General features: G+C 30.1%; 53 protein-coding genes, 1 tRNA gene and 1 pseudogene (1 of these 55 running past the window's edge). 51 read left to right on the top strand and 4 right to left on the bottom strand.

Annotated elements, in window-relative coordinates; genetic code table 11:
* The 6 genes in view from tssH to OWK30_RS07635 are tightly spaced (at most 33 nt apart) and all read left to right on the top strand, a layout consistent with a single transcriptional unit that may run on beyond the window.
* On the top strand, positions 1-2,483 hold the 3' portion of the coding sequence (gene tssH, locus OWK30_RS07660; protein WP_423325196.1) for a type VI secretion system ATPase TssH. 136 nt of this gene lie to the left of the window's left edge; the window shows 2,483 of its 2,619 coding nt (coding positions 137-2,619); its start codon lies beyond the left edge, outside the window; its stop codon occupies positions 2,481-2,483.
* Between the two features lie 15 nt (positions 2,484-2,498).
* Entirely contained in the window at positions 2,499-3,155 is a 657-nt protein-coding gene (locus tag OWK30_RS07655) for a DUF3540 domain-containing protein (protein ID WP_423325194.1), read from the top strand.
* Between the two features lie 6 nt (positions 3,156-3,161).
* Entirely contained in the window at positions 3,162-6,962 is a 3,801-nt protein-coding gene (locus OWK30_RS07650; RefSeq protein ID WP_423325192.1) for a DUF2169 domain-containing protein, read from the top strand.
* A 33-nt stretch (positions 6,963-6,995) separates the two neighbouring features.
* Positions 6,996-9,254, top strand: a complete 2,259-nt coding sequence (locus OWK30_RS07645; RefSeq protein WP_423325190.1) for a type VI secretion system Vgr family protein — start codon at positions 6,996-6,998, stop codon at positions 9,252-9,254.
* A gap of 20 nt (positions 9,255-9,274) precedes the next feature.
* Positions 9,275-10,333: a pentapeptide repeat-containing protein gene (locus tag OWK30_RS07640; RefSeq protein WP_423325188.1), complete on the top strand. Its 1,059-nt coding sequence runs from the start codon at positions 9,275-9,277 to the stop codon at positions 10,331-10,333.
* A 12-nt stretch (positions 10,334-10,345) separates the two neighbouring features.
* A complete protein-coding gene (locus tag OWK30_RS07635) occupies positions 10,346-10,750 on the top strand; it encodes a DUF4150 domain-containing protein (protein WP_423325186.1) in 405 nt (134 codons plus the stop codon).
* Between the two features lie 255 nt (positions 10,751-11,005).
* On the opposite strand, the pseudogene OWK30_RS07630 reads toward OWK30_RS07635, so the two are convergent.
* Both OWK30_RS07630 and OWK30_RS07625 read right to left on the bottom strand, forming a co-directional pair.
* A pseudogene (locus tag OWK30_RS07630) lies at positions 11,006-11,239 on the bottom strand (transposase); the annotation flags it as partial.
* A gap of 130 nt (positions 11,240-11,369) precedes the next feature.
* A tRNA-Arg gene (locus OWK30_RS07625) sits at positions 11,370-11,443 on the bottom strand.
* 98 nt (positions 11,444-11,541) lie between these two features.
* On the opposite strand from OWK30_RS07625, the gene OWK30_RS07620 reads away from it, so the two are divergent.
* The 9 genes from OWK30_RS07620 to galE are packed head-to-tail and all read left to right on the top strand — an operon-like array spanning position 11,542 to position 20,418.
* Entirely contained in the window at positions 11,542-12,186 is a 645-nt protein-coding gene (locus tag OWK30_RS07620) for a response regulator transcription factor (RefSeq protein ID WP_423325184.1), read from the top strand.
* Positions 12,183-13,154, top strand: coding sequence for an ATP-binding protein (locus OWK30_RS07615; RefSeq protein ID WP_423325182.1), 972 nt, complete (start codon positions 12,183-12,185; stop codon positions 13,152-13,154). Before OWK30_RS07620 ends, OWK30_RS07615 begins: the two co-directional genes overlap by 4 nt.
* Before the next feature lie 27 nt (positions 13,155-13,181).
* Positions 13,182-13,514 (top strand): hypothetical protein, encoded by a 333-nt coding sequence (locus OWK30_RS07610; protein WP_423325179.1) that lies wholly within the window; start codon positions 13,182-13,184, stop codon positions 13,512-13,514.
* Positions 13,511-17,146 (top strand): pilus assembly protein, encoded by a 3,636-nt coding sequence (locus tag OWK30_RS07605; RefSeq protein WP_423325177.1) that lies wholly within the window; start codon positions 13,511-13,513, stop codon positions 17,144-17,146. Before OWK30_RS07610 ends, OWK30_RS07605 begins: the two co-directional genes overlap by 4 nt.
* The gene (locus OWK30_RS07600) at positions 17,146-17,586 is read left to right on the top strand and encodes a prepilin-type N-terminal cleavage/methylation domain-containing protein (protein WP_423325175.1); all 441 of its coding nucleotides are present in this window, start codon (positions 17,146-17,148) and stop codon (positions 17,584-17,586) included. The genes OWK30_RS07605 and OWK30_RS07600 overlap by 1 nt, the downstream gene beginning before the upstream one ends.
* A complete protein-coding gene (locus OWK30_RS07595) occupies positions 17,561-17,992 on the top strand; it encodes a type IV pilus modification PilV family protein (protein WP_423325173.1) in 432 nt (143 codons plus the stop codon). The genes OWK30_RS07600 and OWK30_RS07595 overlap by 26 nt, the downstream gene beginning before the upstream one ends.
* Positions 17,989-18,924: a prepilin-type N-terminal cleavage/methylation domain-containing protein gene (locus OWK30_RS07590; protein ID WP_423325171.1), complete on the top strand. Its 936-nt coding sequence runs from the start codon at positions 17,989-17,991 to the stop codon at positions 18,922-18,924. Before OWK30_RS07595 ends, OWK30_RS07590 begins: the two co-directional genes overlap by 4 nt.
* Positions 18,882-19,361: a hypothetical protein gene (locus tag OWK30_RS07585; RefSeq protein WP_423325169.1), complete on the top strand. Its 480-nt coding sequence runs from the start codon at positions 18,882-18,884 to the stop codon at positions 19,359-19,361. The genes OWK30_RS07590 and OWK30_RS07585 overlap by 43 nt, the downstream gene beginning before the upstream one ends.
* A gap of 25 nt (positions 19,362-19,386) precedes the next feature.
* Entirely contained in the window at positions 19,387-20,418 is a 1,032-nt protein-coding gene (gene galE, locus OWK30_RS07580; protein WP_423325167.1) for a UDP-glucose 4-epimerase GalE, read from the top strand.
* A gap of 120 nt (positions 20,419-20,538) precedes the next feature.
* Here galE and OWK30_RS07575 read toward each other — a convergent pair whose 3' ends face one another.
* Together OWK30_RS07575 and OWK30_RS07570 are read right to left on the bottom strand one after the other, a co-directional pair.
* Positions 20,539-22,659, bottom strand: coding sequence for a two-component system sensor histidine kinase NtrB (locus OWK30_RS07575; protein ID WP_423325165.1), 2,121 nt, complete (start codon positions 22,657-22,659; stop codon positions 20,539-20,541).
* 320 nt (positions 22,660-22,979) lie between these two features.
* The gene (locus OWK30_RS07570) at positions 22,980-24,014 is read right to left on the bottom strand and encodes an ABC transporter substrate-binding protein (RefSeq protein WP_423325163.1); all 1,035 of its coding nucleotides are present in this window, start codon (positions 24,012-24,014) and stop codon (positions 22,980-22,982) included.
* Between the two features lie 129 nt (positions 24,015-24,143).
* Here OWK30_RS07570 and OWK30_RS07565 point away from each other — a divergent pair, with 129 nt between their 5' ends.
* From OWK30_RS07565 to OWK30_RS07390, 36 genes are all read left to right on the top strand, one after another.
* Positions 24,144-25,883 carry a thiamine pyrophosphate-dependent enzyme gene (locus tag OWK30_RS07565; protein WP_423325161.1) on the top strand — a complete coding sequence of 580 codons (1,740 nt, stop codon included), beginning with the start codon at positions 24,144-24,146 and terminating at the stop codon, positions 25,881-25,883.
* Between the two features lie 41 nt (positions 25,884-25,924).
* Complete coding sequence (locus tag OWK30_RS07560; protein WP_423325159.1) at positions 25,925-26,425, top strand: 2-oxoacid:acceptor oxidoreductase family protein; 501 nt, start codon at positions 25,925-25,927, stop codon at positions 26,423-26,425.
* A gap of 2 nt (positions 26,426-26,427) precedes the next feature.
* Positions 26,428-27,666 (top strand): phenylacetate--CoA ligase family protein, encoded by a 1,239-nt coding sequence (locus tag OWK30_RS07555; RefSeq protein ID WP_423325157.1) that lies wholly within the window; start codon positions 26,428-26,430, stop codon positions 27,664-27,666.
* Between the two features lie 57 nt (positions 27,667-27,723).
* Positions 27,724-27,990 (top strand): LysO family transporter, encoded by a 267-nt coding sequence (locus tag OWK30_RS07550; protein WP_423325155.1) that lies wholly within the window; start codon positions 27,724-27,726, stop codon positions 27,988-27,990.
* Between the two features lie 8 nt (positions 27,991-27,998).
* Positions 27,999-28,586, top strand: a complete 588-nt coding sequence (locus OWK30_RS07545; RefSeq protein ID WP_423325153.1) for a LysO family transporter — start codon at positions 27,999-28,001, stop codon at positions 28,584-28,586.
* Between the two features lie 82 nt (positions 28,587-28,668).
* A complete protein-coding gene (gene speA / locus OWK30_RS07540) occupies positions 28,669-30,510 on the top strand; it encodes a biosynthetic arginine decarboxylase (RefSeq protein ID WP_423325151.1) in 1,842 nt (613 codons plus the stop codon).
* 27 nt (positions 30,511-30,537) lie between these two features.
* The gene (locus OWK30_RS07535) at positions 30,538-31,758 is read left to right on the top strand and encodes a saccharopine dehydrogenase family protein (RefSeq protein ID WP_423325149.1); all 1,221 of its coding nucleotides are present in this window, start codon (positions 30,538-30,540) and stop codon (positions 31,756-31,758) included.
* A 10-nt stretch (positions 31,759-31,768) separates the two neighbouring features.
* On the top strand, positions 31,769-32,929 hold the full coding sequence (nspC, locus tag OWK30_RS07530; protein ID WP_423325236.1) for a carboxynorspermidine decarboxylase: 1,161 nt from the start codon (positions 31,769-31,771) through the stop codon (positions 32,927-32,929).
* Positions 32,930-33,154: 225 nt separating this feature from the next.
* On the top strand, positions 33,155-33,379 hold the full coding sequence (hfq, locus tag OWK30_RS07525; protein ID WP_423325147.1) for an RNA chaperone Hfq: 225 nt from the start codon (positions 33,155-33,157) through the stop codon (positions 33,377-33,379).
* Positions 33,380-33,913, top strand: coding sequence for a DUF4416 family protein (locus OWK30_RS07520; protein ID WP_423325145.1), 534 nt, complete (start codon positions 33,380-33,382; stop codon positions 33,911-33,913). It begins immediately after the preceding gene.
* Positions 33,903-35,111, top strand: coding sequence for a GGDEF domain-containing protein (locus OWK30_RS07515; protein WP_423325143.1), 1,209 nt, complete (start codon positions 33,903-33,905; stop codon positions 35,109-35,111). The genes OWK30_RS07520 and OWK30_RS07515 overlap by 11 nt, the downstream gene beginning before the upstream one ends.
* A complete protein-coding gene (locus tag OWK30_RS07510) occupies positions 35,104-36,261 on the top strand; it encodes a hypothetical protein (RefSeq protein ID WP_423325141.1) in 1,158 nt (385 codons plus the stop codon). Before OWK30_RS07515 ends, OWK30_RS07510 begins: the two co-directional genes overlap by 8 nt.
* Entirely contained in the window at positions 36,258-36,542 is a 285-nt protein-coding gene (locus OWK30_RS07505; RefSeq protein WP_423325139.1) for an FtsB family cell division protein, read from the top strand. Before OWK30_RS07510 ends, OWK30_RS07505 begins: the two co-directional genes overlap by 4 nt.
* Positions 36,539-37,879: an exodeoxyribonuclease VII large subunit gene (gene xseA, locus OWK30_RS07500; RefSeq protein WP_423325137.1), complete on the top strand. Its 1,341-nt coding sequence runs from the start codon at positions 36,539-36,541 to the stop codon at positions 37,877-37,879. The genes OWK30_RS07505 and xseA overlap by 4 nt, the downstream gene beginning before the upstream one ends.
* A complete protein-coding gene (gene greA, locus OWK30_RS07495) occupies positions 37,880-38,353 on the top strand; it encodes a transcription elongation factor GreA (protein WP_423325135.1) in 474 nt (157 codons plus the stop codon).
* A 7-nt stretch (positions 38,354-38,360) separates the two neighbouring features.
* Complete coding sequence (locus tag OWK30_RS07490) at positions 38,361-39,695, top strand: sigma-54-dependent transcriptional regulator (protein ID WP_423325133.1); 1,335 nt, start codon at positions 38,361-38,363, stop codon at positions 39,693-39,695.
* Positions 39,673-40,236 carry a CDP-diacylglycerol--glycerol-3-phosphate 3-phosphatidyltransferase gene (gene pgsA, locus OWK30_RS07485; protein WP_423325131.1) on the top strand — a complete coding sequence of 188 codons (564 nt, stop codon included), beginning with the start codon at positions 39,673-39,675 and terminating at the stop codon, positions 40,234-40,236. Before OWK30_RS07490 ends, pgsA begins: the two co-directional genes overlap by 23 nt.
* Entirely contained in the window at positions 40,233-41,321 is a 1,089-nt protein-coding gene (locus OWK30_RS07480) for a DUF362 domain-containing protein (RefSeq protein ID WP_423325129.1), read from the top strand. The genes pgsA and OWK30_RS07480 overlap by 4 nt, the downstream gene beginning before the upstream one ends.
* Positions 41,318-41,911 carry a glycerol-3-phosphate 1-O-acyltransferase PlsY gene (plsY, locus tag OWK30_RS07475; RefSeq protein ID WP_423325127.1) on the top strand — a complete coding sequence of 198 codons (594 nt, stop codon included), beginning with the start codon at positions 41,318-41,320 and terminating at the stop codon, positions 41,909-41,911. Before OWK30_RS07480 ends, plsY begins: the two co-directional genes overlap by 4 nt.
* Positions 41,908-43,056 carry a bifunctional diaminohydroxyphosphoribosylaminopyrimidine deaminase/5-amino-6-(5-phosphoribosylamino)uracil reductase RibD gene (gene ribD, locus OWK30_RS07470; protein WP_423325125.1) on the top strand — a complete coding sequence of 383 codons (1,149 nt, stop codon included), beginning with the start codon at positions 41,908-41,910 and terminating at the stop codon, positions 43,054-43,056. Before plsY ends, ribD begins: the two co-directional genes overlap by 4 nt.
* Positions 43,038-43,685, top strand: coding sequence for a riboflavin synthase (locus OWK30_RS07465; RefSeq protein ID WP_423325123.1), 648 nt, complete (start codon positions 43,038-43,040; stop codon positions 43,683-43,685). The genes ribD and OWK30_RS07465 overlap by 19 nt, the downstream gene beginning before the upstream one ends.
* Before the next feature lie 2 nt (positions 43,686-43,687).
* On the top strand, positions 43,688-44,902 hold the full coding sequence (locus tag OWK30_RS07460) for a bifunctional 3,4-dihydroxy-2-butanone-4-phosphate synthase/GTP cyclohydrolase II (protein ID WP_423325121.1): 1,215 nt from the start codon (positions 43,688-43,690) through the stop codon (positions 44,900-44,902).
* A gap of 32 nt (positions 44,903-44,934) precedes the next feature.
* Positions 44,935-45,402, top strand: a complete 468-nt coding sequence (ribH, locus tag OWK30_RS07455; RefSeq protein WP_423325119.1) for a 6,7-dimethyl-8-ribityllumazine synthase — start codon at positions 44,935-44,937, stop codon at positions 45,400-45,402.
* A 10-nt stretch (positions 45,403-45,412) separates the two neighbouring features.
* Positions 45,413-45,832, top strand: coding sequence for a transcription antitermination factor NusB (gene nusB / locus OWK30_RS07450; RefSeq protein WP_423325117.1), 420 nt, complete (start codon positions 45,413-45,415; stop codon positions 45,830-45,832).
* Complete coding sequence (locus tag OWK30_RS07445) at positions 45,832-46,209, top strand: hypothetical protein (RefSeq protein ID WP_423325115.1); 378 nt, start codon at positions 45,832-45,834, stop codon at positions 46,207-46,209. The genes nusB and OWK30_RS07445 overlap by 1 nt, the downstream gene beginning before the upstream one ends.
* On the top strand, positions 46,206-46,460 hold the full coding sequence (locus OWK30_RS07440; RefSeq protein ID WP_423325113.1) for a DUF4911 domain-containing protein: 255 nt from the start codon (positions 46,206-46,208) through the stop codon (positions 46,458-46,460). The genes OWK30_RS07445 and OWK30_RS07440 overlap by 4 nt, the downstream gene beginning before the upstream one ends.
* On the top strand, positions 46,450-47,817 hold the full coding sequence (locus OWK30_RS07435) for a TldD/PmbA family protein (protein ID WP_423325111.1): 1,368 nt from the start codon (positions 46,450-46,452) through the stop codon (positions 47,815-47,817). Before OWK30_RS07440 ends, OWK30_RS07435 begins: the two co-directional genes overlap by 11 nt.
* An 11-nt stretch (positions 47,818-47,828) precedes the next feature.
* Positions 47,829-48,755 (top strand): 3'-5' exoribonuclease YhaM family protein, encoded by a 927-nt coding sequence (locus tag OWK30_RS07430; RefSeq protein ID WP_423325109.1) that lies wholly within the window; start codon positions 47,829-47,831, stop codon positions 48,753-48,755.
* A 9-nt stretch (positions 48,756-48,764) separates the two neighbouring features.
* A complete protein-coding gene (locus OWK30_RS07425; protein ID WP_423325107.1) occupies positions 48,765-49,994 on the top strand; it encodes a uracil-xanthine permease family protein in 1,230 nt (409 codons plus the stop codon).
* Entirely contained in the window at positions 49,994-50,629 is a 636-nt protein-coding gene (gene upp, locus OWK30_RS07420) for a uracil phosphoribosyltransferase (RefSeq protein WP_423325105.1), read from the top strand. The genes OWK30_RS07425 and upp overlap by 1 nt, the downstream gene beginning before the upstream one ends.
* A gap of 15 nt (positions 50,630-50,644) precedes the next feature.
* Positions 50,645-51,292 carry a DUF502 domain-containing protein gene (locus OWK30_RS07415; protein WP_423325104.1) on the top strand — a complete coding sequence of 216 codons (648 nt, stop codon included), beginning with the start codon at positions 50,645-50,647 and terminating at the stop codon, positions 51,290-51,292.
* On the top strand, positions 51,282-52,085 hold the full coding sequence (aroE, locus tag OWK30_RS07410; RefSeq protein ID WP_423325102.1) for a shikimate dehydrogenase: 804 nt from the start codon (positions 51,282-51,284) through the stop codon (positions 52,083-52,085). Before OWK30_RS07415 ends, aroE begins: the two co-directional genes overlap by 11 nt.
* The gene (pilB, locus tag OWK30_RS07405; protein WP_423325100.1) at positions 52,086-53,783 is read left to right on the top strand and encodes a type IV-A pilus assembly ATPase PilB; all 1,698 of its coding nucleotides are present in this window, start codon (positions 52,086-52,088) and stop codon (positions 53,781-53,783) included.
* Positions 53,784-53,796: 13 nt separating this feature from the next.
* The gene (locus OWK30_RS07400) at positions 53,797-54,885 is read left to right on the top strand and encodes a type IV pilus twitching motility protein PilT (RefSeq protein WP_423325098.1); all 1,089 of its coding nucleotides are present in this window, start codon (positions 53,797-53,799) and stop codon (positions 54,883-54,885) included.
* A gap of 50 nt (positions 54,886-54,935) precedes the next feature.
* Entirely contained in the window at positions 54,936-56,144 is a 1,209-nt protein-coding gene (locus OWK30_RS07395; protein ID WP_423325096.1) for a type II secretion system F family protein, read from the top strand.
* Between the two features lie 86 nt (positions 56,145-56,230).
* Complete coding sequence (locus OWK30_RS07390; RefSeq protein ID WP_423325094.1) at positions 56,231-57,664, top strand: sensor histidine kinase; 1,434 nt, start codon at positions 56,231-56,233, stop codon at positions 57,662-57,664.
* Positions 57,665-57,671: the final 7 nt, after the last annotated feature.

The raw sequence follows: 57,671 nt of genomic DNA, 5'->3' as shown, positions 1-57,671 counted from the left end.
TTGAAGATTCTCAATCAGATTGGAGCTATATATTTCAATCTTTTGGTATAGACTCATCAAGGTTTAAGAAATTTTCAGAAGAAGTATTAGAAGGGTTTAAGACAGGTAATACCGGAAAACCTGTGTTTTCTCCTATGCTTATAGAGCTTTTTCAGGACTCGTGGCTTATATCGTCTATCGATTTAGGTGAAAAAAAGATACGATCAGGCGCAATAATGATTGCTTTGTTATCAAGACCAAACTTTTATCTTACTGGTAGGTATGGTGATATTTTAAAGAAGATAAACCGTGATACATTGTTAAATAATTTTTTAAAATTCACAAAAAGCTCTAAAGAGACTACCACCGTTTCTGATAGAGATGTCAGTGATAGTGTTTCAGACAAGGTTGCAAGTGGGGAATTTTTGAGTAGGTTTTGTATTAATTTTACCGAAAAAGCTAAAAGAGGTGAGATAGACCCCGTTTTTGGAAGAGATAAGGAGATAAGACAGATTATCGATATTCTTTCGCGAAGAAGGAAGAATAATCCGATATGCGTGGGTGAACCTGGTGTAGGAAAGACTGCAGTTGTAGAAGGGCTTGCACTTCGTATAGTTGAGGGGGATGTGCCCGATTTTCTAAAAGATGTTACGCTGTTAGGGCTTGATATAGGGTTGTTGGAAGCTGGTGCAAGTATGAAGGGTGAGTTTGAAAATAGATTAAAAGGGGTTATTGAAGAGGTAAAAACTTCTGAAAAGCCAATAATAATGTTTATTGACGAAGCCCATACATTGATTGGAGCTGGCGGAAATGTTGGCGGAAGCGATGCCGCTAATTTATTAAAACCTGCTCTTGCAAGAGGAGAATTGCGAACGATAGCAGCTACAACGTGGAGCGAATATAAGAAATATTTTGAAAAAGACCCTGCTCTTGCAAGAAGGTTTCAGTTAGTAAAATTAGATGAGCCAGATGTAGAAAACACCAAGTTAATTCTTAGAGGGCTTAAAGAGCATTATGAAAGATGGCATGGAGTTATTATAAGGGATGGTGCAATAAATACAGCTGCAGAGCTTTCAAATAAGTACATCACAGGTAGATTTTTGCCAGATAAGGCGATAGACCTGCTTGATACAAGTTGTGCGAGAGTAAAAATAAGTCAAACCGCAAAACCATCGGATTTGGAAGATACTGAGAGGAAAATACAGGCTCTTGAGAGAAAAAAAAGGGCTCTTGAAAGAGACAAAGAGTCCGGCAACAAAATAGATAAAGAGGAATACAGGCATATTATCAGTGAGATAAAAAAACTTAAGAAAGAGGAAACAAAGTTAAAAAATCATTGGGAAAAAGAAAAAAAGCTTGTTCAGACAGTATTGAGTTTAAGAAAGGAGCTTGATGAGCAAGATAAAGGAGAAAAAGGGAAAATTAAAACGAAGTTAAACAGAGCTCTAAAAGAACTTAACAAGATTCAAAACAGTAAGCCTATGATTCATATTGAAGTTACGCCAGAGGTAGTAGCGGAAGTGGTATCACATTGGACAGGAATTCCTCTTGGAAGAATGTTAAGGGATGAGGCTGAAACGATTATTAACCTTCAAGATAGATTGAAAGAGTACATAAAAGGTCAGGACCATGCACTTAATATTATTTCAGAAGTGATAAAGTCTGCAAAAGCTGGAATATCTTCCCCTGATAGCCCCATCGGAGTTTTTCTATTGGTAGGTCCAAGCGGAGTGGGGAAAACAGAAACAGGCCTTGCACTTGCTGAAATCCTTTTTGGAAGCAGACAGCAGGTAATTACAATCAATATGAGCGAATTTCAGGAAAGTCATACGGTAAGCAGATTAATAGGCTCTCCTCCAGGATATGTTGGATACGGGGAAGGTGGAATGTTGACAGAAGCTGTGAGACATAAGCCTTATTCGGTGGTTTTATTGGATGAAGTTGAAAAAGCTCATATAGATGTAATGAACCTTTTTTATCAGGTGTTTGATAAAGGTATATTGACAGATGGCGAGGGTAAAGAGATAAGTTTTAAAAATACGATATTATTACTGACGAGTAATCTTGCATCAGATATTATACAAAAAATTACTTTATCTGAAAATAATCCACCAGAACCTGATACTGTGATTAACCATATTAGGCCCATACTCTCAAAACATTTCAAACCTGCTTTACTTGCCCGTATGACAATTGTCCCTTATTACAGTTTGAAAAAGGATGCGTTAAAACGAATTGTTGAGCTCAAGTTAAATAAGTTAAAACAAACTTTAGAGGAAAACAATAAAATAAAACTAAAATTTGAAGAAGATGTCGTAGAACTAATAACCGAAAGATGTAAAGAGGTGGAAACAGGTGCAAGGAACATTGAATATATTTTAAATATTAATGTGTTACCGAAATTATCAAAAAGTATTTTAACCTATATGACTACAGCTGATATGCCGTCAGAGGTTCATTTAAAAGTGAATAAAGCAAAAGAGTTTTTTATAGAGTTTAAATAAAAGGCAGGTGATACTATGAAATGTTTGACAAAAGAGTTTCAAACTTCTTCCACATGGTTAGAGTATGGAAAAGTTGTTTTAAAAGGAGATAATAATCGCTTTCTCATAACGACATCTAACGGGGAATTTTTCGCCGAGAAAGCTGTCAGCTGTATTATTGAGCCGGAAATAGGTGACAATGTACTAATTTCCATTAATGATGATGGTAATACTTTTATTTTATCAATACTGCAGCGAGAAAGCGATAAAAAGAAGAATGATATAATTTTGTCCGGAGATATAAATATAATAAGCAAAGAAGGGAATGTGAATATAAAAGCTCAAACAGGTATCGAAATATCGACTTATGAAAATTTAACTTTCACAAGTAATAGTGTGGAGATGAATGCTCAAAGTAGTAAGATAATAGTTAATAGGCTTTCTTTTGTGGGAAAAATTTTTTACGGACAAATAAAGACAATAAAAATGGTATGTGCTTCAGCTGAGCAAATAATAGGTAGATTAACACAAAAGTTACAAAACTGCTTTAATTTCGTCAAAGAACATCATGAAATCCAAGCTGGCTCAAGCAGATACTTAGTAGAAGAAACATTGACAGTTCAGTCAAAGAATGCAGTACATCAAGCTGAAGAGGTTTTAACCATAAATGGAGAAGAAGTTCATTTGGGATAATCTTATATGAAAATTCTTAAAAAAAATGAACTTTCTCTGTTTATAAAACCCTTTGGTATAAAAGATAAGATATTTTTATCTTTAGGTGTTTTGGTATATTTTGATTTGCTATCACCTGAGAATTTACCGGGAGAGCAAAAACTATGGGGAGAAGTCCCTCCTCTTTTAGGAGATACTCCTATTCTTGATATGGGCTTTCCAAAGCCAAGAGGGGAGTTTTTAGTCGTTGGAAAGTGTTATTCTCCAACTAAGAAGCCGATACCTGTATCAGAAGTTATGGTTAAAGTTGGTAATATAGAGAAGAAATTGTATGTTTTTGGCAATAGATTTTGGGAAAAGAAACTTGGACGTACTACTATTTCAGAACCTTCATCTTTTGTAAAAATGGAAATTTCATGGAAAAACGCTTTTGGGGGACAAGGCTTTGAGAAAAATCCTGTTGGGAAAGGGATTATTCCTGTTGAGTTTGGAGATGGAATAAAGCTTATCCCTCTGCCAAATATAGAATATCCTGATCAGCTTATTGTTTCCCCATCTGATAGGCCAGAGCCAGCATGTTTTGGACCAGTTGATATGATGTGGCCACAGAGGGCAAAAAAGCGTGGCACATATGATGATAAATGGCTAAGGGAAAGATGGCCCTATTTCCCTGATGATATGGATTATGAATTTTTTAATATGGCTTCAGAGGATCAATTTTTGCCTGATTATTTCAAAGGTGACGAAGAAATCGAAATTCACAATATGCATCCAGAATATCCGATTATAAATTCCCGCTTGCCAAAAATAAGAGTAAGAGCTTTTGTTACTAAAAAGAAAGATATTAAAGGCTCAGAAGATGATGAAAATCTCATATTTGAAGAGGTTAATTTGAAAATAGATACACTATGGTTGTTTCCGGAAATTTTAAGAGGTGTTGTAATTTTTAGGGGGCTTTCTGAGATACAGGATGAAGAGCTTGATGATGTACACAGGATATTTCTTGCAATGGAAGACCCATCTAAAGAGTTAGAACCTATTGAAAAATATTTTGAAGAGCAAAAAAAGTTTTTTGACAGAGCAGTGCAGATAGATAAGGCTCCAATAGAAAATGCCCAGAAAAAAATAGCAAATTTGTTAAAACGAGTAAAAAACTTACCAAAAGAGATGGATGTGATAAGAAAAAAGGCTATGGGAAAAACGCCTGTAATGCCTCTTGGCTCTCCAAAGGAGATGGAGAAGAAATTTCACACTATGATTGATAATCAGTTAGCTACAATTGATACTATAGAAGCACAATGTATGGAAATGCATGCAAAATGGGGACACTTTGCCAAAATTCCAACAAAAGAATTTTTTGATAAAATCAGAACAAAATTAACATTTATAAAAGAACAGATTCCTAACACCATGCAAAAAGTACAAAATGCCCTTGATAAAAAAGAGATAACTAAAGAAGAAGTGATAAAACAGTTAAAAGAAAATTTACCAAAAGAACAGCTTGAACAGGCAGGAGTTAGTATAAATGGTTTGATATCTGATTTTGACCAGATATTACAGGAAGAATCTATTAATCCTTGGCATGATAAAGGCTTTTCGTTTGTTGTCCGTTGTAGAAAAAATTTAGAGAATCATCCTGAAATAATTAAAAAACTTGAAGAGATAGGTTTTACTAAATATACCATTTCCACACATTGGTTTGGATTTAACTTTGAAGAAGAAAAATACCCTTGTGAAGAATGGGGGATAGAAAAGGATGAAAATAAAGAGATAGTTCTTCCAAAGGGATTAGTTCTTCCAAGATTTAATGAGAAAATGCTTACAAGAATACTTATAAGAAAAGAAGACTTATTATCTGGTGAAGATATTTTGGTAGAGGGATCAGATAAAAAGCCTCTATTTATCCCTGCAGCAACTATTTTAGATATACCCGGTAATCAAAAAAAAGAGAGTGCCCCAGCAATAAGAGTTCATGATGAGTTTCAGGCAAGGTTTTTGGAGCAGGAGATTGGGGATTGTTGCTCCATTGTGGTAATAGAGAAACCTTCAGATGACTTGCCTGAAGAAGCAAAAGATGCTATCTCAAAAACAGATACTTTTTTAATCCTTTTAACAGAAAAGGAGGCTAATACTGAGATAAAAGAAACCTTTTTCTCCATATATCCTGATTGTAAAATACTTGTGATGGATAAAGGTTATAACCTGTTCGAGATGTATAAAAATGGAGTTAATATAAGAGCATGGATAATGGAAAATATGCTTGAAGATTTTGCAGAAGAAAATAAAGTAGATTTTGACTTTTTAAATATGAAAAATGGCTTTGTTTTTCCAAAAATGAACATTAAAGAAATGGTTCAAAAGACAGTATCAGAAATTAGAGCATCTTATAAATCTCATGTAGAATCGATGAAAAAAGAAATAATAAGCGAAATAGAAAAGAAAGTTAAAGACAGTATTGCCAATACAGACTTGCCTCCAGAAGATATTTTAAATGAAATAAACTTTAATGCAAAATTAACATCTTTACCAAATTCAGCATCTTTTGACAAGGATGCTGAAAGAATAATAAAAAGCTTAGAAAAAGTAGAACAGCAATTAAAAGATAAAGGAATATTAACCGAGGATATAAAAGCTACCTTAGATGAAGATAAATCCTCTTTGCTCAAATTAATTGAAGAAAGTAAAGCGAGAATTGAGAAAGGGATAAAACATCTTGAGCAAGCAAAAGAAAAAATAGAAAAAGTTAAGTCAGGTGATATTCCTGATGATATAAAGGCAGAATTTGAAAAAGCAGGAATAGATTCTAACAAAATTAAAAAACTAACAAGAGAAGAAGTGGTATATTTGTATGAAAAAAATAAATCTTTAGAAGGAAAAATATTATCAAATCTTGACCTTTCAGAGCTCGACTTGAGAGGGGTAAACTTAAAAGATACAGTCTGTATAAATACAAATTTTAAAGGGGCTATTTTAGATGGTGCAAGTTTGTCAAAAATAATTGCAAAAGGTGCTGATTTTTCAGGTGCTTCTATGAAAAGTATAACTGTCAATCAAGGTATTCTTTCTGAAGCTTCTATGAAAGGGGCAGATTTAGAAGGAGCTTTTTTAAAAATGTGTACTTTAGACAAAACAAATTTTGATTCAGCAAATATGAAAAACGCTAAAATAGAAATGTCAACATTGACAAAAAGTTTATTTAAAAAAGTTACCCTTGAGGAATCGTATATAAACATGTGCATTTTAAATGGAACAGAAATAGAAGATAGCACTTTTAAAAATGCAAAATTAGAAAAATGCATATTCCAAAAAAGTAATTTAAAGAATGTTGATTTTTCATCATCTTATATAAAAAGTACTTTATTTTTTGAAACAAAAGGGGGAAATATTAGCTTTAAAAATTCAACTATAGATAACGGAAGAATGGGTAAAAATAGCTGTTTTAAAAATGCTGATTTTAGGGATACAAATATATTCCAGGCCTGTTTTAGAGAGTCAGACCTGTCAAACTCTGATTTTACAGGGAGCAAAATAGAAAACTCGATATTTGAAAAATGCAACTTAAACAAAGCGATTTTTTTTCTTGTCCCGTTAAAACAGTGTCGTTTATTAAAATGCAATCTTGAAGAAGCAAATATGAGGGGTGTAAACCTTTTTTTAGGTTCACTTAAAAAATCAAGGTTAATAAAAACGGACCTTAGAGATTCAAATTTATACTCTTTGAACTTTTATAAAACTGTTTTTGGAAAAACTAAAATTAAAGGTGCGAACTTGAAAAAAACTTTTCTTGAAAAAAGAGAAGAGTTTTTATCATCAGAAGAGATAGATTAGTTATAAGTAGTTAAAAATATAAGAGGTAATGCAATGTTAAGCAAAGAGGACAAATTTCTTTTTATATCTTATGGAGTTGATAGAGACATATTTACAGTGGTTTCTTTTCAAGGTGAAGAAGGATTATCCAAACTATATAAATTTGAAATTACTCTTGTATCGGAAGATGGGTATATTCATCCTGGGGATATTGTAAAAAATAGAGCTAAATTTGTAATTAAAAGAAAAGATGGGAAAGATGCCGTATTTAATGGTATTGTTTCATCTTTTGAGCAACTTCATCATGTTGACCAATATACCTTCTATAAGGCCACTCTTGTCCCAAAATTATGGTATCTTACACTTACCTATCATAATCAGGTATTTTTAGATAAAAATGTAAAAGAGATTGTGGAAACTGTATTAAAAGATAGTGGTCTAACTTCCAATGATTATGAATTTAAAATCAAACAGACTTACCCAAAGAATGAGTATGTATGTCAGTTTAATGAAACTCATTACAATTTTATGAGCAGGTGGCTTGAGAGAGAAGGTTTGTATTATTATTTTGATCAGACTGGAGATGCTGAAAAGATAATTATTACTGACACAAAAATATCCCATCTTCCTCATCCTCTCGGGGATACATTTTATTATTCCCCTCCATCGGGACTTGATTATGAAAAAAGAGATGAAATTATCCAGAGTTTTGTTTGTAAATACAACAATGTTCCAAAAAGGGTGTTTTTGAAAGATTACAATTATAAAAAACCGAGTCTTGAGATAAGCGGAAGCGCTATTGTGGATAAAGATGGTATAGGCGATGTGTATTTGTATGGAGAACATTTTGAAACTCCAGAAGAAGGTAATAGATTAGCAAAAATAAGGGCTGAGCAAATTTTATGCACAAAAGAAGAATACATAGCAGATAGCACCATCCCCTATGTTCAGCCAGGGTATACCTTTAAGTTAGAAAATCATTACAGGGATGATATTAATAAAAATTACCTTATAGTTGAAGTTCAGCATGAAGGAACACAAGGGGGTTATTTATTAAGTGGAATATCAAAAAATCTATCAGAAAGAGAAAAAAAGGTTTTTTACCAAAATAGTTTTAAAGCAATACCATCTAATATCCAGTTTAAACCTGAAAAAAAGACTCAAAAACCTCTTATTGCAGGGACATTACACGCAAAAATAGATGCAGAGGGCTCTGGTAAATATGCGGAGTTGGATGAGCATGGAAGATATAAAGTCAAATTACCTTTTGACATTTCAGGCAGAAAGAATGGCAAGGCATCGTCATGGATAAGGCTGGCCACCCCATATGCAGGCTCAGACCATGGAATGCACTTTCCCCTACACAAAGGTACAGAAGTCCTTCTTACTTTTATAAATGGAGATCCAGATAGACCTGTAATAGCCGCAGCTGTACCAAATCCAGAAGCTCCATCTCAAGTTGTAGATAGAAATCAAACAATGAATATTATAACCACATCAGGTGGGAATAAAATCCACATGCAGGATCAAGAAGGCAGACAAGGAATATTGCTTCATACTCCTACAAGTGATACTCGTTTCAGAATGGGAGCACCTTTAGAAAGTAATATTCATGGAGAAAATCAAGAATCTGAAGGAGAGGATGTCCATGGTGAAACTCATGAGGGAGGACATGAAAATCCTGTTGGTATAGAGTTGTTAACAAAAGGTTATTTTAAGGTAGAGTCAGGATTCTTTAATCAAACAACTCTTGGAGAGCATGGACTTTTTGTGTTAGGTTCGCATAATAAAGTAATTTTAGTAAATGCCAATGATGCTGTTTTAGCATTTAAAACGGAACTTAATTTAAAAGAAGGAAAACTGGAATTTTCTACTAATAAAAAAGATATAAGTATGCTAAAAACTAAAATAGCAAATTATTTACAAAAAATAACCCAAGAAAAAACTGAAATTAATGACCAAAATATAAATGTAAATAATCAAAATGTAGATGTTGCAGAAAATAATGTTAGAGCTCAAGGTGAGCAAGTTGAAGCTATAGGGGAGAGAACTGGCTCAATTGGGGCACAAACAGAGGTAAGAGGTTCACACGAAGAGGTAAATGCTGAAAGAGTAGAAACTACAGGAGAAAGTGTTAGAACTAATGCTCAATCAACTGATATCTCTGTAGAAAGGAATCAGGTGAATGCAAACAATAATGAGATCCATGAGAACCACAATATTCTTTCATCAAATTCAAATAAAGTTACTTCTTTGAAAAATAGTATTGCCAGTATTTTTAACTCTATAGGTGGTCTTTTTAATTTTATGTAAAACATAAATATGAGTTGAATATGACAAAAGAAGAAATATTAAAAGCAATAAAAAATAACAACACAATAGAAAATAAAGATTTATCAGAAATTGATTTATCTTATACAGATTTAGCTGGTGGTAGGTTTGAAAATGTTTCTTTTAAAAGAACAAATTTAAAAGGTGCCAATATTCAAAAAACAGGTTTTAAAAATTGTGATTTTAGTGGAGCATGTCTTGATGAGATAAAGCTTGAAAAGATTATATGGGATAGCGTTATTCTTAGAGGAGCAAGTTTAAGAGGAATTAGATTTCACATGTGTATGCTAAACGGGATAGATTTTTTTGAGGCTGACTTTAGAAACTCTTCAATTACCTGGTCAATGCTTCAAAATGCCAACCTTGAAAGGGTATCTTTTGAAAATACTATTTTTGAAAAGGTTGTTATGGGAGGAGCAAACTTAAAAGATGCTAATTTCACCAATACAAAACTTACAAAAGTTACCTTTAATGGAGCTGATCTAACAGGGGTTAACTTTAAATCAGCACATTTTTTTAAAATTCTGTTTATGGAATGTAATTTAGAGGGCCAGGATTTTAGTAGAATAAAATTTTCTCAGGTTAATGCAAGTAAGTCAAACTTAAAAGGCGCTAATTTTACAGGTTCGGATATATCGTTTTCTAATTTTTATAAAGCCGATCTGACTGGAGCTGTTCTTCAAGATGTGAGAGGGGATAGCGTCATGTTTAAAGAAGCTGTTTTAGTGGACGCCAATTTTAGAGGTGGAATTTTTACTAAATCATACTTTGGAGAAACAACATTACTTGGCGCAGATTTTTCTTATGCAAATCTTGATCATTGTTTTTTCATAAAAGCTGTATGTAGGGGAGTTTTTTTTAAGAATACAAATTGCCAATATGCTGACTTTTCTTATGCTGATCTTACAGTGGCAGATTTTTCAAATGCAAACCTTTTTATGGCGAGGATGCACAAAAGTATACAAGAGCACACTATATGGGATGGAGCAAATAAACTTTTACTCAGAGGTGAGGATAAAGAGCTTGCAGAGGCTGAAGATTGGCAGCCAGATATACATTAAAGGAGGCTTTTTATGTTTATGTTAACAATGGGAGCAGGAGTTAATTTAGGTTTTCCCGATGTGTGTTTGACTCCAGTAGTTGGAGTGCCTGTACCTATCCCTTATCCTGATATAAATGTGAGTGCAACGACTGCTCCTGCAGTTTACAATATCTTAGTTGACTGTATGCCTGCTATAAATCAGTTATCTATGGGACTTGTGAGTGTTGGTGATGATGCAGGATTGGAACTTGGAGTTGTTTCACACATGATAAGTGGACAGACTCTTTATGAGGTAGGGTGTTTTACCATAATGGTTGGAGGTGCACCTGCTCAAAGACTCACAAGTGTGACTGCTCAGAATGCTATGGGGATGCTTCCAAATTCGCCGGGGATGTGCATTGCTCCAAGTCAAGTAACAGTATTAAGCCTCGGCTGACAATTACAATATTTTATTTTCAATTATTATGAATAAGTTATATGAACATTGTCAAGATATGAAATTACTGGAGTCAACCCATTTTTTTGTTGCTTGTCTAATTTATTATTGTTAAAGTCAAGTAAAAATCTCCACCTTATGGCCCATAAAATCCCCCAGTTATTCTTTAGTATTTTTCATAGATTGTAAGCTTTTGATTCTGTAGCTTTCACAATTGGTTCTGAAAATATGAGCATGATGTAGAGCATAGTGCAATTAATTTTGTGTAAGATTTTTGTCCTCCTGTAATCTACCATATTTTTCAACTCTTTTATTTTTCAACACAGCTAGAAAATAGTTCCAATGTTTCATTTTACGGGTTCTATAACTATCATTCATTTCCAATATTACTAAAAATACTATCTTTTCTAACGCTTTTTTATCATTAAATACTTCAATTACCTTAGATCGCCTTTTAACCTCTTTATGAAACCTCTCCGTTGTGTATAAAATCTTTTAGTAAATTTACTTGTATGGATTGAAAACAATTTTGATTATAATTTCTACTAAAATAATTGTATCACTAAGAGTATCACCGGAAAATTAGAGCATCATGTAACTTATTGATAATAAATACAAACGCCCCCGAGAGGACTCGAACCTCTGACACCAGGATTAGGAATCCTGTGCTCTATCCTCCTGAGCTACGGGGGCTTGATATAACTTGATTTGTTTAATCCTTTTATATTTTTTTGTCAAGAAATTTGAAAATTGTTATATGATTTTTGGTAAAGTTTGATATAATTTTAAATATGAAAGTACTATTAATTGAAGATGATAGGATCTTGGGAGAATCATTGAAGGAATATTTAGAGCAAAATAGTTTTGATGTTGACTGGCTGATAGATGATAGAAAATTTGAGTACTATTTTAATTTAAAAGAATATGATGTGATTTTGCTTGACTTGATGCTTAAATTTAAAAAAGGAGAAGATATTCTTAAAAGTATTAAAAATAAAAAAGATGTACCTGTTATTGTAACTACAGCAAAATACCTGTTAAAAGATAAGGAAAGGTGTTTTATGCTTGGAGCTGACGATTATGTTGTAAAACCTTTTGAACCGAAGGAGTTGGTTTTGAGAATAAAAAGTGTTGTTAGAAGGTACAGTAAAGTAGATAAAAGAGTTGTGATTGATGATGTAATAATTGATTTTGATAGGCACAAATTGATGAAAGGGAAAGAAAATTATACTCTAACTAAAAGAGAAATGGATTTGCTTTTTATACTTTGTAAAAATAGAGGTAATGTTGTTAGTAATGAATGTATATTGAGTTATGTTTGGGGTGATAGTGTCGTTGGGAGTGATTCTGTAAGAACATATATTAAGAGGTTACGAAAACTTATTGGTGAAGAAAAGATTGAGACCATCAAAGGGGTAGGATATCTGCTTAAATGAAGTCTTACGAATTAAAAATTCTTATTTTTCTATTGATTTCCCTTATTATATCCTTTTCAATTATTAATTATGTTGTGATTACTTATGTAAAAGAACAAAATTTACTTTTTTTGAATGAAAAAATTGATTTAATGTTGATTACCAAGAAAAGAGCGAACAGTGAGATTTTAATTTTAGATACAAATAAAAAATTAAAAGACTTTGAATTTTATACAGAGTTTGATGGGAAGTATGTGTATGTAAAAAAGGATTATTTGAAGGCAAAAACGATAAAGCTTTCTTATTATCTTTTTTTGTGGGAAGCAGTAATACTGATATTCATTAGTATGTTTTATTATCTTATTGTATATAGATTTTTTAGAATTAGAAGAGGAATTAGTAAAACTTTTGAAATTATTTTGCTTGTTTTAAATCATAAGTTGAGAAATTTTATAGCAAGTGCAAAACTAAATATTGAGCTCTTGAAGTATGATGATAAAAGAAATTTTGCTATGGATCGTTTATTAAGCATGATAAATCTCATTGAAAATGAAAACAAAGAGATTGTTGAAAGAGTAGAAAGTTTTAAAAAGTTATCGAAAATTTATATATCAAAAGTTGATTTGAAAGATTTGATTAAAAAAACTGTTATTCAGTATAATTGTTCTAAAATACAATTAATTCTAAAACTCAAATCAATAAAATTAAAAAGCTATAGAGATGATTTAAGATTTATTATTTATCTATTGATAGATAATATATATCAATATGCCAAAAGTTATGCTATAATAAAAACGGTAAAATATAAAAAATCAATTTTTGTTGTTTTTGAAAATGACATTGCCCAAGATAGGGAGAGTGGTTTTGGAACAGGGCTTGCCATAGTGGAGAAACTTTGTGAGGCAAATAAAATAAGGATAAAAAGAAAAATTTTAAAAGATAAATTTGTAGTAATCATAAAATTTTCACGATTTTTTCATATATGTTGACTATTTTCTGAATTAGAGAGGTGGGCCATGAAAAAAATGTTATTATCTATCATCTTACTTTTAACTTTAGCCGTGGAGATATCTTTTGCTGAGTCAGAATTAGGATTTTTGTTAACTGAAAGTATTAAGAGTTCTCTTAAAAATTCATTATCATATAAAGTTGTTGGAGTTACAAAAAGAAAAAAGATATTAAAAATTTCATTAAGTAATTATGATGTTATCACTATAAATGATAACGTTATTGTTTTGTCTAGAGATTATAATTTTTTATCAAAAGATATTTTAATGTCTACTGACACTTTAAAGTACTTAAAGACTAAAGATAAATTGATAATTCAAGTAATTGAGGTAAGAAAATGAAAAAGTTTATGTTATTTTTATTGCTGTTATTGTTTTTTGTTAAGATAGTATTTGCTACAACCCCTTACGATGCTATTCCACCTTTTATAGTTACAGGGATAAAACCAAATGTTTTATTATTACTTGATAATTCAGGAAGTATGAATGAATTTGCCTATAAGGAAAAATATGATTATAGATCGTACTCTAATAATTGCTCATTATCTGCATTAGTATATTATGGGTATGATAATAATAAAAATTACTATGGTTTATTTGATTCAACTAAATGGTATTCCTATGATAATAGTAAACAATATTTTTATTTAGATTCTAATGGTAAATGGTATGGTAATTTCTTAAATTGGCTTGTTACTAGAAGAACTGATGTCGTAAAAAAGATTCTTACTGGAGGTAAATATGTAATTGAAAATAATAACTACGTTCTTGTTGCAACATCTTTTGATAGAGATTACAGAAAAATTTTGGAAAATAATGTTTCTTTATTAACGCCACACAATTACACTGATGGAGCATATTTTTATTTTTATACTGACAATAAAGATTTTGTTTATTTTGATATTAGACCTGCAAAGTATAATAGTAATTGTTGGGTTGTTGATGACAACCCTGTATCATACAGGGTTGCAATCAAAGTAGATGTTGAACCACAAGGATTGATACATACTACTTCCGATAAGTTAAGATATGGTCTTATGTTTTTCAATAATGATAGTGGAGGTTATGTTAAAAATTATTTAGGAGATAATTATAATGATATAATTTCTGCAATTAATAATGTAGTGGGGACTACATGGACGCCACTAGCTGAGACGTTATTTGAGGCCTCAAGATATTTAAGAGCTATGAAAAGTGCATTTAATAGAGGGGTGGATTATGCTTTATATGATCCTATTGGATATAAATGTAGAAAGAATTTTATAATAATTTTAACAGATGGTGAATCGACAATGGATGAAGAGGTGCCAAATAGTGATAGTGATGGTTGGGATAAAGTTAGTTATAGGGAAAAAATTATAAACAACAATGATAATGTAATTAGTTCTATAAATCTTAATAATTCTGGAGGGACATGGGATCTGGTTCCTCTATCTTTTTGGATGCATACTAATGATTTGAGGAGTGATTTAGATGATAATCAGACTGTAACAATTTATACTGTATTTGCTTTTGATAATTCAGATAATGCAAGACAACTTTTAAAATTATCAGCAAAATATGGTGGTTTTTATGACTTAGATGGGAACAATATTCCAAATAGTGCAGATGAATATGATTTAAATGGTGATGGAAATCCCGATACTTATTTTGAAGCAAATGAAGGATATTCTTTGGAAAAACAACTAGGAGACATTTTTACTGATATTATTACCAAAGTTGCCTCAGGTACATCTGTAGCAGTGTTGACTGATAAAAGGAAAGAGGGTTCTCTTATTGCCCAGGCCGTATTTTATCCAAACTTTGATAATATACCATGGATAGGAAAACTTTTTGGCTATTGGTTTTTAAATTTCAAGAATAAAAATAATGAGTTAGTTCAAAATATTCGTGAAGATACGAATAATGACTATAAACTAAATATTTGTGGTTATGATTTAAACAATAATCCAACAGGTGGAGATTTAATCTTGAGTTTTAATATTGATAGTATTACTAATAAATTATCAATAATAAAGTCACCTAGTGATTGTTTAGGTAAAATTAATGATAATATATCATTACCCAATGGTGTAATAAGTCCTGTGGATCAACTTGAAGATATTTCTTATCTTTTTGAAGTTTCTGATGAGTTGTCGAATATTGCAAGTTCAGGAGTTTGTAATAATATAAAAAAAGATAGAGTTATTTATACTCAAGTTGATAATAAAAACTTAATTGAATTGAAAAATGTAAATAATAATTCTCTTTTTGGTAGTGATTTGGGTTGTCTTACTGATACAAACAAACTTATAGATTTTACCTATGGTTGTGAAGTAAACGGGTGTTTAAGTAGAAGAGCTAGTGATGGCAAACATTATATATTAGGTGATATAGTATATTCAACTCCTCAGATTTTAGATTATGATAATATTAGTATGGTTTTTGTGGCGGCAAATGATGGAATGTTGCATGCATTTAGATTAGGTAAAACATTGACTAGTAATGAAAATAATGTAGCAGTATTATTACAAAATGCAAAGGATGATGCAGGTAACGATTTAATAGGTTACGAAGAATGGGCATTTATTCCTCAAAATGCTTTACCATATCTAAGATATCGAGCACAGCCAGATTTAAAACATCTTTATATCAATGACTTAACACCATATATTGTGCAAATAGGAACTAAGAGAATGCTTATTGGTGGTATGAGGATGGGTGGTGCAAGTGATCTTACAGATAATGTAACGGGTGTAACACCGCCTTCAGATACTTCTCCTTTAGGAAAATCTGTTTATTATGCTTTAGATATTACAGATCCTTTAAAACCAAAATTCTTATGGGAATTTACTGATGATTATTTAGGTTTTACATATCCTGGTCCTGCATTAATTAGAACAAAAAATGGAAATTATGTGATGTTTATTTCTGGGATGAAGGATTATAATGGTGAGCATGGTTTTACAGGAGATAAAGCTAAAGTTTATATTTTAAAGCTTAATGATGATTTAACAATTGATAGTTTTAATTCTACAAGTTTTGCTGTTAGTGAATTTGATAGTAGTATGAAAAATAACGAAGTTTTTGGTAATAGATTATTTACTAATGGAGTGGATTTTGATGGAGATGGATATACAGATGCTGTGTTTTTTGCGTTTAATTACATTCAGGCTGGTGATTGGACTGCAAATCTGTATGTATTAAAGATAGATAACTTATTTCCATCCGTTAGTAGTTTTGATAGAGTGATGTCATCTTTACATGGTGCTGTGACTGCTAGTATAGTTTATATGCCATGTTTTAATATGGATTACATTTATTTTGGTACAGGAAAGTGGTTTTATAAGACAGATGATAATTTAGGAAGAAACAATAAACTCTATGGTATAAATATTAGTTGCCTTAGAACAGGTAATTGTAATTTCAGTAGTGCTGTAAATAATACAGATATTTGTAACGAACTTACAAATCAAACGCAAAAATCAACTGTTGTAGCATGGGAAGTTGGACTAAATACTGCTGAGGTTGATAATGGGACAGAATATGGTAAGGAAAGAGTAATAGCTGATACTGGAATTATGCCATGGGCTAACACTGTGTTATTTACATCTATGCAGCCAAGTCTTGATCCTTGTTCGTTTGGAGGTAGATCGAGAGGTTGGGGGCTGAATTGTGCTACAGGTAGAAGTATTTGGGATACATCTTGTTCAGGTTATGTGGTGGATAATACAACCGTTACTTGTGGATATTTACAATCTTCTACTGCTGCTATATATCAACTTTGTAAAGAAACTTTCTCTAATCAAGAAGGTGATAGAGCTGTTAGCAATGCTGCAGGTAATGGAAATAGTTTGGGAGGAGATAGTAGTGTTAATAATATAAATGCTGGACAAACTAGATGGTATTCTGGTATTACTCCTGAGACACCACCAATAATACCCAGTCCGTTTTCTGGATTGAAAGGAAAAATATTATTATGGATTGAAAAATAATGAATAAAAATGGCTTTACACTAATAGAGTTACTTATAACAATAACAATATTTTCTATATTACTATCGATAGCGATTCCAAACTATAATAAGTGGAAGTTGAAACATGATAGAGAAAAAGACCTTCGAAAACTATATTCAATAATACAACAATATCGAGCTAAGGCTTTTACTGAAAAAACAAGTTTTACATTGGTTTTTACAAACCAAAATCAATTAACTATAAAGGATGATAATGGTAATATTGTATCCACGTTTAATTTTAATACAAAATTTAATGCGGGAAACATCTATTTAGATGATAGAGGTACATTAACTAATACTTCTATCTTTTTATCAAATGATTATATTGATGATACACTTCAGTACAATTGCATAGTTATAAACACTATAAGAATAAAGTTGGGAAAAAAAAATGGTACAAAATGTGAAGCAAAATAATGGGTTTACACTTATTGAACTTTTGGTTAGCATCTTCATTTTTACAGTAGTATTACTTGGATTAGTAGCTTCTATGATAACAGTAAAAAAAATTAATTTGAGAAATAATGTTAGGAATATTGCAGTTGAGCAGACTAATAATGAAATAGAAAAGTTGCGTTCATATGGTTTTGCGCAAATAGATAATATAATAAGCAAGTGTGAAGGTATTGAGTGTTCACCGTTGAATGATAATTGTAGTATAAAAGTTCAGTATAGGAACTCGATGTTTTCATTAGGTAAATCATATGCTTTGAATAATGTTAGTTCATCTTTAAAGAAGATAAATATAACTACTTGTTGGAATCTTTTTGGTAGAAAATATACATATACTTCCGATACTTACATATCTAAGGATATGCAATGAATAAGAAAGGTTTAACTCTTATTGAGCTTTTAATAGTATTATTTCTGTTAGCAATAATATTATCAGCTGTCTATATTACATTCACAACTCTTTTGAGTGATTATAGGAGAGAAACTAGAAGTACCGAAGCTGAACTAGAAAAAGTGGTTGGGCTTGACATAATTAGATTAGATATCACTCACGGTGGGTACGGTATTTCCGATAATGAGACAGAAAAAGTGTTTGAATGTGTTAATGTTGGTTGCTCTGAATTTGTTATTAGATCGACATTTAATGTGACTAACATTGATACACAAAGTTGGATTTTTGTAAACACTGCTGATAATACAGTTGTGGGTCTTCCTAAATCATCTTTAAAATATGTTTATATCGATACAGACAAAAAATTGTTGAAAGATAAAGCTAGTTGGGCGAACAGGCCTACAGCAGGTAAATATATTGCATTCCCTTTACAAGATAATGCTACTGGATGTTCAGTTCAAACATGTACAAAAATTACTTATTCTTTATCTAATTTTAATTTACCTAATACTTGCAATCCAAATACATACAAGCTTTTAAGAGCTGTCAATAATAGTAATGGAGTTCCTATAATTGATTGCGTTGCGGATTTTACTGTTAGGTTTGACTATGATAACAATTCAGATGGTAAGATTAACTTAAATGAAGAATTGTTGAGATATAGTGATATCAGTGGTGATGATGCTGTTACTTTTCGAAAAAAACTCAAAAGAGTTAGAGTGTTTCTTCTTTTACAAGATGGAGGTTTTGATAGAAATTTTGATTTTCAAGGTCCTATTGTTAATGGTAAAATAGATGTTGATAACGATGGTAGCTGTGATAACAATGAAGTTTGTCTACAATTGCCAAATGACTATCAACATTATCGATGGAAAACAGTAGAGTATACCATAAAACCTATGGATTTATAACTATGAATAAAAAAATTGTTCAGTATATAAAAATGAAGAACAAAGGTATGGCTCTTGTAACAACTCTTATTTTATCTTTAGTGGCACTTGGTTTTGTAGCGGCTATATTATATATGATAAATTCTTCAACGAATATATCTGGAAGTCACAAAAGATACCAAAATACTCTTATGGCTGCAAGAAGTGCTGCTGAATATATTATGGATAAGATATTAATTGGTGATGAGAATATATTGTGTAATGGTAGTTTGTGTTCAGATAATACGACTTTTGATCTTAATAATTTGACAAACGATTATAATATAAACGTAAAAGTATTGGATAAATCAGAGGATAGTACTACCGGAGTTACTGTTTATTCTTTTCGTGTAACTACAACTAATAAAAACAATCCTAAGGAAAAAAGTGTTATTGAGTTTGTATTCAAGGTAGAATGATTGTTTAAATTTAGTAGGGGGAATTATGGATAAGATTTTAGTTACTGGGGGAGCGGGATATATTGGTTCTCATGTGGTAAAACAGTTGATTGAAGAAACGGATTACAGGGTACATATTATTGACAATTTATCTACTGGCTTTATTGAGACAATCAAGAGGTTAGAAGAGATTGCAGCAGAAAAAAATAAGCAGATTAAATTTACAAAGCTTGATCTCTCTCATTGGGATAAAGTTGATAATTTTATTAAAGAGAATAATTTTGATGTAGTAATACATTTTGCGGCAGCACTAATTGTGCCTGAATCAGTGGAAAATCCATTAAAGTATTATCTTAACAATACAGCAAATACTGCCTATCTTATAAAATGTTGTGTGAAAAACAATGTAAATAAATTTATATTCAGTTCCACTGCAGCAGTTTATGGTGAGCCAGATAAAAAATTTATACCAATAGATGAAAATTGTCCTACAAATCCTATTAATCCATATGGTATGAGCAAAAGAATGAGTGAAATAGTCTTAAAAGATGTAGCAAAAGCGAATTCTAATTTTAATTATGTTGTTTTGAGATATTTTAATGTGGCTGGTGCTGATCCATTGGGAAGAATTGGACAATCTACGAAAAATGCAACACATCTAATCAAAGTAGCCGCAGAAACTGCTTTGGGTAAAAGAAAAAAAATGTATATTTTTGGAGATGATTATGAAACAAAGGATGGAACTTGTATCAGAGACTATATACATGTAGATGATCTTGCAAAAGCACATCTTTTGGCATATGAATATTTAACAAGTGGTCACAGTAGTGATGTTTTTAACTGTGGATATGGTTATGGATTCACTGTTAAAGAGGTGATTGATACAATGAAGAAGGTGAGTGGCGTAGATTTTGATGTGGAAATTACAGGAAGAAGAGCAGGGGATCCAGCAGAACTCGTGGCCGATAATAAAAAAATAAAAAAAATGCTTAACTTTAAACCTAAATTTGATGACTTAGAATTTATATGTAAAACTGCTTTGGAGTGGGAAAAAAATTTGTTTAATTTTACTATATAAGAATTTTAATGTTGCATAATATTAGTAAGTCAAGAATTTTTTTTTTTGATGCTCACGTAAGGTAGCACTTCGAAGCAATTGTGAATTTTTTATACACATTATTCTATCTCAAAAGTGAAATTAGCTAAGTGGTAAATATATGTAGAAAGTGGTACCTTTATTGATTTCTGATTTCACAGCTATACAACCATTGTGATTTTTGATTATCCTATAGGTCATAGCAAGCCCTAGCCCGTTTCCTTTTTTCTTAGTCGTAAAAAAGGGGTCAAAGATTTTATTTATTATTTTTTCATCAATTCCTTGTCCTTCATCAATAATTGATATTTCAATATAGTTACCTTCTTCTAAAATACATTGATGTAAAATTTGTTTAGTTGTGAATGATAATTTTTTGACTCTGATATAAATGTTACCGTTATCATTCATGGATTCAACGGCATTTATTAAAAGATTACTTAAAGCTTGGGTTAATTGTACTTCATCAGCCATAATTTTAATATTATCATTTGGTAGTGAAAAATGAATTTTTACATGCTTACCCACTAAAATTAGCTTTGTTTTATCTTTTATAAAGCTAATTATATCTATTTCTTTTTTTTCTATTATTTCATTTTTTGAAATAGCAAGTAATTGTTTGTTAAGATCATTTATATTCTGACATATTTCTTCCATATTTTTAAAATAAGCTATTTTTTCTTTATTTAATTCTTTAGTTTTTAATATATATGTGTGCATTAATAATGCATTTATCATGTTGTTTAAATCATGAACTAATCCTGAAACCAACGTCGAAATCATTTCAAATTTTTCTTTTCTTATAATTTCAAATTCGTAATTTTTCAAAAGAGTAAAATCTTTCCCATAAAAAATAAGTGCATCAATTTTTCCAAAAATGTTTGTGACTGGAATTTTATAAAAACTAAAATATCTATTGTTACCCTTTTTGTCTTTAAGTTTTATCTCTTTAATTGTTATATTACCGTTAAAATTACTTTCTGACAAATCGAAAGATTCTTTAAAAGCTAATAAAGAAAAAATATTCAAATTCTGTTTGTCTAGTGGTAATTGAAAAAATTCATAAAAATATTTATTTGCAAGTAATAAATCACCTCGTTTATCTGTATAAAATATTAGATCAGTTACAGAGTTAATAATGTTTTGTAGTATTCTCTCTTTTGATTCAATCTCAAAATATAGTTTTTGTAATCCAGAATATCCTAAATAAATCAGTGCTATAATTAAAATCAAAGAGAAAATAGCATAATATGAATAAAGTTGATATATATTATTTAGAAAATGCTTATGGCTTATTGTACCTAGAACTTTAATTTTATCACTTTCTAGTTTAATGAATTCGTATGTTTTATTATTTATTTTTAATATATTGTTAGTAATAAGTTTTATTTTTGTTTCAGATGTTAAATTTAATAAACTATTATTATAGTATATAAGTAGTTCTGTTGTTGTGTCTGATGTAATTAATTGAGTTAATTTTAACTTCTTAATTATTATTAGTATGTTTTTAGGATTATTATTCAGAAAATGTTTGTTTATTACTGCTATGTAAAAGTTATTATTTGAACTAAATAAAAAATAATCTCGAATTTTATTTTTTATAGATTTTAGTATGTTGTTTTGTAAAATATAAGTAAAATCTTTGAGATTTCCCGAGTAGATAAAATTTTTACTTTGAGTTGAAATTGAGACAATTAAATCAAGTTTAAATAGATATTTTGTTTTAATTAATTCTTTTAAATTAAAGTCACTATTTCTATTATTACTAGAAAGCATTTTAGAAATAGAAAATAAAGTTTCCTTTTCTTTTTCAATTAGTGAAAATATATTTTGTATTTTTAGTCGTATTTCTTCTTTTTCTTTTGTTTTAAAACTATTTAATTCATTGTTTATCAAAGAAATAAAACCTATTGTAAACATGGAATAAATAACTATATATAGAAAGTAGTAAATTTTTACATCTTTGATTTTTGTGAGAAGCTTGATATAATAATAAGTAAATATCAAAATAAGTATTAGTTGTGGAATTAGAAGATATAATGATTGATTAATATTAAACAAAGCATCTAACAATACATATAACGGTATCAGTAAAACAAACTTGAACTTTCTTTTTAGTGCATTATTTCTTGGTAAGAAAATTTGTAAAATTACAAAAGTGATAAGAGAAAAGGTTATATACACTCTTGACTTAAAATATAAAAATAATAGGACAAAAACTAGCATGAAAAGATATAGGTAACATAATTCTTCATTTACACTATTTTTTTGGTAAAAAAACAATGTTACAGAAAGTATAATTATTGATAAAATAATTATAACATTATAATATTTAAAAATTGGTAATATGAAAAATGCAAATTTATATAGTGATAGACCTATACATACAAGTAGAAAATAATATCGATTTACAGTTTTATCAAATATTAAAATATCATATCTTGTAAAAAAAAGTTGTATAAAACCTAAAAATAAGAGTAAGCTGATATTAATTAGTAATAAAATATGATAAATTGTATTAGTGACAACAATTGAATTGGTAAGCATTAATAAAATTTATCCACAATATTTATTAGTTCGCTATTAATATTTACGTTTAGTTGTTTCATTCTTTTTTTATTTATTACAATTTCATAATCATAAGATTCCTCAATTTTTATTTCTTTAATATTTTTGCCGTTTAATATTTTGATGACTTTTTCTCCAGCTTTTTGCCCCATTTTATAAAAATCAACTGTAATTCCTCCAAAAAATCCTGCTTTTGTAAACTCTTTATTTACTCCAATATCAATTAAATTAATTTGATTGGTTAAAATTGGTATTAATCTGTTTATGCTTAGAATCTCATTTTTAACTGGATCTGTAATGGACATTGTTAGAGGTATATAAGCATCAAATTGTTTGTTATTTATTTTGTTAATAGCATTTTTTAGGTCTAAAGTTGTTCTTATTGGTATAAATACAGTATGATTAATAAACTCAGAGTTTGCAAGCTCTTCTTGCACCTGCTTTCCTAAAATATTTCCAATAAAATCTGTGGAATATAAAACTGCAACTTTAGGTATTCTGTTGTATATTAAATATAAGAATTCAAATTGGTTTTTCATAAAAAGACTTTCATGGACACCAGTTATATTCTTAGTGGGAAGATATGTTGTAGGATCAAAAAATTTCAATTCATCATTGTACTCTTTCAAACTTTTGTTGATTCCTGAAAATACCAATCTAATTTTATTATTAGATAAAAGCATTTTTGCAAAAAAATCAAAAGCTATATCGTCTATTGTAATAATGAGATCAGGGTGATCCTTTTTTATTTGTTGTTTAATTTGTGTAGCTAATTTTTTTACTTTATCTATTTCCTTGTTTTTGGAGTCTAGATAAAATGATTTGATTTTGTATTTTTCTAGTATTCCTGAAAACTCAAGTCTATTTATTATACCATCATATTGAGGTTTACCACATAAGTCATTCTTATTATAGCTAGAGATTATAAAAATATGGTTTTGAGCTAAAACACAATGGAAAAGTGGTGAAAATAGAATTATTAAAAACATTAAAAGGTTGTATTTATGATTCATAAAAATATTAATAAACATTAAAAGGTTCTTTATCAAGCAAATTTTATTTTTAGTGTTGTATCATTATGAGTTTAAGGGTTAAATATAATTTGACTTTTTTGAACAAATAGATTAAAAATAATCCCTGTTATGAAATTTTTAATGGGAAATGAATTAATAGCAATAGGTGCTTATCACTCAGGGGTTGTTTCAGCTTATGCATATCCAGGCACACCATCTAGTGAAATTTTAGAAGCCTATTCTCATTATGCAAATGGATGCTATGCTCAGTGGTCAATCAATGAAAAGATAGCCCTTGAACTAGCGGCTGCTGAAGCTATTTCTGGAAAATTTGTTATGTGTAGTATGAAGCAGGTTGGATTAAATGTAGCTGCTGATCCTCTTTTTTCTGTAGCTTACACGGGTGTTAAAGGTGCATTAATAATAGTGTCTGCTGATGATCCAGGTCCTTACAGTTCTCAAACTGAGCAAGATAGCAGAATGTATGCATTTTCTGCTAAAATACCCGTTTTAGACCCAATAAACCCATTTGATGCATACGAACTAACAAAAAAAGGGGTGGAGTTGTCTCACAAATTTGAAATTCCTGTAATGATTAGGCCTGTGATGAGGGTATGTCATTCAAGGCAGTCGTTCGATATTTTGATTGAGAAAAAAGAATATAATTATGGTAATTTTAAAAAAGATGTTTCAAGATGGGCTGCAACTCCTAAATATCGTAAATTGTTACATGAAAGACTTAATGAAAAACTAGATAAAATATCAACATCTTATTATTGTGATTATAAAATTGATAGGAAAAATAAGTTTGCTATCGTCGGCTCAGGCTACTCTTTTGCAATTGTAAAGGATATTGTAAAAGAGAAGCAATTGGATATTGATTTATACAAATTTGATATGCCATTTCCTTTACCTGTAGCTCTTCTTGATGAAATAATAAATACTTATGATAAGATACTTGTTGTAGAAGAAACTCAACCATTAATAGAGATTCAGTTTGCCAGAAAAGACAAGATCTTTGGAAGGTTAAACGGTTTTATAACAAGAATGGGGGAACTTACCTATGATTATTTAACTGAAAAGATTTTTAACTTTATCAATAAAGAGCTTAAATTAAGTAAAAAACAAAACTTTAAAACTAGTGGTATTAAACCAAGATTGTGTTCTGGTTGTGGTCACAGGCCTGCTTTTTATGCAATTAAAAAAGTTACTAAGGATAAAGGTATATTTCCAGGAGATATAGGTTGTTATACCCTCGGGGTTAATCTTGGTGCTGTTGATACATGTATTTGCATGGGAGCATCTGTTACTTTTGCGGAAGGGCTATCTAGAAGTAATCCTGAAAAAATAGTTATTTCTACGATTGGAGATTCTACATTTTTTCATACAGGAATACCTGCTTTGATAAATGCTGTTATAAATGAGGCAAAGTTTGTATTATGTATTTTAGATAATGAAACTACCGCTATGACAGGTTTTCAACCAGTTCCCCATGAATCTGGAAAAGTTAAGATAGAAAAGATTGTAGAAGGGATTGGAATTGATTTTTGTAAAGTTGTGGATCCTTATCAACTTGAAGAAGGAGTTAAAGTTTTGGAAGAAGCTGTAGGTTTTGTTGAAAATAATAAAAAACCTGCAGTTGTAATTTACAGGCATCCTTGTGTGACAAAGATAAAATACCGAGAAAACGCCGATGTAATAATTACTGATGATTGTAAAAATTGTCGGATTTGTTATGAGAAGTTTGAATGTCCAGCAATATTCGAAAATAAATTAAAAAATAAAGCAGAAATTGATAGGCTAATTTGCGTTAATTGTGGTGTATGTATATCAGTTTGTCCGTTTAATGCAATTGTTAGAAACAGATAGTTTAGAAGGTATTAAATTTGTGTTTTAGTGAGGAGTAATAATTGAAGGGTATTATTTGTGGTAAAGGTGGACAAGGAGTTATTACATTAAATAGACAGATAGGATCCGTTTTATCAAATTTTGGAGTAAAAATTATTTCAGCTGAAACTCACGGTATGGCAATGCGTGGTGGCAGTGTGAGTACCTTTCTAAAAGTAGGGGATTATTACTCTGCAAGCTTTGGAAGTGGAGAAGCCGACTTTATTATATCAACTGATAAAAATGAGTTTTTGCTGAATGATCATTTTTTAATACCAGATGGAGTGGCAATTATTAATTCTATTGAAAATTTAGAGAATAAAAATTCAAATATTATTATTGTTGATGCTACCAATCTTTCATTAAAACTTTTTGATAATCCAAAATATACAAACTGGTTTTTATTTTTTATTTTTTTTAAAGCTTTTCGAGAGATATTTGATTTTGATGAAATTATAGAAATAGTTTTAAACTATAAAATGCTTACTAAAGATATTTTAGATAAAATTTTAGGAGAGATATAATTATGCTTAGTGATAGACAACTTGAATTGTTGAATAAAACTTTATACCACATTAAAAAAAACAACTCTTATTATTATGAGCGTCTTCATTTTAATGGAGAAATTAAATGTTATGATGATATGAGAAAACTTCCTTTTTTAACAAAAGATGATTTGCGTCAGGGGTACCCTTTTGGTTTTGCTTGTGCTGATAAAAAAGATTTTATGCGTATGCATATGAGTAGTGGAACAACTGGTACACCAATAATTAATCCTATGACAGAAAATGATATCAATCAATGGTCTGAAATAATGGCAAGATGTTATAAGACTGCCACCGTTACAAAAGAAGACATTATTCAAATTACCCCTTCATTTGGACTTTTTAATGGTGGTTTTGGCTTCCATTATGGTGCTGAAAAGATTAAAGCTTTTATTATTCCTGTAGGACCTGGTAGATCTTTTTTACAACTTAAGTTTATGAAGGATTTAGGAACTACTGTATTGTGTTCAATTGCATCATACCCTCTTAGGCTTATTGAGATTGCGGAGGAGGAAGGTTTTGATTTTAAAAAGGATTGTTTTTTAAGAGTTGGTATCTTTGGTGCTGAGGTTTGGTCTGATGAGATGCGAAAAAGGATTGAATATATTATGGGAATAGAAACTTTTGATATTATTGGTATGACAGAAACTGGTGGAGTGGGACTTGGAATAGATTGTAAAGAGCACAATGGAATACATGTGTGGGATGATCATTATATAGTTGAGATAATAGACCCAGAAACAGGCAATCCAGTAGATGATGGAGAAGAAGGTGAAATGGTAATAACAACACTTACTAGAGAAGGTTTACCACTTATAAGGTATAGGACTAGGGATATCACAAAAGTAGTAAGTAGAGAAAAATGTAATTGTGGGCTTCATACTATTAAGGTAGGTAGAATCAAAGGTCGTACCGATGATATGTTGAAAATTAAGGGCGTAAATTTTTATCCTTCACAAATAGAATCTATCCTTTTACAGTTCAATGAACTTTCGATGGAGTATCTTATCATTTTGGAAGATAAAAAGGGAAAAGATAATGTTACGCTTGTTGTAGAAAAAGAAAACGGTGCAGATGATGAAATTTTTGATAAAGTTTACACAAAGCTGTATGATTTTTTAGGTTTTCATCTTAATTTACAACTTGTTGAAAAAGGAACTATTGAAAGGAGCCAAGGGAAAGCTAGGAGAGTTCTTGATAAAAGAGAAAAAACAAATTAATTTAACTTTAATTTGTTTAAAGCTTGTCAAATATTTTATTGTGTATTATAAAAACGCATGTTTAAGTATCTCTTTTTTCTGATAATTGGTATAATTACCGGTTATATGGTAAAAGAAAGAAATATTATAAAAATACAAAAGTATCTCTTACCATTTAGTGTTTTAGTCTTACTTTTTTTTATGGGAGTTGGTATAGGTAAAGATCCGAATTTAAAGCAGAAAATAGTAATGTTTGGATACTCCTCTTTAATTATAAGTTTATTGGCAGTGTTTTTTAGTATAGTTGTGGTAGGCATAATGATGAGAGTGTTGCGAAAAAAATGATTTTTCTGATGATACTATCTGTTACCGCTGGTATCTTAATGGCTCAGTTTGGGTTTTTACCCACATTTTTAATGGTGTATTCTGATAGAATAACTGATTACGCCTTATACTTTTTATTGTTTTTAATAGGTTATGGTATAGGTAGAGATAAAGAATCTTTGGTGAAATTGTTTACTGCGGATAAATACGCTTTTTTGGTTCCTGTTGGAACAGTTATTGGGACATTGTTTGGTGGTTATATAGCATCGTTTTTTCTAAAATTAACTATTAAAGATAGTCTTGCCATCTCTGCTGGATTTGGCTGGTATTCTTTATCTGCTGTTATAATAACAAAACTAAAAAGTGCTGATCTTGGCTCTATAGCTTTTTTATCCAATGTAATAAGAGAGTTAATAAGTATTATATTGGTTCCATTTCTTGCAAAATATGCAGGCCCATATATTTCAATAGCACCAGGTGGTGCTACCACCATGGATACGACGCTTCCGATTATAGAAAAGTATGCTGGTGAAAGTGCTGCCGTTGTTGCTTTCATTAATGGCTTTATATTAAGTACTCTTGTTCCTATAATTGTACCGTTTATTTTGAAATTTTAATTACAAAATGTTGCTTTTATAACTAAATGAGTACATTTTTCAGGTTTATAGATTGTATATCTTTTTAATTAGAGGTGGTAAGATGGATTATGGTATAAAAATCTGGGGAAATTATGATTATCTGGTAGAAGATGGTAAGGTTGTTATTAATGAAGGTAATAGACCAGCCCTGATTGATATTGTTAAAGATGTTAGAGAACAAGGTTTTAAAGGCCCAGTGCTTTTTAGATTTCCTCATATAATGAAAAAACATGTAAATGCACTGTTTAATAAGTTTAATAAATATATAAAAGAATACGATTATAGTGGCAAATTTCATTCTGTTTTTCCTTTGAAAGTGAATCAGTACCCAAATTTTGTAACATATTTGATGAAGCAAACAAAAGGGAAAAGATATGGGCTTGAGGCAGGGAGTAAACCTGAATTAATTATAGCAATGAGTTATGTTAATGAAGGGACTCCTATTATTGTTAATGGGTTTAAAGATAAAGAAATGATTTCTCTTGGTTTCATTTCTGCTAAAATGGGTCAAAATATTACTCTGACAATTGAAGGGTTGAATGAGCTTGAGACTATTTTAGAGGTTGCCAAAGAAATGGGTAAACCCTATCCTAATATAGGATTAAGAATTAAATTACATAGTTCAGGAATCGGTATTTGGGCTAAAAGTGGGGGGATAAATTCTAAGTTTGGATTAACTTCAGTGGAGTTAGTGGAAGCCTTAAAACTTTTGAAAGATTATAAAATGATAGATTATTTGACGATGATACATTTTCATATTGGTTCTCAAATAAGTGAAATATCACCTGTAAAAAAAGCATTGAGAGAGGCTGGAAACATCTATGCAGAACTTTGTAAAATGGGTGCGAAAAGCTTAAGAAGAATTGATATAGGTGGAGGGCTTGCTGTCGAATATAGCCAACATAAATTACAGCATTCTATAAATTATACTTTAGATGAATATGCAAGTGATGTTGTTTTTTTACTTAAGATGATTGCAAATAATAAAAATGTACCAGAACCAGATATTTTTGTTGAAGCAGGAAGATTCGTTGCTGCAAGTCATGCTGTGCTTGTGGTACCTGTTTTAGAACTATTTTCACAGGAATACAATGAACATAAGCTTTGTTTAAAGAAAGTGAACCCACCTTTAATAGAAGAGCTGTATGAACTTTATAATACTATCAATGAAAAAAATGCGATAGAATATTTACATGACAGTCTTGATCATATGGAGTCTCTTTTAACTCTTTTTGATCTAGGATATATAGACTTGATAGACAGAAACAACACTGAGGTACTTGTTCATTTGATTATTCGAAAAGCAATAAACTTTTTAAAAAACAAGAATTTATCTGAGTTGAGAGATATTCAAGATATGATTCAGGAAAGGTATCTTTTGAATTTTTCAATTTTTCAAAGTTTGCCAGATTATTGGGGTTTGGGGCAAACTTTTCCTGTTATGCCTCTTGATAAACTGGATATAACTCCTACAAGGTCAGCGAGTCTTTGGGATATTACATGTGATAGTGATGGAGAAATTGCTTTTGATAGCACTAAGCCATTATTTTTACATGATGTTGACTTGAAAAAAGAGGATTATTTTTTAGGATTTTTTCTTGTAGGAGCTTATCAGGAAACCCTTGGTATGGATCACAACCTTTTTACTCATCCTACAGAGTTTGTGGTAACTTTTGATGAAGAGGGCAATTATGTTCTTGATGATGTAATTGAGGCCCAAAACATTCTAGATATATTAGACGATCTTGATTATGATGTAAAGGATATTGAGAGAAGGTTGAAACAAAGAATTGAAGACTCAAAATTAATTCCTGATGATGAGAAAAAAGATGTTATTGGGAGTTTATACTTAGTTTTAAGTGAAAATAGCTACTTAAAAACAGTAGCTGGATCAAGAAATTAGAAATAAAAATTAAAGAAGAGGTGTAGCATGGGTAAAGCGTTAATTATTGGTGCTGGTGGAGTAGGTAATGTGGTGGCAAAAAAGTGTGCGCAAAATTCTGAAATGTTTCATGAGATATGTCTTGCGAGTAGAACTAAGGAAAAATGTGATAAAATTGCTGAAGATGTTAAAAAACAATATGGAGTAGAAATTAAAACAGCAAAAGTAGATGCTGATAAAACTGAAGAAGTAGTGGCTTTGATAAAAGATTTTGAGCCTGAGATTGTAATAAATGTGGCATTACCATATCAAGATTTAACCATAATGGATGCATGTCTTGAAACTGGTGTACATTATCTTGATACAGCTAATTATGAACCAAAGGATAATCCTAAATTTGAGTACAAATGGCAGTGGGATTATCATGAAAAATTTAAAGATGCTGGTATTATGGCTGTACTTGGTTGTGGGTTTGATCCAGGTGTTACAAATGTCTTTTGTGCCTATGCACAAAAACATTTATATGACGAAATAAAAACTATTGATATTCTTGATTGTAATGCTGGTGATCATGGACATCCTTTTGCTACAAATTTTAACCCCGAAATCAATATTAGGGAAGTTACTCAAGTTGTGAGACATTGGAGAAATGGGAAGTGGGTAGAAACACCACCAATTTTAGATAAGGATAGCATTCACTTTTCTTTTAATTATCCGGAGGTTGGAGAGCGAGAAAGCTATTTGTTATATCATGAAGAGATGGAGTCATTGGTAAAACATATTAAGGGGCTTGAAAGAATAAGATTTTGGATGACATTTTCTGAAGAGTATCTTACTCATTTGAGGGTTTTAAAGAATGTTGGAATGACAAGGATTGATGAAGTGGAGTACGAAGGATGTAAAATTGTGCCATTAAAATTTTTGAAAAAATTACTTCCAGATCCCTCAGAACTTGGAGTGAATTATAAGGGTAAAACGGTTATTGGTTGTGTTTTTGATGGTGTTAAAGATGGTAAAAGATTTAAAAAATATATTTATAATGTTTGTGATCATGCAGAAGCTTTCAGAGAAGTGCAGGCTCAGGCTGTATCATATACCACTGGTGTTCCTGCAATGATTGGGGCCATGCTTGTTCTAAAAAAAATATGGATAGGAAAAGGTGTTTTTAATGTGGAGCAATTTGATCCAGATCCTTTTATGGATTTATTGACACTGCACGGTTTGCCATGGAAGATAGAAAACTTTGATGGTAAGCTACCGGAGTTTTAAGTTGAAAGAATTGCATAAAGAAGCTTTAACTTTTTTTCCAAAAGAGATTACCGAATTAGTTGAAACGCCATGTTATTTGATTAGTGAGGATGTTATTGAAAAAAATTGTAGAATAATGGATAGTGTTCAAAAAAGGACAGGGGTAAAGATACTGCTTGCGCAGAAAGCGTACTCTTTGCCTGTGACTTATCCTTTAATATCAAAATATTTACATGGTGTATGTGCAAGTGGTCTCTGGGAAGCACGACTTGGGTGGGAAGAGTTTAAAAAAGAAGTGCATACCTATGCACCTGCTTTTGAAGGTAATGAAATAGATGAAATAATCGATTACTCATCTGTGGTAATTTTCAACTCAGTTTTTCAACTGAGGAAATATGGGGAAAAAGTTAAAAATCGAGGAAAACATGTAGGGTTAAGAGTTAATCCTGGTTATTCTGAAGTAGAGGTTGATTTATACAATCCATGTATTCCAGGTTCAAGATTTGGAGTAAATCCAGAGGATTTAGAAGATATTGATTTGGAAATTGTAGATGGTTTTCATTTTCACGCTTTATGTGAACAAAATGCAGATGTTCTGGTAAGAGTTTTGAATAGTTTTGAGAAAAAATATGGTAAATATCTTGCTAATCTTAAGTGGGTTAATTTTGGTGGAGGACATCATATAACAAGAAAAGATTATGATATAGAACTACTTTGTGATACTATTAATTTGTTTAGAGACAAGTATAATAATATTGATGTGTATCTTGAGCCTGGTGAGGCTGTAGTTTTATATGCAGGTGTTTTTGTTACAAAGATTCTTGATATTATTAATAATGGAGTAAATATAGCTATCGTTGATTCCTCTGCTGAAACTCATACTCCAGATGTCTTAGCAATGCCTTATAGACCAGAGATTATTGGTTGTGGTTTTTGGGGTGAATATAAATATAACTATAAAATTGGCGGGTGTTCTTGTCTTGCCGGTGATTTTTTTGGGGAATATTCTTTTGAAAGACCATTAAAAATTGGAGATAGGCTTATTATGCTTGATATGGCATTGTATTCTTTTGTTAAAAATAATACATTCAATGGTGTTAAGTTACCTTCCATTGTTGTTTTTAACAAAAAAGAAGGGATAAAGTGGCAAAAAAATTTTAGTTATGCTGATTTTATTAGAAAAATAAAATAAATATTAAATTACTTTTGTTAAGAATTTTAATAAACATTGAAAACGAATGTTTTTGTTTTGTCAAATTTGAGGAAAAACGAGTAACTTACTAATGTTTGTAATGACGAGAATTATAGTGCTATTAGCTTCGGGTAAAAATAATAGTTGAAGAATGTTAGGAATTTATATATAATTATTGTAAGTTAATTGATAGTATTATAAAGAAAATCCAGAAGGGGTTGATTGATGAGCAAGAAAGTTAATATTCAGGATGTTTTTTTAAACTATGTAAGAAAAAAAAGAATGCCAGTTACAGTATATCTAATTAATGGTGTAAAGCTTGAAGGGTTGATTAAAGGATTTGATAATTTTGTAATTGTGTTAAAAGATGATTCTCAAAAAATGATTTATAAACATGCAATTTCTACTATTTCTCCTTCTGAAGAAATTGATGAGATTGAAATGGTATAAATGGTTTTTGGTGGAGGCATAAGAAAGCCTCATAAGGTTGTTTTTTTCAATGCGATTTTGGTAGATATAAGATACGAGAATATAATAGATAACTGTTTAAGTCCTATTTTCGGTTTGCCAAAGATTGTATCAAAGAAATTTAGATTTTCACATACATCTTATTACGAAAAAGAGATGGGTAATAATTTAGTGAAATATTTTGCTTGTTATGATATTATTGATTATCCTGATAAATTAGCTAATTATAAAAGGATTGCAGTTGATATTGAGGATTTTTTTAAAGAAAATGGTAAACGTAAAGTGAATATTGACCCAGGTTATGTGGCAATGGAAAAAGTTGTTGCAGCCAGTACGAAAAATTTTACTCATAGAATATATATTGGTGAATCTATATATGCTGATTTGCAGTTATACAGAAAAAACAAAAAGTATGTGTCATTACCTTGGACTTTTTATGATTATCAAACAAGTAATACGTTAGCTTTTTTTGAAGAATGTAGAAAATTTTTGGAGGAAAAGCTCAATGTCTGCTAACTTTAACGGATTTTACAACTTGATAGTAATAGAAATTATAAATATATTGAAAAGTATAAAGAGAAATAATGAAGATTTATCTATAGATACAATAAAAAAATATTTGCTTCAAAGTGATGAATTATCAAAATTTTTAAGTAAAAATTTGTGTGCTATAGATGTTGATGTATATAAAGATCAAATAGTTAGATTATTTAAGAAGGTTGAAGATATATTACCTGAAGAGTTTTTGAAAAGTTTTGAAAAAAATATAAACGAAACTAACGATGTTTGTAGATTGAATGAAATTTTGATAGACATTTTAAGTTATCTCATCACATTTCTTATTAAGGTTATTAATACTTTTAATAAAAGTTGGGATCTTTTGAAAGAGATATTAAAATATATGGAAATTTCAAATGAAAAGCTTTTTAATGTTTTAGATAGTAGTAGGGAAATATTTATTGAAGAAATTAAAAACAGTAGTGAACTTTCAAGTAATTTAGAAGAATTAGAAAAAGAAACAAAGCTTGAAAATGATATTGAGAAATTAAAGAATAAATTAATTTCTAAACTTAACGAAATAAAAACTAATTTAAAGGAAAAGGATAATATAAGAAAGGAAAAATTCAACAAACTTGATTTAGAAGTAAACAAAATAAAGAATGATTTGGAAAAATATAAAACACAGTTAAACAGGCTGCAGAAAAGTATAAAAAAATATAAAAAAGAAGCAATTGTAGATAACCTGACTAACATTTATAATCGTAATTTTTTAGATAAAAAATTAGTTGAAGAAGTAGAGAAATTTCAACGTTATAACTCACCACTATCTGTTATTATGCTTGATATTGATGACTTTAAGTCGGTTAATGATAATTATGGACATCAAATTGGTGACCAAGTACTCAAGTATTTTACAAACATTATTAAAAACAATATAAGAAAGGTTGATATTCCTTTTAGATATGGTGGAGAAGAGTTTCTTATTATTTTACCGCATACTTCTAAAGAGCAGGCTATTGTTGTAGCTGAAAGGATATTAAAAGAGTTAAACGAAACTGTTTTTAAGATAAAAGGAAATAGTTTAAAAATTACTGCAAGTATTGGTGTAACAGAAGCAAAAGAGCATGACAGCGTTGATACCTTGATTAAAAGAGTTGATGATTTACTACTCAAAGCTAAGAGGGAAGGGAAAAATAGGGTCATAAGTGATTGATTTTAAGTTTAACACTTTAATTGATTATTTTAATAAAAAAAACGCTAACAGCTTAAGTGAAAAAGATAAAACTTTACTTTTAAAAACGTTGAAATTACCAAAAAGTGATTTACTGCTTAAGATTTATGAAAAACTGGAATTTTTACTTACAATAGAAAGAGAATTGTATCTTAAAAAATCAAATAAAGAGCAAATTTATTTGATTTTATCCAAATCAATTCCATTGGATTATAAACGACTTCACATTATAATCTATCTGTTGATTAAAAATTATTCAGAACTAATAAAAGATATTTGTTCATTTGTGCGAAATTTGTCTTTTGAACAAAAAAAGGAAGTTTTAGGTAGCATTCTGTTTGGTGAAAAAGAAATAAAAGTATTATCTATTTATTTAAAAGATGATTCAGAGTTTATTAGAGTATTGATTGAAAAGAATAAAATTACACCAGAAATTTTTAAAATATTATCTCAATCGCAAGACCCTGACGCTTTGTTTTTCTTATCAAATTTAAATGTAATATTAAGGGAAAATCCAGAGCTTATAGATTTACTTTTAACTAATCCATTTACTCCAGATGAATCGATAGCTAAATTAAAATATTTGAAGTATGAAGTTGAAGAGCTTAAAAAGCTTTACGAAGAAGATTCAGAAGAAGTTACAATAAAAGAAAAAAATAGCTCTTCAGAAATTGAAAAATTACCTGAAAATTTTGAAAAAAAAATAGAAGAAAAAACAAATGAGAATCTTTATTCTAAAATTTTAAAAATGAGTATTCCAGAAAAAATTAAACTAGCTTTGACAGGTAATAAAAGTGCAAGAAGCTTGCTCATAAAGGACTCAAACAAACAGGTATCATTGAGTGTTTTAAAAAATCCAAAAATAACTGAAGACGAAATAGATTTTATAACTAAAAATAAGATGACTCCTGATCATGTGTTAAGAGAAATAGCAAGGAATAACAATTGGATGAAAAATTATCAAATTATTAAAAATCTTGCGTTTAACCCTAAAACACCTATCGATATAGTATTGCATCTTTTGAATAGATTATATATTAATGATCTTGAAAACTTATCAAGGTCAAGAGAAATCTCAAGTGTAATTAAATCTCAAGCTTATAGAATTTTAAAGCTCAAGCAGAAAAAATGATTAGACATACGTTAATATTAATAGCATTAATTATATTTTTGTTGGTATATTTGGTTTTTGGAGACTATGGCCTTATAGAATATTTTAAACTTGTAAAAATAAAGAAACATTACGAATATCAATTAACTGAAATGGATAAAAAAATTGATGAACTTCAAAGAGAGTTAGATTTTTTAAAAAAAGATAAAAAGTATTTAGAGATGATTATTAGAAAAGAATTAAATCTTAAGAAACCAAATGAGGACTTATTTATAATTAAGAAAAAAGATGATAAAAAATGAAGAAATTTACCGTCTCTGAGTTGACAAAGCTTATAAAAAGATTAATTGAAAAAAATTTTACGTCTTCAATAAATGTGGTGGGAGAGATATCAAATTATTCTGTTTCAACACTTGGACATTGTTATTTTACATTAAAAGATGAGAATGCTCAAATAAAGTGTGTATATTTTAAAAGGTATAGACTTCAAAATTTGGATTATGAACCTAAAAATGGCGATAAGGTTATTATAACAGGAGATTTAACAGTTTATGAAAAGGATGGAAATTATCAACTTTTGATAAAAAAAATTGAATATGATTCTATTGGAGATTTTTATAAAAGATTTGAAGAAACTAAAAGAAAACTAGAAAAGGAAGGGTTGTTTGATACTGAAAATAAAAAGGAAATCCCTTACTTTGTTAAAAGAGTTGCCGTGGTTACTTCACCTTCTGGAGCAGCTATAAAAGATTTTATTAGAACATTGAGAAAAAATGGTGCAAATATTGAGGTAGATTTGTGGCCTGCTCCTGTACAAGGAGAAGACGCTATCCAGGTAATAATAAATCAGTTTTCTTATTTAAATCAATTTACAAATTCTTACGATGTTGTTGTTTTAATGCGTGGTGGTGGATCATTAGAAGACTTGTCTATATTTAATGATGAATTATTAGCAAGGGCATTTTTTGCTTGCAAAATACCTACGATTTCTGCGATAGGTCATGAGAGAGATTTTACAATATGTGACTTTGTTGCTGATTTGAGGGTAGCAACCCCTACAGCTGCTGCAGAAAAATTGTCAGAATATTATATTACTATCGGAGATAGAATTGATAATCTTGAAAGACATCTTATTAAAGAATTTGAACATAGCTTGATTATGAAACATCAATATTTGGATACTTTGGAAGCAAAACTTCTCAAAAATTCACCTATTAATAGGATTAAACAGAAAATTAAACAACTAGAAATTTATGAAAACAGCATATCTTCGTTATTAAAGCATAAACTTTCAGTAAGAGAGAAAAACCTTAGTGATATAATACAGAGAATTATACCGCATAATCCAGTAGAAAGACTTTTGCATTCTTATTCAATTGTTGATAATTTATTGAAGATAATAGAGTCTATTATGGTCGCAAAAATACAAGTCAATAAAGATAAGATTGAAAGTTACATTACCTTATTAAGGTTGTTGAATCCTGAAAATATTTTAGACAAAGGATATGCTATTATTATTAAAGATAAAAATCCGGTTGGATCTGTTAAAAATATTCATCTTGAAGATGAGCTTGAAATTAGGATGAGAGATGGTTATATTAACAGTTTTGTAACAGGTAAAAAAATATGGAGGAAGTGAATGGATAGGATTCCAATTACTAAAGAGGGATATGAAAAAATTAAAGCTGAACTTGAAAGACTCAAAAAAGTAGAAAGAAAAGAGGCGATTAAAGCTATTGAAGAAGCAAGAGGGCACGGAGATTTAAGTGAAAATGCTGAATATGATGCTGCGAAAGAAAGACAGGGGATGATTGAGGCAAAAATTGCTGAGCTTGAATCGAAAATGGCACGTTTTGAAGTTATTGATACTAGTAAATTAAAAGGTAACAAAGTTGTTTTTGGTGCAACAGTAAAAATCGAAAATCTAGATACTGGGGAGATTAAGACCTATAAAATTGTTGGGCCAGATGAAGCTGACATTTCTAAAGGGCATATCTCAATATTATCTCCAATTGCAAGAGCTATGGTCGGTAAAAAAGTTGGTGATGAAGTAATTGTAAATGCTCCTGGTGGTGAGATGGAATATGAGATATTAGAGATTACTTTTGATTAGATAATATATGAGTTATAGCATATTAATTGTAGATGATGAAAAATCATTTCGAGAGTTTCTGGAAATTTTGTTTATTAATGAGGGTTTTAAAGTATTTTCTGCTAAGAATTTAGAAACAGCTACTAAATTTATTCAAAAAGAGGATGTTGATATTATATTATGTGATTTAGTATTAGGTGAAGAGGATGGTCTTGTTCTTGCAAAATATTGTTTCGAAAATCACAAAGATATACCATTTATTCTTATGACGGCCTATGCCAGCGATGAAACAGCGCTAAAATCTGTAAAATTAGGAGTTGTAGATTACATAACAAAACCTTTTGATACTGATGAATTGTTAATTTTGATAAAAGCTGTTTTAAAAAACAATAAAATAGAAACTAACGAATATTGCAAAGAATTAGATGATATAATAGGTTTGAGTGAATCCGTACTTAAGATTAAAACTGATATTATAAATGTTGCGCCGAGTGATGCTACTGTTTTGATTACAGGAGAATCGGGGACAGGTAAAGAACTAGTAGCAAGGGCTATTCACAAAATGAGTAAAAGGAAAAATTATCCATTTATACCTATTAACTGTAGTGCTATACCTTCCGATTTATTAGAGTCTGAACTTTTTGGATATAAAAAGGGTGCTTTTACAGGTGCAAACAATGATAAACTAGGAATTTTTGAAGCTGCAAAAAATGGGACGATTTTTCTGGATGAAGTAGGTGAAATGCCTCTTTTTCTGCAGGCAAAACTTTTGCGAGTTTTACAAGAAGGTGTAATTAGGCCTATTGGTTTGAATAAAGAGGTAAAAGTAAATACGAGAGTAATTGCAGCTACTAACAAGAATTTACTCAAAGAGGTTAAAGAGGGTAGGTTCAGAGAAGATTTATTCTATCGGCTTAATGTTATAAATATACATCTACCACCATTGAGAGAGCGCTTGGAGGATTTGGTTTTATTAGTAAATCATTTCATAAAAAAGTACTCAGAAAAATTTAATAAAAGAGTTTTAGATATTTCTTTTGCTGCAATGAGAATACTTGAAAATTATAGTTTTCCTGGGAATATTAGAGAACTTGAGAATATTATTGAAAGAGCTGTTTTAATAGAAAAAACTAATAAAATCTTACCTTCTAGTATTGATATAAAAATTAGTGACGAATTTAAAAAAGAAGATGTGGTGATTCCAGAAAATTTTTCTCTTGATAATTATGTTGAAAACATAGAAAAAAAGTTTATAAAAAAAGCATTGCAATTAACTAATGGCAATCAATCACAAGCAGCGAAAAAATTAGGTATATCATTAAGGAGTTTAAGGTATAAAATTGAAAAATATAAAATCAAATAATTTCAATATTGCAAATCAAATAACTTTTTTCAGGTTATTGATAATTCCTGTTTTTTTAGTAGTACTTTTTATAGATAAACCGTATTCAAATATAATAGCTGCAGTTATTTTTATTTTTGCTTCATTGAGTGATTTTCTTGACGGATACATTGCTAGAAAATATAATTTAGTTACTAATCTAGGTAAAATAGTTGATCCAGTTGCAGATAAAATATTGGTAGCCTCTGCAATGGTTTCACTTGTAGAGTTGCAAAGAATTCCTTCATGGGTGGTTATAGTTATTTTAGCAAGAGAGTTTGCAGTAGGTGCGTTGAGAAATCTTGCATCATCTAACGGAATTATCATACCTGCTGGATGGAGTGGTAAAATAAAAACAACTATACAATTAGTTAGTTTGACAATGATTATTTTTAAAGAAAAGTTTTTAGGGGTGGATATGTATCTTATTGGAAAGGTGCTACTTTATATTTCTATTGTTGTATCTATATTGTCGTTAATAGATTACTTTTACAGGTACTTTAAAAAAGGCAATACTCAGTGAAGGTTATAATTGATCAAATAAAAGAATATAATTTAGAAGACTTGAAAGAGTTTTTTAAGAATTTTCTCATAAATAATGAGTTTTTTTTAAAGAGTAATAAGATCTTGTTGAAACCAAATATGTTACAGGCATCTCCTCCAGAAAAAGCTATTACAACACATCCTGTATTTATTGAGGCATGTATAGTGGCTGTAAAAGAATTAAACCCTAATTGTGTTATTTTTATTGGAGATAGTCCTGGGGCAAATTTTATAAATTATGAAATTGTTTTAAAAACAACTAGAATACTAGACATTGCTAAAAAATACAAAGTGGAAATTGTGAAAATTGAAAAATACCCCCCTAAAAAAGTTAACGATTATGTAATTACTTCTTTTATAGATAAAGTAGACTGTATTTTAAATCTTGCTAAACTAAAAACGCACTCTTTAACAGGTTTGACTTTATGTGTTAAAAATTTATTTGGGTTAGTACCTGGTACAAATAAGGTAAGTTATCACAAAAAATATCCAGATAGTAACATGTTAGCAGAAAATATTTATCAAGTTTATGAAATTGTTAAAGATAAAACTTTGTCATTTCTTGACGGAATTTTAGCACATGAAGGGGAAGGACCTTCAAGAGGTAAACCTGTTAAAATAGGGATTGTAGCTGCTTCATCACACGCTGAGGCCATTGATATAGTTATAACGAGTATTTTAGGTTTTTCTGTTGACTTTTGTAAAACAAATATTTTACCATTGCGTAATGGTGTTCAATTACAAGATATTGAAGTTAAAGGAAAAGTAGATGATTTAACAAAAATAAAAGTTCCACTATCTACAAAAGTTCAATTTTTACCAAACTGGTTTAAGAGATGGTTTGCTGAGCATATTTATGTTAAGCCAGAAATTGATAAAAATAGTTGTATTAAATGTTTTTTGTGTTATAAATCATGCCCTGTAAATGCTATTAATAAAGTTGATGGTTTTTTTTTAGAAATTGATAAGAATAAATGTATAGAGTGTTTTTGTTGCTATGAGGTCTGTGAATCAGATGCTATTAGTTTGAAAAGATCACTATTACATAGGGTGATAGTTAAATGAAGTTTTGGTTTCCTGTAATTGCATATTTTTTAGGTGCAATACCTACTGCATATTTAATTGTAAGGATTTTTAAAGGTGTTGATATAAGAACTGTTGGTAGTGGTAATGTGGGTGCTACAAATGCTGGTAGAGTCTTAGGTTTTAAAGGATTTTTGGTGGTTTTTTTTGTCGATATGTTAAAAGGATTTTTTCCTGTATATTTGGCTAAAAATTTTTTTGGTGACTCAATTTATTTATATCTTGTTGCATTTGCAGCCATAATAGGTCATATATTCACTGTATTTTTAAATTTTAAAGGTGGTAAAGGAGTTGCTACTGGTGTTGGTGTATTTATTGCATTAACTCCACTAAATGTTTTATATGCTTTTCTTGTTTTTGTAATAACAGTAGCTTCTTTTAAAATGGTGTCTTTGGGATCTATTGTTTCTGCCATTATTTTAACAATATTAGTATGGATAAATGAACAATCAATTTATTTAAAAGTTTTTACACTAATTCTCGCTCTTTTTATTATTTTTAAACATAGAGAAAACATAAAACGTATTTTAAGCGGAACAGAAAAGAAAATCGGGGAAAAGATAAACTTATGATACGTCCTCATGATATTATAAGAGATTGTGTTCAACTAGCACTTCAAGGTAAAGGGAAAACGAAAACTAATCCTATTGTTGGAGCGATTATTGTTAAAAATGGGAAAATCATTGGACGTGGTTATCATTCTTGTTATGGAAGTTCTCATGCTGAAATTGAAGCTATGAAAAGTGCCTTTGAGCCTCTAGAAGGAGCGGATCTTTATGTAACCCTTGAGCCATGTTCGCATCATGGTAAAACTCCACCTTGCGTTGATGCTATCATAAAAAATAAAATCAAAAGAGTTTTCATCGGTGTAGTTGATCCAAATCCGGATGTGGCTGGTAAAGGGATTAATAAGTTAATTGAGGCAGGTATTGGTGTATTTGTAGGATTTAATGAAGAGTTGTGCGCGAGTATTATAGAAGATTTTACTAAAGGGGTTTTAAAGAAAGAACCATATTATACTTTAAAAATTGCAGAATCTCTTGATGGTAAGATTGCAACAAAGACTGGAGATTCTAAATGGATTACTTCTGAATCATCAAGAACCTATGTTCACTTTCTTAGGAGCATTAGTGATGCTGTTTTAGTGGGAGTTAATACTGTTAATAAAGATGATCCAATGCTTGATGCTAGATTGATAGATTCAAATATAAATCCTTATAAGGTAGTGTTGGATCCATTTTTATCAATAAAAATGGATAAAGTTCTTACCAATAAATATGCTAATAGATTAATTGTTTTTACAAAATGTGAAAATAAGAAAATTAGAGAGTTGAAAGAAAGGGGAGTAAAAGTTTTTGTTGATATGTCAGGTGGAGAAAAGATAGATTTGGATTTTGTTTCTAAGAGTTTGTTTAAAGAAAAGATATTAAATGTGTTTGTTGAGGGAGGTAGTGAAACTGCTGGTTTTTTAATAGATTCTGGTAAGATAGATAGGGTTTATTTTTTCATGGCACCGAAAATTATTGGTGGTAAAAATGCTATAACAGCTATTGGCGGTGAGGGTATTTCAGATATTAAAGATGCATATGAATTAAAAGAAATTGAAATAAAAAGGTTTGAGAAAGATATTTTGATTACGGGAAAGTTAAATGATTATAAAGAATATGTAATAAAATTAACTGACAAGGTAAGGAATCGATGTTTACTGGGATTATAGAAGAAATTGGAAAAGTAAAAAGTGTACAAAACAACAGTAATTCATTTGTGATTACAATTGAGTGCAACAAAGTTTTAGAAGATACAAATATTGGTGACTCAATTTCTGTTAATGGTGTATGTTTAACTGTAATAACAATGGGAAACAATTTTTTTTCAGCTGATATTTCTTACGAAACACTGAATAAAAGTTCGCTTAAATATCTAAAAAATGGTGATGTAGTGAATTTAGAAAGAGCTCTTACTTTAACTTCGAGACTGGGTGGACATTTAGTATTGGGACATGTGGATGGTTTAGGTGTTATAAAAGGGATTAGAAAAATGGGTGAATCTTATATTTTAAGTGTTAGCTATCCAACTAAGCTGGATAAGTATATTGCTGAAAAGGGATCGGTAACAGTGGATGGAATTAGTCTTACAGTTGCTTCGCAAAGAGAATATACTTTCAATGTAGCTGTAATTCCACACACTTTTGAATTTACAGCACTAAAATATAAAACAACTGGAGATTATGTAAATATTGAAGTGGATGTGTTAGCGAGATATCTCGAGAAACTGTTGAAAAATGAAGAAAAAACTTCTAAATTATATGAGAATTTGAAATATTTGGAAGGATTGGAGGATTTTTAATTATGGTTAAATCTGTTTTAGCTACAGTAGAAGAAGCTATTGAGGAAGTAAAGAAAGGTAAGATGATAATTCTCGTGGATGATGAAGATAGAGAAAATGAAGGTGATTTAGTAGTAGCAGCTCAATTTGCTACTCCTGAAACTATAAATTTTATGGCTAAATATGGTAGAGGGTTGATTTGTTTAGCTCTAACGTCACAGAGATGTGATGAGCTAAATTTGTCTCTAATGGTGAATGAAAATTCAAATAATACAAAATTTGGTACTGCTTTTACTGTATCAATAGAGGCTAAAGAAGGAGTTACTACAGGTATTTCTGCATATGATAGAGCGAGAACAATACAAGTGGCTATTGATCCTAAAACAAAACCTGAAGATTTGGCAAGGCCTGGACATGTTTTTCCTTTAAGGGCGAGAGAAGGTGGTGTTCTTGTAAGAGCAGGGCAAACTGAGGGTTCTGTTGACTTGATGAAGTTAGCAGGGTTATATCCAGCTGCAGTAATCTGTGAAATAATGAATGATGATGGCACTATGGCTCGGATGCCTCAATTGATAGAGTTTGCAAAAAGGCATAATTTGAAGATACTAACTATAGCTGATTTAATTGCATACAGAATTGAACATGAATCATTGATAGAGGAAGCTGCTATTGCAAACCTTCCCACTATTTTTGGTAATTTTAAAATTATGGGCTTTAGAAATAAAATAGATGGTCAAGAGGCTGTTGCTCTTATCAAAGGTGAAATAAAAACAGAAGAACCAATACTTGTAAGAGTTCATTCACAGTGTCTTACTGGAGATGTTTTTGGTTCTTTGAGGTGTGATTGTAGGGATCAGTTGCACAGAGCTATGGAAATGATTGATGAAGAAGGTAGAGGTGTTTTGCTTTATATGTTTCAAGAAGGTAGAGGTATAGGTTTGCTGAATAAGATAAAAGCTTACCATCTACAGGAACAGGGATTCGATACAGTAGAAGCAAACCGCCATTTAGGATTTGAAGACGATCTTAGAGATTATGGCTTTGGTGCGCAAATTTTGAGATTTTTGGGAGTTAAAAAATTAAAATTAATGACAAATAATCCTAAGAAAATTAGATGTCTGTCTGGCTATGGATTAGAAGTGATTGATAGGGTGCCTATAGTTTGTGGAGTCAGACCTGAAAATGAAAAGTATTTAAGAACAAAAAAAGAAAAAATGGGGCATGAACTTGATATTTAATAAATAGAAAATATGGAAATTTGGGGGTTAAGATGAATATAAAAATATTAGAAGGTAAATATGATGGTACTGACTTAAAAATTGCTATTGTTGCTTCAAGGTTTAATGATTTTGTTGTGAAAAGTCTTGTAGCTGGCGCAGTGGATGCTCTTGTAAGACATAATGTTAATGAAAATGATATTGTAGTTTATAAAGTACCAGGTGCATTTGAAATACCACCTGTGGCAAAAAAACTTGCAAATTCTAGAAAATATGATGCTATAATAGCTTTGGGAGCAGTAATCAGAGGAGGAACGCCACATTTTGATTATGTAGCAAATGAAGTATCTAAAGGAGTTGCTAAAGTAGCCTATGATACTGATATACCTGTAATTTTTGGTGTTTTAACTACTGATACTATTGAACAAGCAATAGAAAGAGCTGGGACAAAGGCTGGTAATAAAGGAGCAGAAGCCGCTTTATCTGCATTAGAGTTAGTAAATTTAATGAAGATGGTTTAAGTTTATAAATATGCGTAAGCTGAGAAGTAAAGGAAGAGAAAAGGCTTTTCAAATGCTTTATCAATATGAAATGACTAAACTTAAACCTAGTGATTTGATTTCTCAATTTTGGATGTTGAATAGTGAAAAAAACGAGAAAGTTAAACTTTTTGCAAATGATTTGTTTAATTTAGCTATAAATAAAAAAGGATTTTCTGATGATATGATTAGTAAATATTTAAAAGATGGATGGAGTATAGATAGATTAACAGAGCCAGTAAAAAATATATTAAGACTTGGATTAGCAGAACTATTCAATGGTGAAGCACCTGTTTATGCTATACTTGATGAGTATACTACTATGGCTAAAGAATATGAAGATGAAAAAGCAGCTGCTTTTGTGAATGGAATTTTGGATAAAATCAGAAAAGATTTTAATATAGAGAGATAATGTTAAATAAAGTAGTTTTGGCTTTTGAAGAAAGTAGGCATTTTCCGGTTTTTATAGATTATGATTTCAAATTGAAAAGATGTAGAGGGTATTCATTGAGAATTGACTTCATGTATAGAGGTTTGCTTACTGATTTTATTAAAACAATTAATCATAAGAAAGGATTTATTTTTATAAAAAAATCACCTTTTTTTTTAACAGAAGGTTTTTTTTTGTTTGATTTTGATTTGATATGTAATGATACTGCATCATTCATTAAGCTTATAAATAAAGCATCTTTTTCTGAAATATTAATAGAAAAATCAAAAATCTTAAATAACTTAATATATGAAAAGATAAATAATAATGTAAGAGTAACTTTGTTGGAGCTTGTATGAATAAATCTTGTACTGTAAGAGTAAAATTTAAAACAAATAAAAGAGATATTATATATATAAACAGTATTATTGATTCTTATGAAGGGATAGGGATAGTTAGGACTATAGATAAAAAAGAAGGAAAAGTAGTTGTATATTCAACTAATGGTATGTATAAATATGTGGTAAATGTTTTAAATGAATTAAAAAATGAAGGTGTTAAAATTTGTAAGCTTAATATTGAAGAAAGTGAGAAGGTAGATGAATGGTAAAAGCTTTTATTATGACATCATCAACATGTTAAGACAGTATGGTGATTATGCAGAACTCTATATAGAAAAGGCTGAATACAGTTCAATAGTTTTTGAAAATAAAAATCTAGAACGATTTGAAAATGTATATGATTCAGGTATAGGCTTAAGACTGATAAAAGATTTTAAAACATATTATGCCTTTACAAACAGTTTTGAAATTCAAGATATCAAAGAGTGTGCTGACGCTATCTGTAAATACTCTGTATCTAATAGTCATAATGACACATTAGATTTTACCAAGAAAAATTTTGATTATAACTTTATAAAGTTGCCTAAAGATATTAATATTAAAGAGAAAATAGAGTTAGTTAAGAGTGTTGATCTGAATGGTTGGAATTCAGGTTTCGTTAAACAAGTTGTTACTACCTATAAAGATACTATTAAGTATATAAGAATAATAAATTCAGAAGGTACTGATTTTTCCCAGCAACTTTCATATATTACATTTTTCTGCACAGTTATTTGCGAAAGGGATGGAGTTATTCAGACCGGATATGAATCCTTAGGAGGATTGTATGACTTTGATTCATTTTTGAAAGAAGATGTAATGAAAGTAAGTGAAAAAGCATTAAAAAGAGCTCTTTTAAATCTGGATGCGGATTATGCACCTGCTGGCGAAATGACAGTTGTTTTATCAAGTAGTGCTGGTGGTACAATGATTCATGAGGCTGTAGGACACGGTCTTGAAGCGGATCTTGCTATAAATGGGTTGAGTGTGTATCAAGGTAGAATTGGTGAAAAAGTTGCATCAGAAAAAATTACTGTAATCGATGATGCAACAATAGCTGGGAAAAGAGGGAGTTTTCTTTTTGATGATGAAGGTGTAGAAGCACAAAAAACAGTTTTAATAAAAGATGGAATATTAGTAAATTATATGTATGATAGACTTTATGCAATGAGAAATGGTGTTGAAAGCACTGGGAACGGGAGGAGGCAATCTTACAGGTATAAACCTATAGTTAGAATGACCAACACATATATTGATAGAGGTAAAGATGATCCGAATAAAATAATAAAATCAGTTGATAAAGGTATTCTTGTTGTAAAAATGGGGGGAGGCCAAGTAAATACAGTTAATGGGGACTTTGTTTTTGAGGTCAATGAAGGGTATTTACTAAAAAATGGTGATATTGAGAAACCAATAAGAAATGCAACTCTTATTGGAAATGGACCAAAGATAATGCAAGAAATAGATATGGTAGGTTCAGATCTTGGTTTTGGAATAGGTACTTGTGGAAAAGATGGACAAGGTGTTCCTGTAAGTGATGCTCAACCAACAATTAGAATTCCTAGAATTACTGTTGGTGGTAAATAAAAGGGGTTACTATGGATTTAAAATTAAAAGGGAAAAAATATTTAATTTTTGAAATTACGAAAAGTATGACAAAAGATAATAGACCATATATAAAAGTTATTTTAATGGATAAAGACGGCAAAACCTATAATGGTATTATGTTTGATAGTAACAAATTGGCTTTTGATCCTGAAAAAGGGAATGTAGTAGAAGTAATTGCCAATATACAAAATTACAATGGTCAACCACAATTTAAAATTAACACTATGACATTAGTTGAAGGAGAAAATAAATTTGATTTTTTCCCTAAAACGAAATTTAATATTAATAATATGTTAGAAGAATTGAAAAATCAGGTTTTAAACAACTTAACAAACATTTATTTAGTAAAGATGGTTGAAGAATTTTTTTCAGATTCTGAGATTATTGAGAAATTTAAGATTATACCTGCTGCTAAAAATGTTCATCATGCATATATTGGTGGATTGCTTGAGCATACATTATCTGTGGTTAAGCTAGCTGTATTAGTCGGTGATTATTACAAAGAATATGTTGATAAGGAGTTACTTGTAATAGGAGCATTGTTTCATGATATAGGTAAAATTTTTGAGCTTACTATTGATAATGCATTCGATTATTCAGAAGAGGGAAAGCTTTTAGGTCATTTACTGTTAGGAATAGAACTGATAAATAAATATGAGGCAAAGATTGATGGATTTCCAAAACGATTGAAACATTTGATAAATCATATGATTGCTAGTCATCATGGAATATTAGAGTTTGGTTCTCCAAAAAAACCAAAAACAACGGAGGCTCTTTTACTTCATTATATAGATGACATGGATGCAAAGTTAAATACATTTATTTCAATATTTAGTAAAGAAAATGTGGAAGAAGGTTGGAGTAATTATGATAGACTATTGGAAAGACAGCTTTTTAATCATAACTCTAATTTTTAAGGAGGTATAATGGATAATAATGCCTTTAAAACTGTAATTGTTGGCGTTCAAATGCTTTTTGTTGCATTTGGCGCATTAGTATTAGTTCCATTACTTACAGGTCTTGATCCTTCCATTGCTCTTTTTACTGCTGGAGCAGGTACTCTTTTATTTCAGTTTATTACAAAGAGAAAAGTCCCTGTGTTTTTAGCAAGTTCTTTTGCTTTTATAGCACCAATTCAATATGGAATGAAGCATTTTGGTGTGGCTAAAACTTTAGGGGGATTGACATGTGCTGGATTAATATATTTATTGTTTGCTTTTCTTGTTAAAAAAGGTGGAGTAAAAGCTATTGAAAAATATTTACCTCCGATTGTAACTGGTCCGGTTATTATGGTTATTGGTTTAAAATTAGCTCCAGTGGCTGTTAAAATGGCAAAAAGCTTTGATGGCTCTGGTAACTTTGATACTAAAGCAATGTTTTTATCTATGATTTCACTCATTACAGCCATTTTTGTTGTTATGTATGGTAAAAGAATTTTAAGCCTTATACCAATACTAACAGGAATTTTTGTAGGGTATGTATTTGCCTTAATTATGGGAGTGGTTAATTTTGATCCTGTTACTAACGCTAAATGGTTTAGTATTCCTTGGGTAGAGGCTTTAAAAAATGGCAGTTATGCTTTCCCTCAATTTGATATCTCAGCCATAATGTATATTGTTCCTGTAGCTATAGCTCCTGCTATAGAACATGTGGGAGATGTACTTGCGATTTCTTCTGTTACCGGAAAAAATTATTTAGAAGAGCCTGGTTTGCACAGAACATTAACTGGAGATGGTTTAGCCACGGCATTTGCAGCAATTTTGGGTGGTCCACCTAATACAACCTATTCTGAAGTTACTGGTGCAGTGGCACTTACGAGAGCTTTCAACCCAGTCTATATGACAATAGCATCTATTACAGCTATTATATTATCTTTTTTTGGTAAGTTGGGTGCTATACTAAAAACAATTCCTGTTCCTGTTATGGGTGGAATTTTAATATTATTGTTTGGTATGATAGCAGCTATTGGGGTTGGAACTCTTGTTAGAAACAATGTTAACATGGCAAAATCAAGGAATCTTGTTATTGCTTCTGTTGTCTTGGTGGTAGGAATTGGTGATATGGTTATATCTGTTGGTAGAATAAGTCTTGGAGGCATAGGACTTGCTGGTATAGTTGGTATTATCTTAAATGCTATATTACCGGAGGGTGAATAATGAAGTATGAAAATCTTGTAGTAATTGATCATCCGTTAATTAAACATAAATTGACATATGTTAGAGACAAAAATACACCAAAAAAAGAATTTAAAGAACTTGTGGATGAAATAGCAATGTTGATGGCTTATGAAATTACAAAAGATTTTCCGATAAAGGAAGTTGAAATTGAAACACCTATTTGTAAAACCAAATCTTGGGTTGTGTCTGGCAAGAAAGTTGTATTAGTACCGATTTTGAGAGCCGGTTTAGGGATGGTAGACGGTATTTTAAAACTAATACCGTCAGCTAGAGTAGGACATATAGGTATTTATCGTGATCCCAAAACTACAAAACCTATAACTTATTATTTTAAAATTCCTGCAGATTGCGAGGATAGAGATTTTATATTAATAGATCCTATGTTAGCAACTGGCGGTTCAGCCGTAGAAGCTGCAAAAATATTGAAAGATAATGGTGTTAGAAATATTAAATTTATGTGTTTAATTGCTGCCCCTGAAGGTGTAGAAGCGTTTTTAAGTGTGCATCCAGATATAAAAATATATACTGCTGCGTTGGATGAAAAATTAAATGAAAAAAAATATATTGTGCCAGGGTTAGGTGATGCAGGAGATAGGTTATTCGGAACAAAATAATTTAGGGCTAATTCGATGAAAAAGATTAACAATTTTTTGCGCAATACATTCATTGCTGGTATTTTTACTGTTTTACCTATCATAGTCACATATTTTTTCTTAAGTTTTGTTTTTAATAAGTTTTCAGGTTTTTTAATCCCTTATCTTAGAATTGGAGTTCGTTATTTACCAGTACAGTTTGATGTGTCAGAGTCTTGGCTACGCTTAATATCATTTATGTTGATGATGCTAATTATTTTTTTAGTAGGATTGTTTACAAAAAACTATCTAGGAAGTAAGCTTCTTAATTTACTTGATAAAACATTTAAAAATATTCCAATCGTAAAAACTGTTTATACATCTACAAAACAGATAATTGATGCCTTTCAAACATCTAAAGGAGCAAATTTTAAAAAAGTAGTTTTATTAGAATATCCTCGTAAAGGAATTTATAGTATAGGTTTTGTAACAAAAGATACCTCAAAGTTTTTTAATGATATTGTAAATGATGAATGCTATAATATATTTATTCCAACCACGCCAAATCCAACATCAGGTTTTATTCTTATAGTTCCTAAAAAAGATGTTATTGAGTTGGATATAACAATTGAGGATAGTATTAAATTTGTAATTTCTGCTGGCCTTGTTAGTCCTGATATGATAAAAAATAAAGATGAGTCCTAAGAATTATTGTTTAATTGGTCATCCTGTCAATCATTCGTTATCTCCAAAAATTCATAATTATTTAATTTATCATACAAAGCTTAATGCGGGATATATTTGTTTTGATATATCTGATAATGATTTTGGGAGTTACATTAATTTTCTTAGAAAAAATTTTGATGGTTTCAATGTCACTGTTCCATATAAAGAGAAAATCATTAATTATTTGGATGAAATAGATTTTGAAGCTGATAATATAAATGCGGTTAATTGTGTTAAAATAATAGATGGTAAACTGATAGGATTTAATACTGATATTTATGGAATTAGGAAAACATTTGAAAAATATGATGTTAATCTTGATCATAAGAATATATTGATTATAGGTAGCGGAGGAGCTGCTAAACCGCTTATTCAGTATATTAAAAACTTTAAATATTCTAAATTAGATATCGTTAACAGAACAGTTAGTAAAGCTGGAAATTTAATTAAAAAGTTTGATGTAAAAAAATCTGATGTTTTTCCTTTAGAATATTTGGGAAAAAATGTAATTTATGATATAATTATAAATACTACTTCAATTGGTTTAAAAGGAGAATGGCCCTACAAAATGAATATCAAGGCTAAAGAATTTATCTTTGATATGCAATATAAATTAGAATCTAAAACACCATTTTTGTCACTAGTTAATTTTGATAAATCTTGTGATGGCAAGATTATGTTAATTTATCAAGCTGTTAAATCTTTTGAAATATGGAATAATATTTCGTTGCAAATTGATTTGATAAATATCATAGAACAGATGAGGGGATAAATGGTATCAGCAAAAATTGGTGCACTGCTATTAAGTGAGAATTTAATTACCCAAGAGCAATTGGAAAAAGCTTTAGAAATTCAAAAGAAAGAAGGGGGACGGTTAGGTAGCATTTTAATAAAATTAGGTTATGTGGATGAGAAAAAGATTGCTGATTTTTTAAGTAAACAGTATGGGGTCCCTTTTGTTGATTTAAAAGATGTTCATATTGATAATAAAATTTTGAGTTTAATTCCTCAAGATTTAATGCATAAATTTCTTGTTATTCCTATCGATAGAGAAGGACAAACATTAAAAGTAGCAATAGCTGATCCATCAAATGTTTATGCATTAGAAGAATTAAGATTTTTGACAGGCTTTAATATAAAACCTTATGTAGCTGTGGAATCAGCGATTAGGGAGTTTTTAGAAAAACATGTAGATGCTGAATCCAATGTTTTAGCTGAATTTGAAGAAATGGATCTTGATGAATTAGAATTTGAGGATGTTGAGGAAGAAGAAAAATCCACTGAAGTTTTGAAAAAAGAGTTAGAAGAAACTCCAGTTGTTAAATTAGTTAATTATGTTTTAAATGAAGCTGTGAAGAGAGGTGCATCAGATATACATCTTGAACCTTACGAGAAAGAATTTAGAATAAGATTAAGAGTTGATGGTGTTATGCATGAACTGATTAGACCTCCAAGAAGAATAAAAGATGCAGTTATTTCTCGATTAAAAATTCTTGCTAATCTAGATATCGCAGAAAAAAGATTGCCACAAGATGGAAGAATCAAAATGAAATTGCAAGGTCGTTCTATTGATATGAGGGTATCGACTTTACCTGTTCTTTATGGTGAAAAAGTCGTTTTAAGGATACTTGATAAATCTAGTTTGCAGCTAGATTTGGAAAAGCTTGGCTTTGAAAAAATATCTTTAAAAAGGTTTATAAAAGCAATAGAAAGTCCATATGGAATGGTACTAGTTACTGGACCTACAGGAAGTGGTAAATCAACCACATTATATTCCGCATTAAATCGACTAAATAAAGAAGAAGTAAACATTATGACTGCTGAGGACCCTGTTGAGTACAATCTATTCGGTATTAACCAAGTTCAGATGAAAGAGGATATAGGATTAAATTTTGCTGCTGCATTGAGGAGCTTTTTAAGGCAAGACCCTGATATAATTATGGTTGGTGAAATTAGAGATTATGAGACAGCAGAAATTGCAATTAAAGCTGCTTTGACTGGTCATTTGGTATTATCAACTTTACATACAAATGATGCTCCGAGTACAGTGAACAGACTTTTGAATATGGGGATCGAACCTTTTTTGGTAGCATCATCTACTATACTTATATTAGCACAAAGGCTTGCTAGAAAAATATGTACTAATTGTAAAGAAGAAATAAAATTACCAAAGGAAGCGTTACTTTCAGTAGGTTTTAAAAAAGACGAGATTGGTACATTTGCCATTATGAAAGGTAAGGGTTGTGAAAACTGTAGTGGAACAGGTTATAAAGGAAGAGTTGCCCTTTATGAAGTTATGGAAGTAAGTGAAAATATTAAAGAATTAATTTTACGTGGGGCAAATGCTACTGAAATAAAGAAAATGGCTGTTGAAGAAGGGATGATAACATTACGAAGAAGTGGACTTGAAAAAGTTAAAAAAGGTATAACTACTATAGAAGAAGTTGTAAGAGTAACTTTTGCAGATTGATTAGGAGGTTAGTATGTATTCTCTACAAGATCTATTGCAAAATATGATTAAATTAAATGCTAGCGATTTACATTTAACAGTTGGTACTCAACCTGTGTATAGGATTAATGGGGAATTAAAGAAAATCGAAGGAGAGCCTTTAACTCCATCTATGACTAAGCAGATGTGTTATAGTATTTTAAATGAAGCACAAAAAAAGCGATTTGAGCAGGAATGGGAGTTAGATTTTTCTTTTGGTATAAAAGGGGTGAGTAGATTTAGAGCTAATGTTTTTCTGCAAAGGGGTGCAGTAGCCGCTGCTTTTAGAAGAATTCCTTATAAAGTCATGAGTTTTGAAGAACTTGGCTTACCTGGCATCATAAAAACACTCTGTGATAGACCAAGGGGATTAGTATTGGTTACAGGTCCTACAGGAAGTGGTAAATCAACAACACTTGCAGCAATGATTGATAAGATAAATAGTGAAAAAAACGTACACATTGTTACGATAGAAGATCCTATAGAATATTTGCATTCGCATAAAAAAGCCCTTGTAAACCAAAGGGAGGTTCACGCAGACACGAAATCGTTTGTAACTGCATTGAAATATATTCTAAGGCAAGACCCCGATGTAGTACTAATTGGTGAAATGAGAGACTTAGAGACAATAGAGGCTGCATTAACAGTTTCAGAAACTGGGCATCTAACCTTTGGAACTTTACATACAAATAGCGCTGTTCAAACCATCAATAGAATAATTGATGTGTTTCCACCTTATCAACAACCACAAATACGTGCTCAGCTATCTTTTGTGCTAGAAGGTGTTATTTGTCAGCAGCTTATACAAAGGGCAGATGGTAAGGGTAGGGTTTTAGCCTGTGAAGTTCTGATGCCAAATCCTGCTATACGAAATTTAATTAGAGAAGATAAACTGCATCAAATTTACTCTATGATGCAAACTGGGCAAGAAGAACATGGAATGATTACAATGAGTCAATCATTATATGAGTTGTATCGTAAGGGGTTGATAACTTACGAAGATGCTATAAATAGAGCTGTATATCCTGATGAAGTAAGAAACATGATTGAACAAGGTGGGTTAAAAAAGCGAGGTAGATTTTAGTGAATATTTTATATGTCGAATTGTTTTATTAGTTTTAAGGAGGCAAAATAATGGCAAAATATATTTATAAAGGAAAAGATAGTTCAGGCAAACCCATTTCAGGAGTAATAGAAGCAAAAAATAAAGCTGAAGCAATACAGTCTCTAAAATCAAGAAGAATAGAAGCTTATGAAGTAAAGATGGATTGGAAGCATATAGAGTTGTCTTTTGGTGAAAAAATTACTGATATGGATATTGTTATTATTACAAGACAGCTTGCGACAATGATTAATGCCGGTCTCCCCATTGTAAGGGCTTTAGATATTATAGCTGCTCAAGCACCAAAGAAGAAATTAAGAAGAATATTTATGGAAATTAAAGAAGATATTGAACAAGGATTATCATTTAGTAAAGCTTTAGAAAAACATAGGAAGATTTTTGGAGACTTATATATCAATATGATTGCAGCAGGAGAAGCTGGTGGATTATTAGATGATATTTTGGAAAGATTATCTCAATATATGGAAAAGGCCATTTCATTAAAAAGAAAAGTAAAGTCCGCTATGATGTACCCTTCTATTGTTTTAGTTGTTGCAGTTTTAGTTGTGTGGGGATTAATGGTGTTTATTATACCTAAATTCAAGGAAATGTATGAGGGATTTGGAGGAACATTGCCTGCTTTAACTCAGTTTACTATTGCTCTGAGTAATTTTCTATCTAGCTGGTATGGTGGTGGTTTAATTTTTGGTGGGATGATTGCCTCTGTTATAATTATCAGATTGATCTATAAAAAATCAGAGAAAGGTAGATATTTTTTAGATAATTTAATGTTAAAAATCCCTAAAATAGGTGATTTAATTAAAAAGGTATCTATTTCAAAATTTGCTAGAACATTTGGTACTTTGCTAAGTAGTGGTGTTGCAATTCTTGAGGCTTTAGATATTGTAGCAAAAACGAGTGGCAATAAAGTTATAGAAAAACATTTAAGGAAGAGCAGAGGGGATATAGAAGGGGGTAAGACTGTTGCACAACCACTTGAAAAAGCAGGAATTTTTCCACCTATGGTTACTCAAATGATTGCTGTTGGAGAAGAAACAGGGGCACTTGATAAAATGCTTACGAAAATTGCTGATTTTTATGATGATGAAGTTGATAGAGCTGTGGAAGGATTAACTAAAATGATAGAGCCGATGTTAATGATTTTTGTAGGTGGTGCAGTTGGATTCGTTATCATTGCTATGTATCTGCCGATTTTCAAACTTGGCTCTGTAGTTGGATGAAATTTCAAAAAAAATTAATTACTTTAGGTCTATTGAAAAGTAAAAATTTTTTTGATTTAAAAGTTGTTAATAATGTAATATTATTAGTGAGATTGATTTTTTTTTATTTGGTTTTTTTATTTTTATTTCTTAGTAATAATAAAATTAGCATTATAAATGAACTGATTTTTTTAGCTTTGGTTATCGGTTTTTTTTCTACGATTGTATTTATTGCAAATACTTTTATTAATGAGACGTTTATTTTTTATATTCAGTCATTTTTTGATTCTACAATAATAACCTATTTAATGTATAAAACCAATTTTTTAGATAGTCCTTATATCATTTTTTTTGCATTTGTTATTGGTTATTTATCTTTTGTGAGAGGCTTCAAAGGGGGAATTTTTGGTTTATTACAATTTTTATTTGCAACTTTAATATTATTTTTACTTTTTAAAAAAAGTGAGAATATAGATATCACTTATCTTACAAATCAATCCCAATATTTATTAGCTTTTATCCTAATATATATATTATCATCATATCTAAATTATAATTATCGAAAAAGAGTTCAAGAACTAAAAAGCTTACAAAATATTCAACAATTGATTGTGAAGAATATTGGTATTGGTATAATGCTTATAGATAAAGCTGGAAATATACTTTCATGTAACGATGCAGGTAAAAAAATTTTAAATATAAAAATTAATAATTTGATAGGTGAATCTTTAAAAAATATAGGATTAATATTAGAAGGTGACGAAAATATTATAAAGTATAATGACAAATTCATAGGTTATAAGTTACAAGATTTTGTAGATGAATCAAACAAAAAAGTTGGTAAACTTTTGATCTTTCAGGATGTAACAGAAAAAGAATTATTGAAAATCGAATTGCAAAAAAAACAAAAGTTAGCAAATTTAGGTCAATTTGCTACAATAATTGCTCATGAAATTAAAAATCCCTTAGGTGCAATAAAAGGGAGTATTCAGATATTAAAAAAGCAGTTTAAAGCTGATAAATTGATAAATATAATTGAAAGAGAAATTAATAGGCTTGATATGATACTTAATAATTTACTTTATGTAAGTAAACCTGCTAAAAAAAGTAAAGAATTAATTAAAATTTGTGAGTTTTTCAATGAGTTTTTGGATTATTTCAAAATATATGATTTATATGAAGACTTGAAGATTAAGTTAAATGTTATAGATGATTTTGAGATTTTAATTTCTGATATAGAGCTAAGACAAATAATATGGAATCTTGTTATTAATAGTTATGAAGCAAAAAATGATGTTCAAATAACAATAATCACTTATGTAAAAAATGATAAAAAAATAATTTCTTACAATGATAATGGACCTGGGATATCTAGCGAAATTATAGAAGATGTGATGAAACCTTTTTATTCTACTAAAAATAAAGGTAGTGGATTAGGCTTATATATTATTAAATTAATTTGTGATAATAATGGAATTTCTTATAAAATATATTCCAACAAAGAAGCCAATGGATTTAAAATGGACTTTATTTTTAAGTAAATGTTAT

This window comes from Deferribacter abyssi (assembly GCF_049472655.1).
GTDB lineage: Bacteria > Chrysiogenota > Deferribacteres > Deferribacterales > Deferribacteraceae > Deferribacter > Deferribacter abyssi.
The sequence above is the reverse complement of the archived record's forward strand: the minus strand, read 5'-3'. Positions and strand labels throughout refer to the sequence as shown.

Coding starts and splice junctions, on each gene's coding strand:
- OWK30_RS07650 (WP_423325192.1), top strand. CDS start 3,162: ATGAAAATTCTTAAAAAAAATGAACTTTCTCTGTTTATAAAACCCTTT.
- OWK30_RS07635 (WP_423325186.1), top strand. CDS start 10,346: ATGTTTATGTTAACAATGGGAGCAGGAGTTAATTTAGGTTTTCCCGAT.
- hfq (WP_423325147.1), top strand. CDS start 33,155: ATGAGCAAGAAAGTTAATATTCAGGATGTTTTTTTAAACTATGTAAGA.
- xseA (WP_423325137.1), top strand. CDS start 36,539: ATGAAGAAATTTACCGTCTCTGAGTTGACAAAGCTTATAAAAAGATTA.
- OWK30_RS07465 (WP_423325123.1), top strand. CDS start 43,038: ATGTTTACTGGGATTATAGAAGAAATTGGAAAAGTAAAAAGTGTACAA.
- OWK30_RS07645 (WP_423325190.1), top strand. CDS start 6,996: ATGTTAAGCAAAGAGGACAAATTTCTTTTTATATCTTATGGAGTTGAT.
- OWK30_RS07400 (WP_423325098.1), top strand. CDS start 53,797: ATGTATTCTCTACAAGATCTATTGCAAAATATGATTAAATTAAATGCT.
- OWK30_RS07615 (WP_423325182.1), top strand. CDS start 12,183: ATGAAGTCTTACGAATTAAAAATTCTTATTTTTCTATTGATTTCCCTT.
- ribD (WP_423325125.1), top strand. CDS start 41,908: ATGATACGTCCTCATGATATTATAAGAGATTGTGTTCAACTAGCACTT.
- OWK30_RS07595 (WP_423325173.1), top strand. CDS start 17,561: ATGGTACAAAATGTGAAGCAAAATAATGGGTTTACACTTATTGAACTT.
- aroE (WP_423325102.1), top strand. CDS start 51,282: ATGAGTCCTAAGAATTATTGTTTAATTGGTCATCCTGTCAATCATTCG.
- OWK30_RS07515 (WP_423325143.1), top strand. CDS start 33,903: ATGTCTGCTAACTTTAACGGATTTTACAACTTGATAGTAATAGAAATT.
- nusB (WP_423325117.1), top strand. CDS start 45,413: ATGCGTAAGCTGAGAAGTAAAGGAAGAGAAAAGGCTTTTCAAATGCTT.
- speA (WP_423325151.1), top strand. CDS start 28,669: ATGGATTATGGTATAAAAATCTGGGGAAATTATGATTATCTGGTAGAA.
- pilB (WP_423325100.1), top strand. CDS start 52,086: ATGGTATCAGCAAAAATTGGTGCACTGCTATTAAGTGAGAATTTAATT.
- OWK30_RS07620 (WP_423325184.1), top strand. CDS start 11,542: ATGAAAGTACTATTAATTGAAGATGATAGGATCTTGGGAGAATCATTG.
- OWK30_RS07395 (WP_423325096.1), top strand. CDS start 54,936: ATGGCAAAATATATTTATAAAGGAAAAGATAGTTCAGGCAAACCCATT.
- OWK30_RS07585 (WP_423325169.1), top strand. CDS start 18,882: ATGGAAAACAGTAGAGTATACCATAAAACCTATGGATTTATAACTATG.
- OWK30_RS07565 (WP_423325161.1), top strand. CDS start 24,144: ATGAAATTTTTAATGGGAAATGAATTAATAGCAATAGGTGCTTATCAC.
- galE (WP_423325167.1), top strand. CDS start 19,387: ATGGATAAGATTTTAGTTACTGGGGGAGCGGGATATATTGGTTCTCAT.
- OWK30_RS07415 (WP_423325104.1), top strand. CDS start 50,645: ATGAAAAAGATTAACAATTTTTTGCGCAATACATTCATTGCTGGTATT.
- OWK30_RS07440 (WP_423325113.1), top strand. CDS start 46,206: ATGAATAAATCTTGTACTGTAAGAGTAAAATTTAAAACAAATAAAAGA.
- OWK30_RS07505 (WP_423325139.1), top strand. CDS start 36,258: ATGATTAGACATACGTTAATATTAATAGCATTAATTATATTTTTGTTG.
- ribH (WP_423325119.1), top strand. CDS start 44,935: ATGAATATAAAAATATTAGAAGGTAAATATGATGGTACTGACTTAAAA.
- OWK30_RS07425 (WP_423325107.1), top strand. CDS start 48,765: ATGGATAATAATGCCTTTAAAACTGTAATTGTTGGCGTTCAAATGCTT.
- OWK30_RS07520 (WP_423325145.1), top strand. CDS start 33,380: ATGGTTTTTGGTGGAGGCATAAGAAAGCCTCATAAGGTTGTTTTTTTC.
- OWK30_RS07610 (WP_423325179.1), top strand. CDS start 13,182: ATGAAAAAAATGTTATTATCTATCATCTTACTTTTAACTTTAGCCGTG.
- OWK30_RS07490 (WP_423325133.1), top strand. CDS start 38,361: ATGAGTTATAGCATATTAATTGTAGATGATGAAAAATCATTTCGAGAG.
- OWK30_RS07550 (WP_423325155.1), top strand. CDS start 27,724: ATGTTTAAGTATCTCTTTTTTCTGATAATTGGTATAATTACCGGTTAT.
- OWK30_RS07640 (WP_423325188.1), top strand. CDS start 9,275: ATGACAAAAGAAGAAATATTAAAAGCAATAAAAAATAACAACACAATA.
- OWK30_RS07590 (WP_423325171.1), top strand. CDS start 17,989: ATGAATAAGAAAGGTTTAACTCTTATTGAGCTTTTAATAGTATTATTT.
- OWK30_RS07575 (WP_423325165.1), bottom strand. CDS start 22,659: ATGCTAGTTTTTGTCCTATTATTTTTATATTTTAAGTCAAGAGTGTAT.
- OWK30_RS07545 (WP_423325153.1), top strand. CDS start 27,999: ATGATACTATCTGTTACCGCTGGTATCTTAATGGCTCAGTTTGGGTTT.
- OWK30_RS07655 (WP_423325194.1), top strand. CDS start 2,499: ATGAAATGTTTGACAAAAGAGTTTCAAACTTCTTCCACATGGTTAGAG.
- OWK30_RS07445 (WP_423325115.1), top strand. CDS start 45,832: ATGTTAAATAAAGTAGTTTTGGCTTTTGAAGAAAGTAGGCATTTTCCG.
- OWK30_RS07605 (WP_423325177.1), top strand. CDS start 13,511: ATGAAAAAGTTTATGTTATTTTTATTGCTGTTATTGTTTTTTGTTAAG.
- plsY (WP_423325127.1), top strand. CDS start 41,318: ATGAAGTTTTGGTTTCCTGTAATTGCATATTTTTTAGGTGCAATACCT.
- greA (WP_423325135.1), top strand. CDS start 37,880: ATGGATAGGATTCCAATTACTAAAGAGGGATATGAAAAAATTAAAGCT.
- OWK30_RS07600 (WP_423325175.1), top strand. CDS start 17,146: ATGAATAAAAATGGCTTTACACTAATAGAGTTACTTATAACAATAACA.
- OWK30_RS07460 (WP_423325121.1), top strand. CDS start 43,688: ATGGTTAAATCTGTTTTAGCTACAGTAGAAGAAGCTATTGAGGAAGTA.
- upp (WP_423325105.1), top strand. CDS start 49,994: ATGAAGTATGAAAATCTTGTAGTAATTGATCATCCGTTAATTAAACAT.
- OWK30_RS07555 (WP_423325157.1), top strand. CDS start 26,428: ATGCTTAGTGATAGACAACTTGAATTGTTGAATAAAACTTTATACCAC.
- OWK30_RS07535 (WP_423325149.1), top strand. CDS start 30,538: ATGGGTAAAGCGTTAATTATTGGTGCTGGTGGAGTAGGTAATGTGGTG.
- OWK30_RS07570 (WP_423325163.1), bottom strand. CDS start 24,014: ATGAATCATAAATACAACCTTTTAATGTTTTTAATAATTCTATTTTCA.
- OWK30_RS07430 (WP_423325109.1), top strand. CDS start 47,829: ATGGATTTAAAATTAAAAGGGAAAAAATATTTAATTTTTGAAATTACG.
- OWK30_RS07435 (WP_423325111.1), top strand. CDS start 46,450: ATGAATGGTAAAAGCTTTTATTATGACATCATCAACATGTTAAGACAG.